The sequence below is a fragment of the Rathayibacter sp. VKM Ac-2879 genome (genome assembly GCF_015351245.1).
Taxonomy (GTDB): Bacteria; Actinomycetota; Actinomycetes; order Actinomycetales; family Microbacteriaceae; genus Rathayibacter.
On sequence record NZ_JADKSO010000001.1, the window covers coordinates 668406 to 724132 of the forward strand.

Here is a 55727-nt window from a genome sequence, read left to right on the forward strand (position 1 = left end):
GCGTGGGCAGCACCCCGCGGAGGAAGCAGAGCTCGGCCCGGTAGACGTTGCCGAGACCCGCCATGATCCGCTGGTCGAGCAGAGCCAGACCGATCGGGCGTTCGGGGTCGGCCGACAGGCGGCGTAACGCCTCGCCGGGATCCCAGTCGGGGCCGAGCAGGTCGGGGCCGAGGTAGCCGACCACCTCCTCTTCGGCCGAGCGCGGCACGATCTCGAGCACGCCGAGTTCGAAGCCGACTGCCTGCCAGTCCGCGGTCTCGAGCACGATGCGCGCCTGGTAGGCGGGCCGACGCCACGTCGGGCGCTGCCCCTCTTTCCGCGCGTAAAGATGCCAGCTGCCCTCCATCTTGAGGTGGGAGTGGATGAGCGCGTCACCCACCCGCATCAGCAGATGCTTGCCGCGCGCGACGACCGCCTCGATCGTCTCGCCGGTCAGGTCGACCGTCGCGTACTTCGGCACACGGACATCGCACCGTGTCAGGACCGTGCCGTCGAGAGCCTCGGCGAGGTTGTGGGCGGAGCGGTAGACGGTGTCACCCTCGGGCACGGCGGCTCCTCTGGGCGCTCATGAGCGCATCCTCAGCCCACGCGGGTTCGCGACGAAGCCGGCGGCGACGAGGGCGTCACCGAAGGGCGTGCCGAGCGCGAACACGCCGTCGATCTTCTCGACGGTCAGCTTTTCGACGCCTCGAGAGCGGACCAGCTGCGAGAGCGCGCCGGCTGCGTCGGCGAGGGCCGCCTCTTCGTCGGTGAATGTGAGAGCGGTTTTGCCGCCGCGTTCGAGGTAGACCGCGAGAGCACCGTCGACGATGGCGACGAGCGCGCCAGCCTTGCGTCCGGGGCGGTGGCCCTCGACCTGCGGCCAGGGCAGGGCCGCGCCGAACGGGTTCGCGGGGTCGGTCGCGGCGAGCGCGAGGACCGGCCGCGGCCGGTCCTGGGCCTCGTCCTGTGGCGCGAACGTGCGGAGGCGATCGACGCTGCCCGCGGTACCGAATTGCGCGGCGCCGAGCTTCTCGATGAAGTAGCCGCGGCGGGCGCGGCCCTGCTGCTCGAAGCCGCTGAGCACCTTGTAGGCGAGTGCGAAGCCGCCCAGGACGCCCTCGGCCTGCACCGAGCCTCGGGTGACGATGCCGTAGCGCTCGAGCAGCGTCTCACCGAGCGCGTGGCCGCGGATCGTCGCGTCCGACTCCGCCAGGGGGACGATCGACCAGCGGCCGCCCGCGGTGGGCGGCCCGACCCGGGTGGCCATCGTGGTGCGCGTCATCGCCCGGCCGCGGGGAGCGCGGGCGCGGGCAGGCGCGCGCGGTTGGCGATGGGCGCCTCCGGTCGACCCGACGAGAGTGCGCAGCGGAGCGAGGGTGTCATTGGTGACCAGGCCCCCCCAGACCAGCTCCCAGAGGGTGTCGACGAGTCCGGTGTCGTCGGTCGACCCGACTGCGTCCGAGAGCTGGCGGAAGAAGTAGCCGCCGCCCGAGCCCAGTACGCCGACGATCTCTTGCTGAAGCTCGCCCAGGGGGACCGCCTCTGCGGCAGGGACGGGAAGGGTCACCCCGGCGGTGTCGGCAAGGTGCAGGCTCACCCAGCCGTCGTTGCCCGGGAGGGTTCCCGCCCCGGCCCAGAGCACCTCGCCCGTGGCGGTCAGCTCGTCGAGCATCGCAGGGGAGTAGTCACGGACGCGCGCGGGGAGGACCAGCGACTCCCACGCCGAGGCCGGGATCGGCGTGCCCGCGAGCTGATCGATGACCGAGGCGACGCCGTCGACGCCGCGCAGGGAGCCTCCGACGTGCTGCCAGGCCGGCAGAAAGCGGCCGTAGGAGGCCGCATCGACCGGCTCGACCTCTTTGCGGAGCGCCGCCAGCGAGCGGCTGCGCAGACGCCGCAGCACCTCGGCGTCGCACCACTCGGTTCCGGTGCCCGTGGGGCGGAACTCGCCCTCGGAGACCCGCCGCTCGCCCGAGAGCCGGCGGAGCGTGTCGGTGACCACCGCGACGCCCAGACCCAGACGGCCGGCGACGGCCGTGGCGGTGAACGGCCCGTGGGTGCGCGCGTAGCGGGCCACGAGATCGCCGAGAGGGTCGCGGACCGGGTCGATGAACGCCACCGGCACACCGATGGGAAGGGGCACGCCGAGCGCGTCGCGCAGTCGGGAGGCGTCCTCCATCGAGGCGTAGCGCTGCTCGCCGGCGAGGCCGACCGGTAGGACGCGCTTGGCCCGCACGAGCGCGGCGACGTGAGTCTCGAGCACGTCGCGGGCGAGAGGGGCCGCCTTCGCCACCTCGGCTGACGGGACGGACTCGTCGACGAGCCTCTCGCCGAGCTCGTCGAGGGTGAGCGGCCCGAGCAGGCGAAGCAGGTCGGCGGCCCCCTCGAGTCCGCGCAGACGCCGCTCCGGTTCGATCCGCTGCAATTCGCGTTCGATCTGCGCGAGCACCGCCGGGTCGAGCAGCTCGCGCAGCTCGGCGCGCCCGAGGAGCTCACCCAGCAGGGCAGCATCGACCGAGAGGGCGGCGGCACGTCGCTCGGCCAGCGGGCTATCGCCCTCGTACATGAACGCGGCGACGTAGCCGAAGAGCATCGAGCGCGCGAAGGGACTGGCGGTCGGTGTCTCGACCTCGAGGATCCGCAGTTCGCGACCGTCCAGGCGCGCGGCGAGGCGGAGCAGCGCGGGCAGGTCGTAGACGTCCTGGAGGCATTCGCGCACGGTCTCGAGGATGATCGGGAAGGTCGGGTAGGTCCGCGCCACGTCGAGCAGCTGGGCAGCGCGCTGACGTTGCTGCCAGAGCGGCGAGCGCTTGCCGGGGTTGTAGCGGGGGAGGAGCAGCGCCCGGGCCGCGCACTCGCGGAACCGAGCGGCGAACAGCGCCGACCCGCCGACTTCGCCCGTGACCAGTTGTTCGAGCTCGTCGCGCTCGAAGAGGAAGAGCTCGGCGCCGGGTGGCTCGGACTCGGTATCGGGGATGCGCACCACGATGCCGTCGTCGCCGGCCATCGCTGCTCCGTCGACCCCGTGACGCTCACGGACTCGCGCGCCGATGGCGAGTGCCCACGGCGAGTGCACCTGCATGCCGTAGGGGGAGTGCAGCACGAGTCGCCAGTCGCCCAGCTCGTCGCGGAAGCGCTCGAGGACGAGCGTCCGGTCGTCGGGGATCTGACCGGTGGCGAGCCGTTGCTCGTCGAGGAACGAGAGCAGATTGTTCGTCGCGTACTCGTCGAGCCCCGCAGCGGTGCAGCGTGCGCGCGCGGTCTCGGGCGCTGCCGAGCCGACCTCACGGGTGAAGGCGCCGATCGCCTCGCCCAACTCGGCCGGACGCCCCTGCGAGTCGCCCTTCCAGAACGGGAGACGTCCCGGCTCGCCGAACGCGGGCGTCACGATCACGCGGTCGTAGGTGATCTCTTGGATCCGCCAGCTCGTGGCACCGAGGGCGAAGACGTCGCCCACTCGCGATTCGTAGACCATCTCTTCGTCGAGCTCGCCGACGCGGTTGCCGGTCGAGCCGGGCTCGCCGACCATGAACACCCCGAACAGGCCGCGGTCGGGGATGGTGCCGCCGCTCGTCACGGCGAGCCGCTGCGCTCCGGGGCGGCCCGTGAGGGTGTTGGCGTCGCGGTCCCAGACGACGCGGGGCCGCAGCTCGGCGAACTGATCGGACGGGTATCGACCCGAGAGGAGGTCGAGCGTGGCCTCATAGGCGGAGCGGGGCAACGAGACGAACGGGGCGCTGCGGCGGACCGTGTCGAACCATTCATCGACGTCGAGCTCGTCGAGCGCGGTCGCGGCGACGGTCTGCTGGGCGAGGATGTCGAGCGGATTCGCGGGCACCGAGATCGCCTCGATCAGCCCCGCGCGCATCCGCTCGGTGGTGACGGCCGAGTGCAGGAGGTCGGCCCGGTGCTTGGGGTAGAACGACCCGCGGGAGACCTCACCAACCTGATGGCCCGCTCGGCCCACCCGCTGGAGGGCGCTCGCGACGGAGGGCGGCGTCTCGACCTGCACCACGAGGTCGACCGCGCCCATGTCGATGCCGAGTTCGAGGCTCGAGGTCGCGACGACACAGCGCAGTCGACCCGACTTGAGATCGTCCTCGATGATCGCGCGCTGCTCCTTGCTCACCGAGCCGTGGTGGGCGCGGGCGAGCAGCGGCTCGTCGTCGGGCGAGGACTGCCCGCTGCCGCTCGTGCCTCCCGCGGCGCCCATCAGCTCGGCGGGCGCGCGGCGGCGTGCCGAGGAGGCGGCAGCCTCGCCAAGGAGCGCCCCGACGGCGACCGGCTCGCCTGCCTCGCGTGTTCGCTCGGCGTCGCGTCTTTCGGCGTAGATCTCGTTGAGCCGTGCGGTCAGTCGCTCGGCCAGCCGCCGAGAGTTGGCGAAGACGATCGAGGAGGTGTGTGCGAGCACGCTGTCGACGATCGACTCCTCGACGTGCGGCCAGATCGATCCGCTCTGGGGGCCGGTAGCCCCCATCGTCGAGCCCTCCTGCGCAGCGGTGGCGCCGAGCTCGGACATGTCTTCGACGGGGACCACGACGCGGAGGTCCCACTGCTTCTCGGAGGCGGGCGCCACGATCGCGACGGGCGAGCGGCCTGCGAGGAAACGGGCCACCTCCTCCCGTGGCCGCACGGTGGCCGAGAGGCCGATGCGCTGAACGGGCTTAGGGAGCAGGGCGTCGAGCCGCTCGAGCGAGACGGCGAGGTGCGCGCCGCGTTTGGTCGAGGCGACCGCGTGCACCTCGTCGACGATCACCGTCTCGACCCCGCGCAGCGACTCCCTCGCGGCCGAGGTGAGCATGAGGTAGAGCGACTCGGGAGTGGTGATGAGGATGTCGGGTGGGGTCTTCTGCAGCAGGCGCCGCTCGGCGGCCGGCGTGTCTCCGGATCGCACGCCGACGGTGATCGTGGCGGGTGCCTCACCGATCCCCTCGGCGCTCAAGCGCAGCGCCGTCTGGGTGACGCCGACCAGCGGCGAGCGGAGATTGCGCTCGACGTCGACTCCGAGCGCCTTCAACGGCGAGACGTAGAGCACTCGCGTGCGGTGTAGCGGATCGCTCGGGGGCGGCCCCTGCACGAGCCGGTCGATCGCCCAGAGGAAGGCCGAGAGGGTCTTGCCGGAGCCGGTCGGCGCGACGACGAGCGCGTGCGCCCCGCTCGAGATCGCCGACCAGGCCCCCTCTTGGGCGGCCGTCGGAGCCGGGAACGCACCCTCGAACCACGCTCGCGTGGCGGGGGAGAAGCGCTCGAGGACATCCGACATGCACTCATCCTCCTCGGCACCACCGACATTCGCCGGTCTCCGTCGAGGAGGCCTCCTCCGACGGTGCCAGGGACGCCGCTTCCTGGCCAACCCTTGACGTGCCCCGAAGTCGAACGCGGGCGCCCCCGTCGGCATCGGTGGCAGAGATCGTGAGCGAGCGCGTCAGGCGAAGCCCAGGCGCACGAAGGTGCCGATGTCGGCGAGCTCCGCCTGGCTCACCCCGTGGGCGACACCCTCGTAGACGCGCGCGTCGAGCGCGGTGTGCTCGGGGAACCAGGCGCCCGCCTCCCGCACGAGGTCTTCGGGGATCACTGCGTCGAGCGTGCCGCGACCCCAGAACAGCGGCGGCCGATCCCGCGCCAGCCGTTCGTCGGCATCGTCGCCCTCGGCCAGGGGCACGACGAACCCGGAGAGCGCGACCGTGAAGACGAAGCGGTCGGGCGCCCGTCGCAGCAGCTGCACTGCGAGGGCCGCGCCCTGCGAGAAGCCGAGCAGGCCGACCGGCCCCGCGTGGTCGAGGGAGTCGAGCCAGTCGAGGACCCCGCGCGTCGCCTCCTCCACCGCGGCAGGATCGGCGCGCGGCTCGCCCGGCTCGAGGGGGAGCCGCAGCGGCCACCACGCATTCGCGCCGCCTCCCAGAGCGAGGGGTGCGCGGAGGGACGCGAGCACCGGCTCCAGCGGGAGGTACGCGCCGAGCGAGAACAGGTCGCCTTCGTGCGAGCCGTAGCCGTGGAGCAGCACCAGCAGCGGGCGCCCCGCGCGATCGCGTTCGGAGGAGGACCACAGCACCGCGTTCGCGTCGATTCCCATCGCACCATCATCCCCCGCGGCGGTCGGGAGGGTCCGACCGGTCGGAAGACCAGCCGGGTCGGGTAAGAATGGCTCCATGAGCGTGCGAACCCCTGACCCCAACTCCGGGTGGCTGTCCGACGACGAGCTCGCCGAGATCCGTCGTCGGCTCCCGCTGCTGTACGTGGAGGCGGTGCCCGTGCGCGTCGACGGGCTCGGCCAGGTCACCGAGGTGGGGGTGCTGCTTCGCGCGACGGCGACGGGGCAGATCACCCGCACGATCGTGTCCGGGCGCGTGATGTACGGAGAGACCCTGCGCGACGCGCTCTTCCGTCACCTCGAGAAAGACCTCGGCCCGATGGCGTTCCCGCTCCTGCCGGCGAGCCCGCACCCCTTCCACGTCGCCGAGTATTTCCCGATGCCCGGCATGGGTCCCTTCACAGATGAGCGTCAGCACGCCGTGTCGCTCGCCTACGTCGTGCCCGTCACCGGAACCTGCGACCCACGACAGGATGCGCTCGAGCTGACGTGGATGACTCCTGACGAGGCGTCCTCCGACGCCGTCTCAGCCGAGATGGAGGGAGGTCGCGGCGCACTCGTCCGCGCCGCCCTCGCCTCGGTGGGCAAGCTGCGCTGACAGCAGAAGGGCCCCTCCGCTGACGTGATGTCACGGAGGGGCCCCTCTTCCTCATCGGCGGCTCCCGCTCTGCTTCTCGCGAGGCGGGATCTGCCGACCGGGGTGCGCCGCCGAGCGGCGCACGATCGGGCTCAGCCTTGCGCGCGGCGCCCGCCGCGGCGCTGGCCGCCGGAGGTCTCGCGGGCGGGAGCGGCCGAGGACGCGCCTCCGGTGGCCGTGCTGTAGAACGAGCGCGAGCCTCCCGAGGTGGCGGGGGCTGCGCCCGAGCGGCCGCGGCCACCTCGAGCGCCGCCGCGGGCCGCTCCCTCGGAGGCGGTGCGGTCGCGGCGGGGACGGTCGGAGCCGCCCGTGGTCGACGACGCACCCGAGCGAGCGCCGCGGGGGGCGGCGGTGCCGTCGGTGCGAGCCGCACGCTTGCGCTGAGCGTTCGCGCCCTGCGAGCGGCCGCCCTGCGACTGGCCGCGGACGGGCTCGACCACGGCGGTGGGCGTCACATAGGGCGCGACCTCGCCGACGAGCTCGGTGACCGCGCGGGAGTCTGCGGTGACCTGCTGCGGGGTGACCGCGATCGCGGCCTTGCGCAGGAGCGTCTTCACGTCGCTGCGCTGCGTGGGCAGCACGACCGTGACGACGTCTCCCTCGCTGCCGGCACGGGCGGTGCGGCCGGAGCGGTGCAGGTATGCCTTGTGCTCCATCGGCGGGTCGACGTGGATCACGAGCTCGACGTCATCGACGTGCACGCCACGGGCGGCGACGTCGGTCGCGACGAGCACCTTCACGGTGCCGGCGCCGAAGGCCGCGAGGTTGCGATCGCGCGCCACCTGCGAGAGGTTGCCGTGCAGGTCGACCGCGGGGATGCCCTGGCTGCTGAGCTGCTTGGCGAGCTTCTTCGCGTGGTGCTTGGTGCGCATGAAGAGGATGCGGCGGCCGGTGCCGGAGGCGAGGGTCTTCACGAGCGCGTTCTTGGCGTCGATGCCGTCGACCTCGAAGACGTGGTGGGTCATCAGTGCGACCGGCGAGTTGGCCTCGTCGACCGAGTGCAGCACCTCGTTCTGGAGGTACTTCTTCACCAGCTTGTCCACGCCGTTGTCGAGCGTCGCCGAGAACAGCAGACGCTGGCCTCCGCGGGGGGTCTTGTCGAGGATGCGCGTGACGACGGGCAGGAAGCCGAGGTCGGCCATGTGGTCGGCCTCGTCGAGCACGGTGATCTCCACAGCGTCGAGGTTCACGAAGCCCTGCTTCATGAGGTCCTCGAGGCGGCCGGGGCACGCCACGACGATGTCGACGCCCTGCTTGAGGGCGGCGACCTGGCGCTGCTGTGAGACGCCTCCGAAGATCGTGGTCGTGACGATGCCGTAGGCGTCGGCGAGCGGCTGCATGGCCGCCGTGATCTGGGTGGCGAGTTCGCGGGTCGGCGCGAGCACGAGACCGAGCGGGCGGCCGGGGCGGCGGCGTCCGCCGGCGAGGGAGCCACCGAGTCGGGCGATCATCGGGATGGCGAAGGCGAGGGTCTTGCCCGAGCCCGTCTTGCCGCGGCCGAGGACGTCGCGGCCGTTCAGGGTGTCGGGCAGCGTGTCGACCTGGATCGGGAACGGCTCGATGATGCCGCTCGCGGTGAGCGCGGCCACGAGGGGGGCCGGGACGCCGAGGGCACTGAAGGAGGAGGGGGTGTTCGACATGGAGTGGTGCCTTTCGAGGGCATCATGCCGATCGGACGTCGCGCGGGCGGTGGCCGGGGCGCGGGTGATCGGCGTTCGGGCGAAGGTGACGGTGGTCACATCCGTTCGCCGTACGATTCGGTGCGCGCGGCCGGGGGCCTCATGCACGTGCGCCAGATGGTCGGGACGGATCCTCGACGGTCAGAGTCCTAGGGGACAAGGGGCGTTCTACGACGCGGGGGAGCGCAGTCTTCGCGCTCGCACCCCTCCACTCTAGCGGATGCCGATCCATCCCCGCATCGCCGCCTGCACGCGGGAGCCGTCGACGTCGCCGATCTTCATGCCCACGAACTCCCTCGCCCAGTCGGAGGTCTGCACCCGGAAGGGCGGCTCCTCCTCGCGCAGGACCGACAGGATCACCGCGGCGACATCGCTCGGCTCCTGGGCGTGCGTCGAGGCAAAGGAGGAGGCGGCGCGGTCGAGGTACGCGCCGAGGGCCGACGCGTAGGGCCCGGCCTGGGCGAGCATCGCGCTCGCGTCGACTCCCGCGTTGTCGACGAAGCTGCTGCGCACGGCGCCCGGTTCGACGAGGGAGACGCGCACGCCGACCGAGCCGGCGACCGGCGCGAGCGCCTCGAAGAATCCCTCGACGGCGAATTTCGCCGCGCAGTAGTCCTCGTTGAAGGGCTGGCCGATGGCGCCTCCGACGCTCGAGACCGTGACGAGGCGTCCGCGAGAGGAGCGGAGCATCGGCAGCGCGGCGCGCGTCAGCGCGACGGTGCCGAAGAAGTTGACCTCCATCACCTCGCGGAGCTCGGACGGCTCCTCGAGCTCCGCCGTGCCGAGGTGGCCGGCGCCGGCGTTGTTGACGAGCGCGTCGAGGGAGCCGTGCTCCTCCTCGATCAGGCGGATGCAGGCGTCGATGGAGTCGCTGTCCGTGAGGTCGAGCGGCCGGACGTCGACCTCGACGCGCGCTTCCTCGATCGCGGAGCGGAGCCCCTCGGCGTGATCGGGATCCCGGACCGTCGCGACGACCCTCCAGCCTGCGCGTGCCGCTTCGATCGCGGTGGCGCGGCCGATGCCGGAGGAGGTGCCTGTGACGAGGAGGACGGGACGGGGCATGCGAGATTCCTGCTTTCCGGCGCACGACGGCGCCGCCGGGAGGCTATCGGCCGCGTCTCCGAGCACACTCAGCCTCGCGGTCGCCCCCGCCGCCCCCGCCCGCTCCGCGTCCCCGTGGGCTCATCCGCGGTAGCGCTCGCCGACCGGTACCTCGACCGCGAGCGTGTTGCCCGCCTGCGCCAGCGGGCACGCCCAGGCCGGGTCGTAGGCGCACGACGGGTTGTAGGCGAAGTTGAAGTCGAGAACGAGCGTCGAGGGGGTCGCCCCGGCCCCCAGATCGGCGCCCTTGATCGTGTCGAGGAGGTAGCGGCCACCGCCGTAGGTGCCGCCCGGGCGGCCTGCGAGCGCGTCTTTCACGGGCAGGAAGATCCCTCCGCCGTACGAGGCGAGTCGCCAGACATCGAGACTCCCGGCGCCGGGCACCTCCACGACGCCGATCAGCTCGAAGGGGACGGTGCCGTCTGTGCCCGTCTCGACGTCCATCCGCCGCGACTCCTCGGCCGGGGAGATCGCGAGCTCGAACCGCCACGATGCGTCGTAGGGCGCGATGGGGAGGGAGCGGAAGTGCGCCCGATCGGCGGGCAGCAGCGGAGTGGAGGGGTGGCGCGCGAAGAGGGCGTTGCGCCCGCGGATCCACGCGGCGTGCGCGGCGAGCAGGTCGACGTTCGAGAGCCGCCGCACCTCGGCGTAGAGGGCGTGCACGTGGCGACGCCAGTCGGCCACTTCGATCGCGGAGGCGAGGCGGCGGCGTGGCGACACCGCCTCCTGCTCGTGGTCCTCCGACTCCTCGCCGGAGGGCCAGCGGAAGTGCAGCAGCTCGTTGCGCGAGAGCTCGATGGCCTCCTCGGCGGTGCCGTCGGCGCTCATGCCGCGGCCTCCCCGCGCGGTCGGGCATCGGCTCCCACGTCGTGACGCCACGAGGGGGCGAGCGCCTGGATGCGGAGACCGCGCCACTGCCAGAACGCCCACATCGACGGCCAGAGCGCGGCCGTGGCGAGTCCGGCTGAGAACTCGAGCTTGTCGCGGAACAGCGTGCGCCCGTCCGGGAGCGGCGCGACGGCCATGCGATGGTCCCACGCCGTGATCAGCCGGAGCGAGCCCGTCAGCGGGCCGCCATTGTCGCGGAGGATGCGCACCGCGGGCATCGAGGGCACGCGCCGGTAAGAGAGGTCGATCTCCTGCGCGCCCATCGGCAGGATCCCCAGCGCATCCATCGCCACCTGGTGCGAGCCGAGGCCCCACGTCGGCCTGAAGCCGCCCGGGTCGAGCGACGCGGCGCTCAGGAGGGGGGACATCACCTCGCGGAACACGGCCGGACTCTGCAGGGCGCGCCAGGCGGAGTCGGCGTCGGTGTCGAGCACGTGCTTGAGCATCACCTTCACGCCGCCCATTTTCCTCCGCCCCGCCCCGGTGCCGAAACCGGGTGCGCGCGGGCTCCGCGGCGTGTATGCACCGCCGACGCTCGCTACCGTTGCAGCGTGAACGCCGCCTTCGATCAGTCGAGCTACCAGATCCGCTTCGAGTGGGGTGCGCGCGGACTGCGCGCCCTCGCCCCCGCTCCCGTTACCGTCGTCGTCGACGCGCTGCCTGGCTCGCTCGAGCTCGACCTCTCGGAGGTGGAGGGCCGGGTCGTCCGCGCCGGCCTCGCCGACCGCACCGCCGTCGCCCGCTGGATCCTCGCCCGGCAGCACGAGAACGGCGGCCGCACGAGCGTCAACATCGTGGCAGTGGGCGATGTCGACGACGCGGGGGAGGCGCGCTTCGCCCTCGAGGACCAGCTCGCGGCCGGCGCGCTCGTCGACGCCCTGATCGGCCTCGGGATCGACCATGTCTCGCCCGACGCTGCCGTCGCCTCCGCGTCGTTCGAGGGGTTGCGGCGTGCGTGCGTGCATGTGCTGTCGGCGTCGGCCTCGGGTCGTCTGCTGAAGCAGCAGGGTCGCGCGGAGGAGGCGCTCGCCGCCGCGCGCCTGGACACCGTCGACGAGGTCACCGTCCTGCGCTGAGCGCCTGGGCCCGTGGCCCGGGCCGCCGTCCACCGCTCGACCGGCGCGGCGCGCGGGCGTAGCGTTCCCCGCGAGCGCAGGAACGCCTCCGCCGCCTCCGACCGAAAGCTGGCCCGCATGAAAGCCGTCCTGAACGATGTCGTCCTCGCCGACGCCCCCGACTCCGACCTCATCTCGATCGAGGGCAACTGGTACTTCCCTCCGTCGAGCGTGCGCACCGAGCTGCTCGAGCCGAGCGACACCCCCTACACCTGCCCGTGGAAGGGCGAGTGCCAGTACTTCTCGGTGACCACTGACGGCGGGCTGCTCAAGGATCGCGCGTGGTCGTACCCGCGTCCCTACCCGACCGCGTTCGACCGCGTCGGCAAGGACTTCTCGGGCTACGTCGCCTTCTGGAAGGAGGTCCGGGTCGTCGACTGACGACCGCCTCAGTCGGCCCGGACCGCCGCCGCCCGCTGCCGGTGCGCCCGCACCTTCGAGCGATTGCCGCAGCGCTGCATCGAGCACCAGCGCCTCGAGCGGGCGCGGGAGGTGTCGAGGTAGAGCAGCCGGCACTGCTCGTCGTCGCAGCGGCGGAGGCGGTCGGCCGCGGACGAGCCGAGGAGCGTCACCGCCTCGCGGGCGATCGCGGAGAGCGCGTGACGGGCCCCCGCGTTCGATCGGCCGGCCTGGCGCGAGCCTCCCCCGAGCACCGGCGGGATGTCGGGAAGGGCGGCGAAGAGGTTGAGCACGTCGACCTGTCGGGGATCGGCTGACGTGCCGCCCTCGGCCGCCTCGACGAGGTGGGCGATCGCCGCACGCAGCATGAGCGCGTCGTCGAGTCGGGCGTCGCGGGTGCTCGGGTCGACGACGTCGAAGCGGTCGGCGAGCCAGGCGGAGAGCGCCTCGTCGGAGTCGAGCGCTTCGCGGCCGCTCGCGAAGGCGCCGGTGTGCGCGAAGTCGAGGGCGAGGCTCCCGGAGTCGAACCACCAGCGGTGCCCGTCGTCCTCGGCCAGCCACTGCCCGGTGCTCGGCGCCCGCCCGCGCAGGCCGTCGTGCCCGGAGGCGCTCACGGGGCGGGCACCGTGCGCCGCTGCCAGCGGATCGCGTGCGCCGCCTCGAACCTCCGGGCGCATCTCCCGCAGGCCAGGGGTCTGACCGGCCGGCGGTGGCGGTAGAAGAGGTGTCCGCTCGGGCACGTGCCCACCCACGGGGCCAGCTCATCGGCGGTCGGGTTGCTGTGCGTGCGCGCGCCGGTATAGCCCAGGCGGGAGGCGATCCTCCGCCACTCGGGACCGTGCGCCGCGCGCGGGCCCGCGAGCGCGTGCGCAATCTCGTGCAGGAGGGTCTGGCGCACCTCCTCGTCGCTCCAGCGGGCGGCGAGGTGGCGCGAGAGCGTGATGCGCCGGTCGCTCCAGTGGCAGGCGCCGCCGCGGGTGCGTGCGCGATCGAAGGCAAAGCTCCAGGAGGCGTCGAGGTGCTCTGCGAGCAGCTCATCCGCCCAGCCGAGGACCTGCTCGAGCTCAGCCACGCGTCTGCGGAGGCGTCGTCAGGCCTGGTCGCCGTCGGCGCGGCGACGACCGCGCACGGCACCATCGGTGCGGGGGGCGCGGGTCGACTCGTCTTGGAGCTCGGAGGCGGCCGCGAAGCCCAGCCGTACCACGTCGAGCTCCTCCTCCGGCATGCCCACGCGGTCGCCGAGCGCGGTCGCGGCGTCGAAGTCGCGCGCCGCCTGCCCGAACTCGCCGAGCTCGAAGAGGACCAGCCCGCGGTGCTTGAGCGCGAAGGCGTGTTCGGGGTGCCACTCGTGTGCGCGGGCCTCCTCGACGCACAGCGCGAGCTCCGAGAGGGCCTCGTCGGTGCGTCCACGGGCCTGCATCAGGCGAGCGCGGCGCACGCGCGCCAGGAGCAGTTCGGCGCGGTCTCCCGAGAAGCGGGTCCGGCGGAACGCCTCGTTCGCGATGTCCCACGCCTCGTCGACCCGACCGAGCAGGCGCAGCAGTTCCGCCTTCTCGGTGAGCGCGGCGAGCGAGCGCAGAGCGCCGATCTCGTCAAGGCGCTCGTGCGCGGCGTCGACGTCGACCTCCTCGCGGAGCGTCGCAGGGTCATGTCGGATGATGATGCTCAGAGCGGTGCTTCCTTGTGGAGTGCGGCTGCGGATCGTCGCGGACGGGGCGCGAACCCCTCCTCAACTGTACGGGCAAGTCGTCGGATGCGCCCGGCGGCGATCAGCCGCGGCGCACCTGGAAGATGCTCCTGGCCGGAAGCGGCGAGGGCGTGGCCGTCGCGTCGGTCACGACGAGAGCGCCTGCGACGAAATTGTCGAGCTCGCGCCCCTGCACGAGCTTCGAGGGGGCCGGGTCGGAGGCGAGCCGCCGCGGCAGGCCATCCACTCGCAGCGCGTCGGCGGAGGCGAGCATCACGACGTTCCCGAAGCGCCGCGCCTTGAGCATCTGCGTGTCGGTGACGATCGCTGTGTGCGCGAACACGGAGGCGAGCGTCGCCGCCTGCGCACGGGCGAACGCGAGCGCGCCTCCATCGGCCACGTTGACCGCGACCATGCCACCGGGCGCGAGCAGGGGCGCGATCGCCGCGTAGAACTCGGCGCTCGTGACATGGGCGGGCGTCCGTGCCCCCGAGAAGATGTCGACGACGACGACATCGACTGTCCCGAGGAGTCCGGGCGGGAGCTTGCCGAGGACGTCTCGCGCATCGCCCTGTCGGATGCGGATCTGGGCGCCGCGCGGCAGCGGGAGCGCCTCCCGCACCAGCTCGACGAGCGCGCCTTCGATCTCGACCACCTGCTGGCGTGAACCGGGACGGGTGGCGGCGACGTAGCGGGGGAGGGTCAGAGCGCCGGCGCCGAGGTGCAGGGCCGTGATGCTCTCGCCCTCGGGGGCGAGCAGGTCGATCGCGTGGCCGATGCGCCGCACGTACTCGAACGAGAGGTGGGTGGGGTCGGCGAGATCGACGTGCGACTGCGGCGTGCCGTCGACCACGAGCGTGGCGGAGTCGGGGGAATGGCGGTCGGGCTCGATCTGGGCCGTGTAGCCGCTCGCGAGCACGGCGCGGGGGTGCTCCGAGTCGTCTCCGCGGCGGCGTCCGGTGCGTTCCTGCATCCGAACAGTGTGCCTCGCGGGCGTCGTCGTCCGGGCGATCGGTGGCGACGGCACGTGCCGAACGGAGGCGATGCGCGTCCTCATACCGGACTCCGAGACGCGACGCAAGGATCTCCACTTGCGCGGCGTGGCGTTGCGGGTCTATATTCGTACTTTGCGCTCCCGAGTACCCATGCCCTCATATTGCGGTCGGCAGGTTCCGGAACCCGGCATCAGATGGTGGATGCCGATGCCACACTCTAGCCCCCGCCCCGAAGACCGCGTCACAGCGGTCTGGACGGCGTTGCGCCGAGTGTCGGCCCGCCCGGCGGGAGCCCACTCCACACATCCCACAGATTGAGGCCCGCAAGGGTCTACGGAGGTTCCTTCCTTGGCTGCTGCGTCCACCGCAACCACCACCTCACCCAAGAACGGACGCGGCGCATCGCGTCTCTCGTTCGCCAAGATCAGCGACACCCTGACCGTTCCGGATCTGCTCGCGCTGCAGACCGAGAGCTTCGACTGGCTCGTCGGCTCGGAGGCGTGGAAGACCCGCGTCGCGGAGGCGAAGGCCGCCGGCCGAGAGGACCTCCCCGCCAACTCGGGCCTCGACGAGATCTTCGAGGAGATCTCCCCGATCGAGGACCTCAGCGAGACGATGCAGCTGAGCTTCACGAACCCGTACCTCGAGCCCGAGAAGTACACGATCGAGGAGTGCAAGGAGCGCGGCAAGACCTACGCCGCCCCGCTGTACGTCGAGGCCGAGTTCATGAACCACCTCACGGGCGAGATCAAGACCCAGACGGTCTTCATGGGCGACTTCCCGCTGATGACCGAGAAGGGCACGTTCATCATCAACGGCACCGAGCGTGTCGTCGTGTCGCAGCTCGTCCGTAGCCCCGGCGTCTACTTCGAGCGCCAGCAAGAGAAGACGTCCGACAAGGACATCTACTCGGCCCGCGTCATCCCGAGCCGCGGTGCGTGGCTCGAGTTCGAGATCGACAAGCGCGACCAGGTCGGCGTGCGCATCGACCGCAAGCGCAAGCAGTCCGTCACCGTGTTCCTCAAGGCCCTCGGCCTGACGAGCGAGGAGATCCTCGAGCAGTTCGCCGGCTACGAGTCGATCGAGCTGACCCTCGAGAAGGACAACATCCTCACCAAGGAGGACGCGCTCCGCGACATCTACCGCAAGCTCCGTCCCGGTGAGCAGGTCGCCGCCGAGGCCGCGCGCGCGCTCCTGGACAACTTCTACTTCAACTCCAAGCGCTACGACCTCGCGAAGGTCGGTCGCTACAAGATCAACCGCAAGCTGGGCATCGACAAGGCGCTCTCGGATTCGGTGCTCACGGTCGAGGACATCATCGCGACCATCAAGTACCTGGTCGCCCTGCACGACGGCCGCACCACCCTCCCCGGCGTGCGCGACGGCGAGCCCGTCGAGCTCCGCCTCGACGTCGACGACATCGACCACTTCGGCAACCGCCGCATCCGCGCGGTCGGCGAGCTGATCCAGAATCAGGTCCGCACCGGACTGTCCCGCATGGAGCGCGTCGTCCGCGAGCGCATGACGACGCAGGACATCGAGGCGATCACCCCGCAGACCCTGATCAACGTGCGCCCCGTCGTGGCCGCGATCAAGGAGTTCTTCGGAACCAGCCAGCTCTCGCAGTTCATGGATCAGAACAACCCGCTCGCGGGCCTGACCCACAAGCGCCGCCTGTCGGCGCTCGGCCCCGGCGGTCTCTCGCGTGAGCGCGCCGGCGTCGAGGTTCGCGACGTCCACCCCTCGCACTACGGCCGTATGTGCCCGATCGAGACGCCGGAAGGCCCGAACATCGGCCTGATCGGATCGCTCGCGTCCTTCGCGCGCATCAACTCCTTCGGCTTCATCGAGACCCCGTACCGCAAGGTCGTCGACGGCACCGTCACGTCGCAGATCGACTACCTCACCGCGTCCGAGGAGGACGAGTACCTGGTCGCCCAGGCGAACGCTCCCCTCACGTCGGACTTCCGCTTCGCCGAGGGCAAGGTCCTGGTCCGCCCCAAGGGCGGAGAGGTCGAGCTCGTCGACGCCGAGCGCGTCCACTACATGGACGTCTCCCCGCGCCAGATGGTCTCGGTCGCGACCTCGCTGATCCCGTTCCTCGAGCACGACGACGCGAACCGCGCGCTCATGGGCGCGAACATGCAGCGTCAGGCCGTCCCGCTCCTGCGCAGCGAGTCGCCCGTGGTCGGCACCGGCATGGAGGGCTTCGCGGCCATCGACGCCGGCGACGTCATCACCGCCGACAAGGCCGGTGTCGTCCAGGAGGTCTCCGCCGACTCCGTCACGGTCCAGCTGGACGAGGGCGGAACCCAGACCTACTTCCTGCGCAAGTTCGACCGCTCCAACCAGGGCACCTCCTACAACAACCGCGTGGTCGTCTCGGCCGGCGAGCGCATCGAGGTCGGAGAGGTCGTCGCCGACGGCCCCGCGACCGAGAACGGCGAGCTCGCGCTCGGCAAGAACCTGCTCGTCGCGTTCATGCCGTGGGAGGGCCACAACTTCGAGGACGCGATCATCCTCAGCCAGAACCTGGTGAAGGATGACGTCCTCTCCTCGATCCACATCGAGGAGTACGAGGTCGATGCCCGCGACACCAAGCTCGGCAAGGAGGAGATCACCCGCGACCTGCCCAACGTCAGCCCGGAGCTCCTGGCCGACCTGGACGAGCGCGGCATCATCCGCATCGGCGCCGAGGTCCGCCCCGGCGACATCCTCGTCGGCAAGGTCACGCCCAAGGGCGAGACCGAGCTCTCGGCGGAAGAGCGCCTGCTCCGCGCGATCTTCAACGAGAAGAGCCGCGAGGTCCGCGACACCTCCCTCAAGGTGCCGCACGGCGAGCAGGGCACGATCATCGGCGTGAAGGTGTTCGACGCGCAGGACGGCGACGACGAGCTCGGCTCGGGCGTCAACCAGCGCGTGGTCGTCTACATCGCGCAGAAGCGCAAGATCACCGAGGGCGACAAGCTCGCCGGACGCCACGGTAACAAGGGCGTCATCTCGAAGATCCTGCCGGTCGAGGACATGCCGTTCCTCGCCGACGGAACGCCCGTCGACATCGTCCTCAACCCGCTCGGCGTCCCCGGCCGCATGAACTTCGGCCAGGTCCTCGAGATCCACCTCGGCTGGATCGCGAAGCAGGGCTGGAAGGTCGAGGGCCAGCCGGAGTGGGCCGCGCGCCTCCCCGAGCACGCCCGCGAGGCGGCGCCCGGCACCAAGGTCGCCACGCCCGTCTTCGACGGTGCGGCGGAGGAGGAGCTCGCCGGGCTCCTCGACTCCACCACCCCGACCCGCGACGGAGAGCGCCTGATCGGCTCGTCCGGCAAGACGCAGCTGTTCGACGGCCGCTCCGGGGAGCCTTTCCCGGACCCGGTCTCGGTCGGCTACATGTACATCCTGAAGCTGCACCACCTCGTCGACGACAAGATCCACGCGCGCTCGACGGGCCCGTACTCGATGATCACCCAGCAGCCGCTCGGTGGTAAGGCGCAGTTCGGTGGCCAGCGCTTCGGCGAGATGGAGGTCTGGGCGCTCGAGGCGTACGGCGCCGCGTACGCCCTCCAGGAGCTCCTCACCATCAAGTCGGACGACATCCTCGGCCGCGTGAAGGTGTACGAGGCGATCGTCAAGGGAGAGAACATCCAGGAGCCGGGCATCCCCGAGTCCTTCAAGGTCCTCATCAAGGAGATGCAGTCGCTCTGCCTGAACGTCGAGGTGCTCTCGGCTGACGGCACGGCGGTCAGCCTGCGCGACACGGATGACGAGGTCTACCGCGCCGCGGAAGAGCTCGGCATCAACATCTCCTCCCGGTTCGAGTCGTCCTCGGTCGACGACATCTGATCCGCGCCAGCATCTGACGACCTCCCGTCTCTGACGAGACACCCTGTTTTCCGACAAGGAGAAAACATTGCTCGACGTAACCACTTTCGATGAGCTGCGCATCGGCCTCGCGACGGCCGATGACATCCGTCGCTGGTCGCACGGTGAAGTGAAGAAGCCCGAGACCATCAACTACCGCACCCTGAAGCCCGAGAAGGACGGTCTGTTCGGCGAGCAGATCTTCGGACCCTCTCGCGACTGGGAGTGCTCCTGCGGCAAGTACAAGCGAGTCCGCTTCAAAGGCATCGTCTGCGAGCGTTGCGGCGTCGAGGTCACCAAGTCCTCGGTCCGCCGCGAGCGGATGGGCCACATCGAGCTCGCCGCCCCCGTCACCCACATCTGGTACTTCAAGGGCGTCCCCTCGCGCCTCGGATACCTCCTCGACATGGCGCCGAAGGACCTTGAGAAGGTCATCTACTTCGCGGCGTACATGATCATCGATGTCGACGACGACGGCCGTCACGCTGACATGCCCGGTCTCGAGAACGAGCTCCGCCTCGAGATCAAGACCCTCTCCGATCAGCGCGACTCCCGCATCGCGGACCGTCTGGCGCGCCTCGAGACCGACCTCGCCGCCCTGGAGGCGGAGGGCGCGAAGAGCGACCAGAAGCGCCGCACCAAGGACGGCGCCGAGAAGGAGATGGGCCAGATCCGCAAGTCCTTCGACGAGGACATCGCGCGGCTCGAGAGCGTGTGGGAGCAGTTCCGCACCCTCAAGGTCGGCGACCTCAAGCCCGAGGACGCGGTCTTCAACGAGCTCGTCGACCGCTACGGCGTCTACTTCGAGGCCTACATGGGCGCCGAGGCGATCAAGAAGCGCCTCGAGCAGTTCGACCTCCAGGCCGAGGCCGAGACGCTGCACCTGCAGATCGCCGAGGGCAAGGGTCAGAAGAAGATCCGCGCCATCAAGCGCCTGCGCGTCGTCAACTCGTTCCTCGCCACCGGCAACTCGCCGGCGGCCATGGTCCTCGACGTCGTCCCGGTCATCCCGCCGGAGCTGCGCCCGATGGTGCAGCTCGACGGAGGCCGCTTCGCCACGAGCGACCTGAACGACCTCTACCGTCGCGTGATCAACCGCAACAACCGACTCCGCCGCCTGCTCGACCTCGGTGCGCCCGAGATCATCGTGAACAACGAGAAGCGCATGCTGCAGGAGGCCGTCGACGCCCTCTTCGACAACGGCCGCCGCGGCCGTCCCGTCACCGGCACCGGCAACCGCGCCCTCAAGTCCCTGAGCGACATGCTCAAGGGAAAGCAGGGACGCTTCCGCCAGAACCTGCTGGGCAAGCGCGTCGACTACTCGGGCCGTTCGGTCATCATCGTGGGCCCGCAGCTCAAGCTGCACCAGTGTGGTCTGCCCAAGCAGATGGCGCTGGAGCTGTTCAAGCCCTTCGTCATCAAGCGCCTGATCGACCTGTCGCACGCGCAGAACATCAAGGCCGCCAAGCGCATGGTCGAGCGTTCGCGCCCGCAGGTGTGGGACGTGCTCGAGGAGATCATCCGCGAGCGTCCCGTCCTGCTGAACCGCGCGCCCACCCTGCACCGTCTCGGCATCCAGGCTTTCGAGCCCCAGCTGGTCGAGGGCAAGGCGATCCAGCTGCACCCGCTCGTCTGCGCCGCGTTCAACGCGGACTTCGACGGCGACCAGATGGCCGTCCACCTGCCGCTGTCCGTCGAGGCCCAGGCCGAGGCGCGCATCCTGATGCTCGCGTCGAACAACATCCTCAAGCCCTCCGACGGCCGACCGGTCACGCTGCCCACGCAGGACATGATCATCGGCCTGCACCACCTGACGACCATCCGCGAGGGTGCCGTGGGTGAGGGACGCGCGTTCTCCTCCGTCTCGGAGGCGATCCTCGCGAAGGACCAGGGCTCGCTCCACCTGAACTCCCAGGTGAAGATCCGGATGTCGGACGTGTACTTCGCCCAGGGCCAGGCACCCGAGGGTGTCGAGCTCGACGAGAACGGCAAGGTCACCGCGCCGGTCCTGCTCGAGACGAGCCTCGGTCGCGCCCTCTTCAACGAGGCGCTGCCGGTCGACTACCCCTACTTCGAGCAGGTCGCCGACAAGACGACCATCTCCGGGATCGTCAACGACCTCGCGGAGCGCTACCCGAAGGTGGAGGTCGCCGCCTCGCTCGACCGCATCAAGGACGCCGGCTTCTACTGGGCCACCCGGTCCGGAGTCACCGTCGCGCTCTCGGACATCCTCACGCCGCCCTCGAAGCCGGTCATCATCGCGGGCTATGAGAAGAAGGCCGCGAAGGTCGAGTCCGAGTACGAGAAGGGCCTGACCACGCAGGCGGAGCGCCGCCAGGAGCTCGTGAAGATCTGGACCGAGGCGACCGATGAGGTCGCCAAGGCGATGCGCGCGAACTTCCCGGTCGACAACACCATCAACCGCATGGTCACCTCCGGTGCCCGTGGTAACTGGCTGCAGGTGCGCAACATCGCCGGCATGCGAGGCCTGGTGAACAACCCGAAGGGCGAGATCATCGCCCGACCGATCATCTCCTCCTACCGCGAGGGTCTGTCGGTCGCCGAGTACTTCATCGCCACGCACGGTGCCCGCAAGGGTCTCGCCGACACCGCACTCCGCACCGCGGACTCGGGCTACCTGACTCGTCGACTCGTCGACGTCTCGCAGGACGTCATCATCCGTGAGGACGACTGCGGCACCTCGAAGGGCCTCGACCTGCCGATCATGCTCGAGGACGCCACCGGCGCCTGGATCAAGGACTCGAACGTCGAGAACTCGGTCTACGCCCGTTCGCTCGCCACCCCGGCGACCAACGAGGCCGGCGAGCTCGTCGCCGAGGCCGGCGAGGACGTGGGCGACGTGCTCATCGAGAAGCTCGTCGGAGCAGGAGTGCGCCACATCAAGGTGCGCTCGGTCCTGACCTGCGAGTCCGCCGTCGGCGTCTGCGCGGCCTGCTACGGCCGCTCCCTCGCCACCGGCAAGCTCGTCGACATCGGAGAGGCCGTCGGCATCATCGCGGCCCAGTCGATCGGCGAGCCCGGCACGCAGCTCACGATGCGCACCTTCCACACCGGTGGATCGGCCTCGGCCGACGACATCACGCAGGGTCTTCCCCGCGTGCAGGAGCTCTTCGAGGCCCGCACCCCCAAGGGTGCGTCGCCGATCGCGGAGGCCGCCGGTCGCATCACGATCGAGGACACCGATCGTGCTCGCCGCGTCATCCTTCAGCCGGACAACGGCGACGAGGCAGTCATCTACCCGGTGCTCAAGCGCTCGCAGCTCCTCGTCGAGGACGGCCAGTCGGTCACTCTCGGTCAGCAGTTGCACGTCGGAACGGTGGACCCCAAGGAGGTCCTGCGTGTACTGGGCGTCCGCGAGGTGCAGAAGCACCTGGTCGGAGGCGTCCAGGGCGTCTATCGCTCCCAGGGTGTGCCGATCCACGACAAGCACATCGAGGTCATCGTCCGTCAGATGCTCCGCAAGGTCACCGTCGTCGACCACGGCGACACCGACCTGCTCCCCGGCGAGCTCGTCGACCGCTCGCGGTACAGCGACGTGAACCGCGCCGCTCTGACCGAGGGCAAGCGCACGGCGTCGGCGCGCCAGGAGGTCATGGGCATCACCAAGGCCTCGCTCGCGACCGAGTCGTGGCTGTCGGCGGCGTCCTTCCAGGAGACCACCCGCGTCTTGACGCAGGCGGCCATGGAGGGCAAGCGCGACCCGCTGCTGGGCCTCAAGGAGAACGTGATCATCGGAAAGCTGATCCCGGCCGGAACGGGTCTGCCGAAGTACCGGAACGTGTCGGTCGAGGCGACGGAGGAGGCGAAGGCCGAGCGGTACCCCAACCGCATCTTCGCCGACGACGCCGCGTTCAGCGATGCCGACCTCTCGTTCGTCGACTTCGACTCGTTCTCGAGCGACGGCTACGAGCCCGGCAACTACAGCTGAGCTGAGCGATCGGGGCCCCGTCGAGTGATCGGCGGGGCCCTTGCCGTTGCCGGGCGCGAGCCTCGGCTGCCACTCGCACGGGGGGAGGGGTGTGGTGCTCCGGTGACGGCGTCGAGTCGCCGATGGTGGTTGACTCTGAGCACGTTCGTCGGGTCGTAGCCCCCTCCGCTCGGGCCGGCGTGCAGCGGTGAGGAGACACGAGGATGAGACTCGTGGTCGTCATGCTGGCCATCCTGCTTGCGGTGGCCGGCGCGGTCGTCGTGCCCGCTGGCAAGGCGGAGGCGGCAGTCGCCTCCCCTCCCGCCTCCTGCGGGGCAGCGCAGCTCGCCCCTCTCCTCCCGGGCGACGACGTGCCTGCCCACCGGCCCTCTGCGCTCGTCCCGATCATCGCGCTGCACGGCTGGCTCGGCACCGCGACGCACGACTCGAGCCGGACGGGAGCCTTCTCTCACCGGGTGGATCTCGTCGCCTCCGACGACGCTGACGGCCCCGCGCCGACGGTCTCGGAACCCTCGTTGATCGGGATGCTCCAGCGCCTCAGGGGAGCGGTGGTCTACACCTTCGACTACCGTGATCTCGCGGCGCGGTGGGTGACCGATCCCGGGATCGCCGATGCGCTCGCCTCCTCGATCTCGTGCGTCACAGCGGCGACCGGCACGCGCGCGATCGTCCTCGTACACTCGATGGGAGGGCTTGCGGCGCGGCAGGCGCTGAGCCAGAGCGTCGGCGGTGTGCCGGTGTCGTCGATGGTGTCGGAGGTGCTCTCCTTCGGCACGCCGAACACCGGCTCGGATGTGGCGAAGCGGCTGGGCGAGGTCATCGACTCGTCAGGGGAGGCGAGCCCCGCCGTCATCGCCGGGCTCGATCCGCAGAGCAGTCTGGGTCTCTCGGCGCTCATGGCCTCGTGCGGTGACGCCGCGACCGAGGATGCTGCCAACGCCGGGACCTGCACGGGAGTCCCCATGATCGACGCGCTCTCGTCGCAGGCGGGACTGGGGCTCCGGACGGGGTCGCCCCAATTGGGCGAGCTCCCACCCTGGCCGGTCGGAGTGCACGTGCTGGCGATGGTCGGCGACATCCAGGTGGTGCCTGTGGACATGCTCGGGATGCGTGCCGCGCCCGTCGACCTCGGTGACATCATGGTCGCGACCCGCTCGGCCGAGGCCGGGGTCGACGAGTACGTGGTGTCGACCTGTCGGTACACCTTTCTCACCCTGCCGACGCTCGGGTCCGTCACGGCCGAGCTGAACCCTTTCGCGCGCTGGGGCGACGCGGCCCGGTTCGCCTCCCTGGTGGTCGACGTCGACGCGAGCCCGTGCCATCACGCCCACCTCACCCGCAACATCGCCCTCACGACCCGCGCGTCCGCCCAGGCCGCGCGCGTCATCGCGGGCGAGCTGGCGATGCCGAGCGTCAGGGGAGACGCCCCTCCGCTGCTTCGCCTCCCCGCGGGGGAGGAGCCTCGGCGGCGGCCCTTCCGTTAAGGGGGAGCACGGTGACGATTCGCGTATGCGACATGATGTCTCATACTTTGACCCGCGCCCACCCGAAGTCGTACGGTCGATGTGGCCGAAGGGGCGGCCACTGGGGGGCAGGCAGCGCGGCCCGCCCGACTCCGGACTCGGAGGCGGGTCGTGCCCGCCCGCCGACCGCGCCTACTACGCTCTCAGGAGGACGGCCCGAAAGATCTCTCCGGACCGCCGTAGGGAAGGCGGTCATGAACGACGAGCGCTTCGTGCCCGACGAGTCGGCGCCGAGCGAGAGGCCCTCGCGCCTCCCTCGCGAGGAGGTTCGCTCCAGGCTGCTCGACGCGGCGCTCTCGGTGGTCCGCGCCGAGGGCCTGCGGGTCGGAGTCGGTCACCTCGCGCTCGAGGACGTCATCCGCTCGGCAGGAGTGTCGCGCAGCACCGTCTACCGCATCTGGCCCACGCGACAAGACTTCTACGACGAGCTGATCGCGGCGATCCCGGAACGGGTGCTCACCTCGAGGCTCGACCAGTCCTCCCTGACCGAAGGCGACTCCTACCTCCACCGCCACATCGCTCCGACAGCGAGCCCCGAGCAGCGCCGCCAGATCGTCGCGGCGAGCGTGAGCATGGCCATCGAGGCGAATTTCGAGAATGTCTTCTCCTCGCAGACGTGGCGCAATTTCCTCGCGCTCAGCGGCGCCGTCGACTCCCACGAGGAGCCCGCGCGCTCGGCGATCCATGAGGCCCTGCGTGCCCGTCAGACCCACTTCATCGAGAACATGGCCAAGTACTACCGGCACACCTTCGCCGAGGCGGGTCTGCGCTTGCGGCCCGGCTACGACTACGCCGCCTTCGCCTCGGCGGTCGCGGCCTTCGTCGAGGGGCTCTGCATCGCCCGAGTCGCGGCGCCCGAGCTGGTCACCGGCCCGGTGGACGCGTCGCGACCCGAGTCGCCTTCGCTGGTCGTCGCCGGCGTCCTGATGCTCCTCGACGGGTTCAGCGAGCCCGTGCCCACCGGAGACGACGCGGCGCATCGAGCGAGCGACTAGTCCTCCGCCACCGGTTCGAGCATCCCGTCGATGATCGAGCGGATCGTCCATGCCGCGAGGGTCCACTCGACGGGTGCACCGTCCACGCCCGGCGCGAGCACGACCGCGTCGAGCTCGTCGTCGAGGAGCCGGCCTCGGTGCGCCAGGCCGTCGATGACGATCGCGGTGAGGTGCGCGAGCTGCAGAGTGGTGAACCCCGGGCGTAGCTGGGCGCCGAAGACGTCGAGCGCCTCCTGGTAGAAGCCCTGCATGCGATGGGTGAGCATCGTCTCGATGCGCTTCGCTGTCGCGCGCACGGCGTCGCGGGCCGGTCCCTCCTCCATCGAGAACGTGCAGGCCAGCAGGGCGTTGTACGAGGACCAGTCGACGGAGCGGCGCAGCGAGTCGACGTTGGAGTTCGCGCCGATGCGGATGATCTCCCAGGCGACCGCGCGACGGCCCGCGGCGGTCGTGCGCTGGTCGGCCGAGCGCTCGTACACCTCATGCATCAGCTGCCGCGCCTCGGGTTCGGCCCCCTCGGCGTAGCGGTCGGCGACGAACACCTCACCGATCAGCTCGGCGACGAACTCCTCGCGGGTGCTCCAGATGCGGTACACCGAGCTGCGCGGCACCTCTGCGAGGCGGATGTACTCCTCCATCGGCAGGTGGGTGAAGCCGACGGTGAGGCCGTTGACCGAGATGGCCGCGCGCGCGGCGGCGATCATCCGCGCTCGTACCTGCTCGGCGGAGATCCTCCGCGTGCGCGCGGATCCGATGTCGTCCATGGTGTCGCACCCTAGTGCCGACGGAGCCGTCCGGGCCGGACTCTGGCCGCCTGAGGGCGGGTTCCCGTCACCGCGTCATGCATCGCCACTCCACGAGGCGGAGGGATGCGGTCCTGCTCGCAGCAGGTGGGCGCCCATCCTGTCGGCTGCGTCCGTGACGGACGCAAGCACGATCGCGTTGCCGCTCTCGCGTCCTGCGAGGAACGCCGCGGAGCCGATCGTGCGCACGCACGGCAGCAGGCTCTCCAGTGCCGCTCGGAGGTGCTGCAGCCGCCGGTGGTCGGCGTCGTCGGCGACGTTGACCGCGAGCACCCCCTCGGGCGCGAGTCGTGTGAGGATGTGCGCGAGCACCTCCCTCCGGAAGAACGCCTCCGGGATCTCCGTGCCGTCGTAGACATCCAGGATCACCAGCTCGGCCTCGATGCCCGGAAGCGGACCGGCGGCGTCGCCCGTCACAGTCCGCACCCGGGAGCCCGAGGGAAGCGGTGCATGGTCGAGGACGAACTCGAGCAGACCCTCCTCCCGCTCGACGACGAGCTGGTCGGAGCCGGGCCGCGAGCAGGCGATGTAGCGGGCGAGCGAGAGGCCGCCTCCGCCCAGGTGCAGAGCCCGGAGCGGCTCGCCCGCCGGGCCGGCGGCGTCGACGGCGGCACCGAGCCGTGCCGTGTACTCCAGGTCGAGGGTGGCGGGGGAGTGCGGGTCGATCAGCGACTGCTCCGCTCCATCGATGGTGAGCACGAGCGATCCCGGACGCACGGTGTCGGGCTCGAGAGCGGCGACCCGCCCTCCGGGAAGTCGAACGGAGGGAGGCATCCCGTCACGCTAGCGCGCGTCTCGCGCACCGCCGCGCCCACCGCTACGGTGGCAGCCATGGCCGCCCTGATCCTCCTCGACGTCGACGGCGTCCTCAACCCGACCGTCACGAGCGACCGCTCGCTCGGCGGCCACCGCCTCCGACTCGATCCCGACCGCGCGGAGCTGGTGCGGCGCCTGGCGGCCCTCGGCACGATCGTGTGGGCGACCACGTGGCCCCCCAAGCTCACCTCCGTCCTCGCGGACGACCTCGGCCTGCCGTCCGGCACGGAGGCGATCGTGTTCGGAGGCGGCCTGCCGCACGACCCGCGCTTCCCCGGCCAGACGGGCAAACTCCAGCCGGTCGCGCTGTGGCTCGAGGAGGCGGCCGAGCGTTTCTCGATCGACGCCGTCGTCTGGATCGACGACAATCTGCGCGAGGACGCAGACGCGTGGGCCCGCGAGCGGACTATTCCCTTCCACCTCATCCGGCCCGAGGCGATCGAGGGCCTGACCGCGGAGGAGGTAGCGGGGGCGGAGGCGTTCCTCCTCGCGCTCGCGCCGACGTCACCCGACGACGCACGGGAATAGTCCCGCCCCCCGTTCTGGTTATGGTCTCTCCGTGTGGCCGCTGCGCCGCCGACCCACGACCGTGACGCACCGAAGGACCAACATCGTGACGCTCCTCCCCGCCCGCTCCGCCCTGCGCCTCCTCCTCGGGACGACCGTCGCCGCTGCGGCCCTCGTCCTCGCGGGCTGCGCGCCGGCATCGACCGACGGAGTGGTCTCGGGCTCCTCCGACGCGGGGAGCGCCGCGCCGAACTCGGGTCTGACCCTCGCCGAGGTGGTCGAGTCCGGCACCCTCACCGTGGGCACCGAGGGCACCTACCCGCCGTTCTCGTTCCACGCCGATGGCGGGACGGGCGCGCTCACGGGCTACGACATCGACGTGGTGACCGCGGTCGCGAAGAAGCTCGGAGTCGAGCCCCAGTTCGAGGAGACCCAGTGGGACGCGATGTTCGCTGGCCTCGACGGAGGGCGGTTCGACGTCATCGCCAATCAGGTCTCGATCAACGACCAGCGCAAGGCGAAGTACGACCTCTCTGAGCCCTACTCGGTGAGCCCCGGAGTCGTGATCGTGCCGAGCTCCGACACCTCGATCGCTGCGCTCTCCGACCTCAAAGGCAAGAGCACCGCGCAGTCGCTGTCGAGCAACTGGTACACCGTGGCCCAGCAGAACGGCGCGACCGTGCAGGGAGTCGAGGGCTGGGCCGAGGCCATCGCCCTCGTCGAGCAGGGACGCGTCGACGCGACCGTCAACGATCGCCTCACATGGCTCGACTGGTCGAAGACGTTCCCCGACAAGGCTGCGGCCGTCAAGGTCGCCGTCACCACCGACGACACCTCGAAGAGCGCCCTGGCCCTGCCGAAGGGGTCGGACGACCTCACCGCGGCCATCGACTCCGCCCTCGACTCGCTGCGCGCCGACGGCACCCTCGCGCAGATCTCGAACCGTTACTTCGGAGCGGACGTCTCGCAGTAGTCGTCCTTCCCGGGGCGAATCCCCGCCGACTCGCCCCGCGACCGTCGGACTCCTCGCGCCCATAGCCGAGCACGTCGGTGGCAGGCATGTCAGCATGTCCCGGACGACGAACGTGACCCGCTCCGGCGGGCGCGACCATCTTGACAAGCCGACCGCGGCCCTCCGCGGCTTCGGCGGGAGACGACAATGGACCTCTTGCTGCGGTCGTTCTGGCCGCTCCTCTCGGGAGCGCTCGTCGGAACGATCCCGCTCGCCGCGGCGAGCTTCTCGCTCGGTCTCCTGCTGGCGCTCGGCGTCGCCCTGATGCGTCTCTCGCGCGTGCGCATCGTGTCGTGGATCGCCCGGGCGTACATCTCGGTCATCCGAGGCACGCCCCTCCTGGTGCAGCTGCTCGTGATCTTCTACGGCCTGCCGAGCCTGGGCGTCTTCATCGATCCCTGGCCGAGCGCCACCATCGCCCTCGCCCTCAACGTCGGCGGGTACGCCGCCGAGATCATCCGGGCGGCGATCCTGAGCGTGCCCAAGGGGCAGTGGGAGGCGGCTCACACGATCGGCATGGATCGTGGCCTCGCGCTGCGGCGCATCATCCTCCCGCAGGCCGCGCGGGTCTCGGTGCCGCCGCTCTCGAACACCTTCATCTCGCTCGTCAAGGACACCTCGCTCGCTTCCCTCGTGCTCGTGACCGAGCTGTTCCAGCAGGCGAAGAACATCGCCACCGCCTCCAGCGAGTTCATCGCCCTCTATCTCGAGGCCGCGGCGATCTACTGGCTCATCTGCCTGGTGCTCTCGAGCGTCCAGGGCCTGCTCGAGAAGCGATTGGACCGCTATGTCGCCCGGTGATGCCTCCTCCCGCCCGGTGCTCGCCGCCCGCGGGCTGCGCAAGTCGTTCGACGGGGTGGAGGTGCTGCGCGGCATCGATCTCGAGATCGGTCGCGGCGAGGTCGTCGCGCTGATCGGACCCTCCGGCTCGGGCAAGACGACGGTGTTGCGCGCGCTCAACAGTCTCGAGGTGCCCGACGGCGGAGTCGTCGAGCTCGCCGACGGGCGCGTGCTCGACTTCGACAGCGGCGTCGGCAAGCGCGCCGCCACGGCCCTGCGTGATCGTTCGGCGATGGTGTTCCAGCACTTCAATCTGTTCCCGCACCTCACCGTTCTGCAGAACGTCACAGAGGGCCCGCTGCGCGTCCAGCGTCGCCCGGCGGGCGAGGTCGTCCCGGAGGCGGAAGAGCTGCTCGCGCGCGTGGGTCTCGCCGGCCGCGGGGGCGCCTATCCTTTCGAGCTCTCCGGCGGCCAGCAGCAGCGGGTCGGCATCGTTCGCGCCCTCGCCCTGCGTCCCGATCTCCTCCTCTTCGACGAGCCCACCTCGGCGCTCGACCCGGAGCTCGTCGGCGACGTCCTCTCGCTCATGCGCGAGCTCGCCGGCGAGGGCTGGACGATGCTCGTCGTCACCCACGAGATCGAGTTCGCCCGCCAGGTCGCCTCCGAGGTCGTCTTCATGGCCGACGGCGTGGTGGTCGAGCGGGGGGCGCCTGCGCAGCTGCTGCGCGATCCGCGGGAGGCGCGCACGCGCCAGTTCCTCCACCGCCTGCTCCACCCGCTCGAATGATCCTTGGCCCCCATCGACGGGGAGCCGCGCGGCGTGCCGGGAGTGGAGCCGCCTCGTGCCTATGCTGACCGGATGACCTCGAGTAGCGACGCCGAGACCACGCGGATCCCCTCCGCCACCGAGACGTCCGGAGGAACCGGACCCCAGCCCGCGCGTGAATATGTCTGGCCCGAGCCCGTGACCGGTCGTCAGCCGACGGTCGGAGCCCCTCCCGCCTCCTCGGCCACGCCGCTGCCTCCGGCCCCCCTGAGGGAGGGCGATCCCGCGGCGTTCGGTCCCGTCGAGCCCGAGTCGGAACGGATCCGCCGTCAGGGCAACCGCCTGGCAGGCCTCGCCATCGCCCTGCTGACGACCGCCGTCTTCGCCGCGCTCGACCTCGTGGCGCTGACGGCGATCCGCCTTCTGGTTGGACGCATCGACGCCGATCCGGTTGCCGTCGCGCTCGCTGCGGCCACGTCGCCGCTGTTCCTCGGTCCGGTCGTCGTGTTCGTCGTCGTCCTGGCCCTCATCGTCCTCCTCGTCAATCGGGCAGGCTGGTGGGCCTATGTGCTCGGCGGATTCCCCGTGGCCGTCCTCGTCGCCGCCGCGGCCTTGGCGGGCGGCTGGATGGCGCTCGGCGGCCTCGCGGTGCCGAGCGACCGCGACCAGGTGCTTGCCTACCTCCGCGACCCTGCTGTCCTCGCCTCCGTCGCGGCGGCCGGCATTCTTGCCCGTGAGGTCACCGTCTGGGGAGGCGCGCTCATCGCGGGCCGTGCACGGAGCGTCAAGCGGCGCAACGCCGAACGCGAAGCCGCCGCTGCGTCGTGAGCGAGCAGGGGCGCCAGGAGGGGCTCGGCTACGGACTGGCGCTCGCCGGGTTCGCCGCCTTCCTCTATCTGGCGCTCGTCGTGTGCGCGTTCGGCGTCCTGAGTCTCCTGCTCGACCAGGACGTCGTGCCCGAGCGCGATGCCGGTCCGCTGCTCGGACCGGTCTCGGTGGGGATCTGCGTCGTCGCCGTGCTGCTCGCCATGATCACCCGCGCGGCGCGCCCGGCAGTGACCCGCGTGCTGGCTCCGTCCCTGGCGACGGGACTCGTCGTCTTCCTCCTCTTCCTCTTCTCGGGTGCGGCGGTCTACGCGCTCGGCCGGGGTGAGCCTGCGGCGATCCTCGGCTGGGTCCTCGCGCACGCTCCGACCCCGTTCGCGATCGCGGTCGGGATCCTCGCGGCCGTGGTGCAGGCCGTGTTCCTTCTCCTGCTCGCGCGTCGCGACGCGGGTGGGCGGAGTCCGCACTGGGGCTGGGAGGGCGATGAACGCGAGTGAGAGCCTCCACCGCACTCGGCGTTCGCGCCCGGCCCAGCGTTCTCCCGAGGCGGAGCGGCCGCGGTTGACCGGTCCGGTCACGCCCCGTAATATTCTTCGGGTGTGCGCTTTGTCGTGCGCTTGAGTCGTGCCTTGTGGCCGGTCCGGGCGCGGCACGTCGCTTCACCGGGTCCGCGAGGATCCGCGGGTTCGTCCGCTCGGGCGGCCCCCACGGCATACCCTTCACCCTCCTCGGTCCCGCTTGCGGGTCGCGGGGTGCGTCGGGTCCAGATGAACTCGGCCGGTCCGGAGACGGGCGGCCGAATGTCGACCATCGATCCGCTGTCACCGTGCAGCATTCAAGGAGCAGAAACCAGTGCCAACTATTCAGCAGTTGGTCCGCAAGGGACGTACGCCGAAGGTCACCAAGACCAAGGCGCCCGCCCTCAAGGCCAACCCCCAGCAGCGCGGCGTGTGCACGCGCGTCTACACGACCACGCCCAAGAAGCCGAACTCGGCCCTCCGCAAGGTGGCCCGCGTGAAGCTCTCGAACGGCACCGAGGTCACGGCCTACATCCCCGGTGAGGGCCACAACCTCCAGGAGCACTCGATGGTGCTCGTGCGCGGCGGTCGTGTGAAGGACCTCCCCGGTGTCCGCTACAAGATCGTTCGCGGCGCCCTGGACACCCAGGCCGTCAAGAACCGCAAGCAGGCTCGCAGCCGGTACGGCGCGAAGATGGAGAAGAAGTAATGCCTCGTAAGGGCCCCGCTCCCAAGCGCCCCGTCGTCGCAGACCCCGTCTACGGCGCCCCGGTCGTCAGCCAGCTCGTGAACAAGATCCTCCTGGACGGCAAGAAGGGCCTCGCCGAGCGCATCGTCTACGGTGCCCTCGAAGGCGTCTCCGCCAAGAACGGCCAGGATGCGGTCGTCACCCTCAAGAAGGCGCTCGACAACGTCCGCCCGACCCTCGAGGTCCGCAGCCGCCGCGTCGGCGGCTCGACCTACCAGGTCCCGGTCGAGGTCAAGCCGCACCGCGCGAACACCCTCGCCCTCCGCTGGCTCACCAGCTACGCGAAGGCTCGCCGCGAGAAGACGATGACCGAGCGTCTCATGAACGAGATCCTCGACGCGTCGAACGGTCTGGGCGCCGCTGTGAAGCGTCGCGAGGACACCCACAAGATGGCCGAGTCGAACAAGGCCTTCGCGCACTACCGCTGGTAGCGCGCATCGCGGCCGCCTTCGGGCGGCCGCGACCCTCGGGTCCGCGGCGTTCGCGCTGCGGGCCCGGCCCCGGCGGCGGATCCCCGATCCCTGCGACCGGGAGACCGCCACCCCCAGAACCCCAGCCGATCGGCCATGAGCCCGTTGCGCTGGCTCCATCACCTATCGGAGGAACTCCGTGGCACAAGATGTGCTCACCGACCTGAACAAGGTCCGCAACATCGGCATCATGGCCCACATCGATGCCGGCAAGACCACCACCACCGAGCGCATCCTGTTCTACACGGGTATCACGCACAAGATCGGCGAGGTCCACGACGGTGCCGCGACGATGGACTGGATGGCGCAGGAGCAGGAGCGCGGCATCACGATCACGTCGGCCGCGACGACCTGTTTCTGGAACAAGAACCAGATCAACATCATCGACACCCCCGGCCACGTCGACTTCACGGTCGAGGTCGAGCGCTCGCTCCGCGTCCTCGACGGCGCCGTCGCCGTGTTCGACGGCAAGGAGGGCGTCGAGCCTCAGTCCGAGACCGTCTGGCGTCAGGCCGACAAGTACGACGTCCCGCGCATCTGCTTCGTCAACAAGATGGACAAGCTCGGCGCCGACTTCTACTTCACCGTCGACACGATCGTGAACCGTCTGGGCGCGAAGCCGCTGGTCATCCAGCTTCCGATCGGTGCCGAGTCGAGCTTCGAGGGCGTCGTCGACCTGGTCGAGATGCGCGCGCTCACCTGGCGCGGAGACTCCAAGGGCGATGTCGCGCTCGGTGCGAAGTACGAGATCGAGGAGATCCCGGCAGACCTCGCCGAGAAGGCGGCCGAATACCGCCAGAAGCTCCTCGAGACCGTCGCAGAGACCTCGGACGAGCTGCTCGAGAAGTACTTCGGCGGCGAAGAGCTGACCGTGGCCGAGATCAAGGCCGCGATCCGCAAGCTGACCGTCAATTCCGAGATCTACCCCGTGCTGTGCGGCTCCGCGTTCAAGAACCGCGGCGTCCAGCCCATGCTCGACGCGGTCGTCGACTACCTTCCCTCCCCGCTCGACGTCCCCGCCATCGAGGCGCACGACGTCCGTGACGAGGAGAAGGTCATCATGCGTCACGCCGACTCGAGCGAGCCCTTCTCGGCGCTCGCGTTCAAGGTCGCCGTGCACCCGTTCTTCGGTCGCCTCACCTACGTCCGCGTGTACTCCGGCAAGCTCGATTCCGGCGCCCAGGTCATCAACTCGACCAAGGGCAAGAAGGAGCGCATCGGCAAGATCTTCCAGATGCACTCCAACAAAGAGAATCCGGTCGACTCGGTGACCGCCGGCCACATCTACGCCGTCATCGGCCTCAAGGACACCACCACCGGTGACACCCTGAGCGACCCCCAGGCCCAGGTGGTGCTCGAGTCCATGACCTTCCCCGAGCCCGTCATCGAGGTGGCCATCGAGCCCAAGACGAAGGCCGACCAGGAGAAGCTCGGCACCGCGATCCAGAAGCTCGCGGAGGAGGACCCCACCTTCCGCACCGAGCAGAACCAGGAGACCGGCCAGACGGTCATCAAGGGAATGGGCGAGCTCCACCTCGACATCCTGGTCGACCGCATGAAGCGCGAGTTCAACGTCGAGGCCAACGTGGGCAAGCCGCAGGTGGCCTACCGCGAGACGATCCGCCGCACGGTCGAGAAGTACGACTACACCCACAAGAAGCAGACGGGTGGCTCGGGTCAGTTCGCGAAGGTCCAGATCTCCATCGAGCCGATGGAGGTCGAGGCCGACAAGACCTACGAGTTCGTGAATGCCGTCACCGGCGGTCGCGTTCCGCGCGAGTACATCCCGTCCGTCGACGCGGGCATCCGCGACGCCATGCAGGTCGGCGTACTCGCCGGCTACCCGATGGTGGGCGTCAGGGCGACCCTCGTCGACGGCGCGGCGCACGACGTCGACTCCTCCGAGATGGCGTTCAAGATCGCCGGCTCGATCGCGTTCAAGGAGGCGTCCCGCAAGGCGCAGCCCGTCCTCCTCGAGCCGCTCATGGCCGTCGAGGTCCGCACTCCCGAGGAGTACATGGGCGATGTCATCGGCGACCTCAACTCGCGTCGCGGGATGATCCAGTCGATGGAGGACGCATCCGGCGTCAAGGTCATCCGGGCCAACGTCCCGCTGTCCGAGATGTTCGGCTACATCGGCGACCTGCGCTCGAAGACCTCGGGCCGCGCCGTGTACTCGATGAGCTTCGAAACCTACGCCGAGGTCCCCAAGGCCGTGGCCGAGGAGATCGTGCAGAAGAACAAGGGCGAGTAGCCCCTCCAGGCTGCCGCCGTTCCGCGGAACGGCGGCAGCCTGGTAGTGTCGTGCGGGTTTGCTGCCGAGTGCAGCGCCGGCCCCCTGTCCCAGCGGGACGGCCGCACGACCACTGCCGGTAACATAACTACACAAAACCCCCGCAAGTCCTCCTTGTCCTCGTGCCGCCGTGTGCGGCGTCGGATGCGGATGCTTGCACCTAAGTCCTGAGGAGGACCCACAGTGGCTAAGGCCAAGTTCGAGCGGACCAAGCCGCACGTCAACATCGGAACCATCGGTCACGTCGACCACGGAAAGACCACGCTCACCGCGGCGATCTCCAAGGTTCTCGCCGACAAGTTCCCGTCGGCGACCAACGTCCAGCGTGACTTCGCGTCGATCGACTCCGCTCCCGAGGAGCGCCAGCGCGGCATCACGATCAACATCTCGCACGTCGAGTACGAGACGCCGAAGCGCCACTACGCGCACGTCGACGCCCCGGGCCACGCTGACTACATCAAGAACATGATCACCGGCGCGGCTCAGATGGACGGCGCGATCCTCGTGGTCGCCGCCACCGACGGCCCGATGGCTCAGACCCGTGAGCACGTCCTCCTCGCCAAGCAGGTCGGCGTCCCCTACCTGCTCGTCGCCCTAAACAAGGCCGACATGGTCGATGACGAGGAGATCCTGGAGCTCGTCGAGCTCGAGGTCCGCGAGCTCCTCGCTTCGCAGGGCTTCGACGGCGACAACGCTCCCGTCGTCCGCGTCTCCGGCCTCAAGGCCCTCGAGGGCGACGAGGCGTGGACCCAGTCCATCCTCGACCTCATGGACGCCGTCGACGAGTCCATCCCGGACCCGATCCGCGACAAGGACAAGCCGTTCCTCATGCCGATCGAGGACGTCTTCACGATCACCGGTCGTGGCACCGTCGTCACCGGCCGTGCAGAGCGTGGAACCCTCGCCCTGAACTCCGAGGTCGAGATCGTCGGCATCCGTCCGACGCAGAAGACCACGGTCACCGGCATCGAGATGTTCCACAAGCAGCTCGACGAGGCCTGGGCCGGCGAGAACTGCGGTCTGCTCCTCCGCGGCACCAAGCGCGAGGACGTCGAGCGCGGCCAGGTCGTCGTCAAGCCGGGTTCGGTCACGCCGCACACCGACTTCGAGGGCACCGCGTACATCCTGTCGAAGGATGAGGGTGGGCGTCACAACCCGTTCTACGCGAACTACCGTCCGCAGTTCTACTTCCGCACCACCGACGTCACCGGCGTCATCACGCTGCCCGAGGGCACCGAGATGGTCATGCCCGGCGACACCACCGACATGACGGTCGCGCTGATCCAGCCGATCGCCATGGAGGAGGGCCTCGGCTTCGCCATCCGTGAGGGTGGACGCACCGTGGGCGCCGGCACGGTGACCAAGATCATCAAGTAGGTCTTCCTACCGATCTCTCGAAAGGGGTCGTCCGCTTCGCGCGGACGGCCCCTTTCGTCATGATGCTCCCCTCCACGTGCCGCCCGCTCCCCGCAGGGCCGTCCCTGACGCTGAGGAGCGGAGGCGGACGGGCTAGCGTGGTCGGCATGCCGTTCGTCAAGTCCGATCCCTCTGCGCGGTCGGGGTTCTTCGAGTGGGAGGCGGCGGGCCTCGAGTGGCTGCGCGGTGCCGCGGAGAACGGGGGAGCGCGCTGCGTCGAGGTGATCGCCGTCGGGCGAGGACGGATCGAGCTCGAAGAGGTGCTGCCGGTACGACCGACGGCCGATGCTGCTCGCGCGTTCGGCCGCTCCCTCGCGCGCACCCATGGCGCCGGTGCGGAGGCTTTCGGCTCGCCTCCTCCCGGGTGGACGGGCACGGCCTACATCGGCCGTCGTGCCATGCCCTGCGAGCCCGATGACGCCTGGGGCCGCTTCTTCGCGGAGCAGCGAGTGCGGCCGTTCCTCGCTCCCGCCGTGGACGCCGGCGCTCTCGACGCCTCGGACACGCGTGCCGTGGAACGAGCGCTCGAGCTCGTGGCCGGGGGCGTCTTCGACGACGGAGCGCCGCCGGCTCGCCTTCACGGCGACCTGTGGACGGGCAACGTCCTGTGGTCGGCCGGAGGCGCCGTGCTGATCGACCCGGCCGCGCACGGCGGTCATCGGGAGACCGATCTGGCGATGCTCGCGCTCTTCGGCGCGCCCCAGCTCGCCGCGATCCTCCAGGGCTACGAGGAGGAGCATCCGCTCGCTGCGGGCTGGCGGGATCGCGTGCCGCTACACCAGCTTCATCCGCTCGCCGTCCATGCCGCCGGCCACGGACCCTCCTACGGGTCGGCGCTCGTCGACGCGGCCCGACGGGTCGTCGCGCTGGCGGGCTGACCGGCGCGCACCGTTCGCCCAGCCGCCCCCGTCACACTGGCGTGCGCACTGGTGCTGTGTGCGCCGACAAGGAGGCATCATCGTGGATCTCGGGAAGCTCGGTCGCCAGGCCGAAGAACTGCTCGCCAGCCAGAAGGCGCAGGACGCGCTGCACAGCGAGAAGGCCGAGCAGGTCTCGGACGAAGCCCTCGAGAAGGCAGGCCACATCGCCAGTCGCCTGACCGGCGGCACGTACGACGACCGCATCGAGGACCTCAAGCGCCAGGCCGACAAGCGCATCGGCGACGAGTAGCATCGGCCGCCCGGTCGGATCGGCTGCTCCCCGCGGGCGTCAAGCGGGTGTGGCCGCCTGACCCGCCGCCCTATCGTCGGGGTGATGTCTGACACTCGCGCACCACGACTCCGCCGAACCGACTCGAGCGGGCGCGGATATACGCGGGTACGGGCAGGCTCGGGGTTCAGCTATCGCGATCCCCGTGGTGTGACCGTCACGGACCACGAGCTGCGAGGCCGGTTCGATGCCCTCGGCATCCCGCCAGCCTGGCGCGAGGTGTGGATCGCACCCTATGCGAACGGTCACATCCAGGCGACGGGAGTGGACGCCGCCGGTCGGCGACAGTACATCTACCACCCGACCTGGCGTGAGCAGAAGGACCGGATCAAGTTCGATCGCGCGCTGCGACTTGCCGAAGCGCTTCCTCGTGCCCGTCGCGCCGTGACACTCGCCCTTCGGAATGAAGGATCGACGCGCGAGCGCGCTCTGGCGACCGCGTTCCGGATGCTCGACACCGGCTCCCTCCGCGTGGGCAGCGAGCGCTACGCGAAGGAGCACGGGAGCATCGGCCTCTCCACCCTCCTGTGCTCGCACGCGACGACGCACGGCGATCGGGTCGCTCTCGCCTTCCCGGGGAAGAGCCATCAGGCGTGGACCAGCGAGATCCTCGACCACGACCTCGCGAGCGTCGTCCGGGCCCTGAAGCGCCGCGGTCCCCACGCCCGGCTGCTGGCGTGGAAGGACGGACGGCAGTGGCGACCGATCTCGGCGCCTGAGATCAACGACTACGTCCGTGAGCGCGCGGGCGACGACTTCACGGCGAAGGACTTCCGGACCCTACACGGCACCGTGGCGGCCGCACTGAGTCTCGCGAAGGCTGGACCCCAGCGGACGCAGCGCGCGCGGAACGCGGCGATCGCACAGGCGATGCGCGACGCCTCCGCGGTGCTGGGCAACACTCCCACCGTCGCCCGGGCGAGCTACGTCGACCCCCGCCTGCTCGACCGCTTTCGGGCCGGCGAGACCATCGACCCCTCCCGTCCCGCCTCGGCCGAGACCGCCGTCCGCGCGCTTCTTTTCACCTGACCCGTCCGCTCCCCGCCGCCTGGGCGTACGGGGGCGGCACGACGGCCGATGGCGCGACACGCCCGGGTTGCAGGGGTGGGCCATCTGTGGGAGACTCTCCTAGTTCAAAATTTCCGCTCACGCAGCCTGCTGCGCGACGCGGGACACTGCCAGGCAGTGCCGAGACGGCATCGCGGAGGCTCGACCCGAGAGGGCGGCCCAGCGGATGCGACATCGAGGCGGCGGGTAGCAGAACGACAACAACCGACAACTCAACGGGCTCTCCGTGCGTCGTGCGTTCTGCACGCCGATCGGAGCGCCTCGAGCGCGGTGCTTTTGACAGAAGAACACTGGTGCACTTATCCGGGTGACCGGAGTTCCTTCGCGAGCGCGTCCAATGCGAGACGAGTCCGGCTTCGGCCGGGGGAGTCGCGTACGACGCAATAACAAGAGAGTGAGAGATCACACATGGCGGGACAGAAGATCCGCATCCGACTGAAGTCGTACGACCACGAGGTCATCGACACGTCGGCGCGCAAGATCGTCGACACGGTGACCCGTGCCGGTGCAACGGTCGTCGGCCCCGTGCCGCTGCCGACGGAGAAGAACGTGGTCTGCGTGATCCGTTCTCCCCACAAGTACAAGGACAGCCGCGAGCACTTCGAGATGCGCACCCACAAGCGCCTCATCGACATCATCGACCCGACGCCCAAGGCCGTCGACTCGCTCATGCGTCTCGACCTGCCGGCCGACGTCAACATCGAGATCAAGCTCTAAGGAGGAGTGCCACCATGTCTGTCACTGTTTCCCCCACGCTGAAGACCAGCAAGGGCCTCCTCGGCACCAAGCTCGGAATGACCCAGGTCTGGGACGAGAACAACAAGCTCGTGCCGGTCACCGTCATCGAGATCAGCCCCAATGTCGTGACCCAGGTCCGCACGGAGGAGAAGGACGGCTACACCGCCGTCCAGCTCGCCGCCGGTGCGATCGACCCCCGCAAGGTGAGCAAGCCTGCCGCCGGTCACTTCGAGGCAGCGGGCGTCACCCCCCGCCGCCACCTCACCGAGGTCCGCACCGCCGACGCCGCCGACTACTCGGCCGGCCAGGAGCTGACCGTCGACGCCGTCTTCGAGGCCGGCACCAAGGTCGACGTCGTCGGCACGAGCAAGGGCAAGGGCTTCGCCGGCGTCATGAAGCGTCACAACTTCAAGGGCGTCTCGGCATCGCACGGTTCGCACCGCAACCACCGCAAGCCCGGCTCCATCGGTGCCTCCTCGACCCCCAGCCGCGTGTTCAAGGGCATGCGCATGGCCGGTCGCATGGGTGGCGAGCGCGTCACCGTGCTCAACCTGAAGGTGCACTCCGTCGACGCCGAGAAGGGTCTGCTGCTCGTCAAGGGCGCCGTCCCCGGTGCGCGCGGTCGCCTCGTGTTCGTTCGCAACGCCGTGAAGGGAGCGTAGTTCCATGGCTACCTCTGTCGACATCATCGACGTCAAGGGCCAGAAGGCGGGCTCGTTCGAGCTCCCCGCCGAGCTCTTCGACGTTCAGACCAACATCCCCCTCATCCACCAGGTCGTCGTGGCCCAGCTCGCCGCGGCGCGCCAGGGAACCCACAAGACGAAGAACCGCGGTGAGGTCTCCGGAGCCGGGCGCAAGCCGTTCAAGCAGAAGGGAACCGGTCGCGCTCGTCAGGGCTCGATCCGCGCCCCGCACATGACCGGTGGTGGCGTCGTCCACGGACCGACACCCCGCAACTACTCGCAGCGCACCCCCAAGAAGATGATCGCCGCGGCTCTGCTCGGCGCCCTCTCCGACCGCGCCCGTGGCGCCCGCATCCACGTGGTCGAGTCCCTCGCCCTCGGCGACACCCCGAAGACCAAGGACGTCCTCGTCCTGCTCGAGGCCCTCGCGGTCTCGCGCAACGTCCTCGTGGTGCTCGAGCGCGACGACTACATCGCCGAGCTCTCGCTGCGCAACGTGCCGTTCGTGCACATCCTGCCGGCCGACCAGCTCAACGCGTACGACGTGCTCGTCTCCGACGACATCGTGTTCTCGAAGGCCGCGCTCGACGCGTTCATCGCGGCCAAGTCGGGCGCCGAGTCCAAGAAGGAAGAGGTGAACGCATGAGCCAGTCCGCCGCGTTCAACAAGGACCCCCGCGACGTCATCATCTCCCCGGTGGTGTCCGAGAAGTCCTACGGCCTGATCGACGAGGGCAAGTACACCTTCGTCGTCGACCCGCGCTCGAACAAGACCGAGATCAAGCTCGCCATCGAGAAGATCTTCGGCGTCGAGGTCGCGTCGATCAACACCCTGAACCGTCAGGGCAAGACCCGCCGCACCAAGTTCGGCACCGGCAAGCGCAAGGACACCAAGCGCGCGATCGTCACGCTGAAGTCCGGCTCCATCGACATCTTCACGAGCGTCGGCTGAGCCGAAGAAGCGTAGAGGAAACAGACAATGGCTATTCGTAAGTACAAGCCCACGACCCCCGGTCGCCGTGGCTCCAGCGTTGCCGACTTCGCCGAGATCACCCGCTCGACGCCCGAGAAGTCGCTCCTTCGCCCGCTGTCCAAGACGGGCGGCCGCAACAACTCCGGCCGCATCACGACGCGTCACATCGGTGGTGGCCACAAGCGCCAGTACCGGCTGATCGACTTCCGTCGCAACGACAAGGACGGCGTCAACGCCAAGGTCGCTCACATCGAGTACGACCCCAACCGCACGGCACGTATCGCGCTGCTCCACTTCGTGGACGGCACCAAGCGCTACATCCTGGCCCCGAACAAGCTCTCGCAGGGCGACATCGTGGAGTCGGGCGCCAGCGCCGACATCAAGCCCGGCAACAACCTGCCGCTGCGCAACATCCCGACCGGTACGGTCATCCACGCCATCGAGATCAAGCCCGGAGGCGGCGCGAAGCTCGCCCGCTCGGCCGGTGTTTCGGTGCGTCTCGTCGCCAAGGACGGCCCCTACGCGCAGCTCCGCCTGCCGTCGGGCGAGATCCGCAACGTCGACGCGCGCTGCCGCGCCACGATCGGCGAGGTCGGCAACGCCGAGCAGTCGAACATCAACTGGGGCAAGGCCGGCCGCATGCGCTGGAAGGGCGTCCGCCCGACCGTCCGCGGTGTCGCGATGAACCCGGTCGACCACCCGCACGGTGGTGGAGAGGGCAAGACCTCCGGTGGACGCCACCCGGTCAGCCCCTGGGGTCAGTCCGAGGGACGCACCCGTCGCCCCAACAAGGAGAGCGACAAGCTCATCGTTCGCCGCCGCACCGCCGGTAAGAAGCGCAAGTAGGAGTTGTAGAAGATGCCTCGCAGTCTCAAGAAGGGCCCCTTCGTTGACGACCACCTGCTCCGCAAGGTGTTCACCGCCAACGAAGCCGGCAACAAGAACGTCATCAAGACCTGGTCGCGCCGTTCGATGATCATCCCGGCGATGCTGGGTCACACCATCGCGGTCCACGACGGTCGCAAGCACATCCCCGTGTTCGTGACCGAGACCATGGTCGGCCACAAGCTCGGCGAGTTCGCCCCCACTCGGACCTTCCGCGGTCACGAGAAGGACGACAAGAAGGGCCGTCGCCGCTAAGCGGCGACGAGAAGGAGGAGAGAAATGGTGGAGTCGATCGCACGCGTGCGACACATCCGCGTCACCCCCCAGAAGGCTCGCCGTGTCGTGAACCTGATCCGCGGGAAGCAGGCTCAGGAGGCACTGGCCATCCTGAAGTTCGCGCCGCAGGGCGCGTCCGAGCCCGTCTACAAGCTCGTCGCCTCGGCGATGGCGAACGCTCGCGTCAAGGCCGATGCCTCGAACGAGTACCTCGACGACCAGGACCTGTTCGTGTCCCGCGCCTTCGTCGATGAGGGAACCACCCTCAAGCGATTCCAGCCCCGTGCTCAGGGTCGTGCCTTCCGCATCAACAAGCGCACCAGCCACATCACTGTCGTGCTGGCCACTCCTGAGGAGGGGACCAAGTAATGGGTCAGAAAGTCAACCCCTACGGTTTCCGTCTGGGAATCACGACCGACCACGTGTCGCGCTGGTTCTCCGACAGCACCAAGAAGGGCCAGCGCTACAGCGACTACCTGGCCGAGGACGTCAAGATCCGCCGTCTCCTCGCTGCGCAGCTCGACCGCGCAGGCGTCGCCCGCATCGAGATCGAGCGCACCCGTGACCGCGTCCGCGTCGACATCCACACCGCCCGCCCGGGCATCGTGATCGGTCGCCGCGGCGCCGAGGCCGAGCGCATCCGCGCCGACCTCGAGAAGCTCACGGCCAAGCAGATCCAGCTCAACATCCTCGAGGTCAAGAACCCCGAGGCCGAGGCTCAGCTGGTCGCTCAGGGCATCGCCGAGCAGCTCTCCGCCCGCGTGGCCTTCCGCCGCGCGATGCGCAAGGGTCTGCAGGGTGCACAGCGTGCCGGCGCCAAGGGCGTCCGCATCCAGGTCTCCGGCCGCCTCGGCGGCGCCGAGATGAGCCGTTCGGAGTTCTACCGCGAGGGACGCGTGCCGCTGCACACTCTCCGCGCGAACATCGACTACGGCTTCTACGAGGCGAGGACCACCTTCGGCCGCATCGGCGTGAAGGTCTGGATCTACAAGGGCGACATCACCAACAAGGAGCTCGCCCGCGAGCAGGCGAACAGCAAGTCGTCGCGCCCCGAGCGCAGCGACCGTCCGCGCCGCGCCCCCCGCCAGCAGAGCGAGGCGCCCGTCGCAGCAGGAGTTGAGGCATAACCATGTTGATTCCGCGTCGAGTCAAGCACCGTAAGCAGCACCACCCGAGTCGTTCGGGCCAGGCCACCGGTGGCACCAAGGTGTCGTTCGGTGACTTCGGTATCCAGGCCCTCACGCCCGCCTATGTGACCAACCGTCAGATCGAGTCCGCTCGTATCGCCATGACGCGCCACATCAAGCGTGGCGGAAAGGTGTGGATCAACATCTACCCCGACCGCCCGCTCACCAAGAAGCCCGCCGAGACCCGCATGGGTTCCGGTAAGGGCTCGCCGGAGTGGTGGGTCGCGAACGTTAAGCCGGGTCGCGTCCTCTTCGAGGTCGCCGGAGTCGACGAGCAGCTCGCTCGCGAAGCCATGACCCGTGCCATTCACAAGCTGCCCCTCAAGGCACGCATCATCAAGCGCGAGGAGGGAGACGCGTAATGGCGATCGGATCCAAGGAGCTCGCCCCCGCCGAGCTCGACACCTTCGAGGACGAGCGTCTCGTCACGGAGCTGAAGAAGGCCAAGGAGGAGCTGTTCAACCTCCGCTTCCAGTCGGCCACCGGCCAGCTGGACACCAACGGCCGCCTGCGTGCCGTCAAGCGTGATATCGCCCGCATCTACACGGTCATCCGTGAGCGTGAGCTAGGCATTCGCGCCACCCCCGCACCCGTCGAGGCCCCGGCCAAGGCGGAGAAGAAGCCCAAGACCAAGAAGGCCGACAAGGCCGAGGTCGAGGCGACCGAGTCGAACGAGGAGGCCAAGTAATGGCAACCGTCAATGACACCGCCGGCCACGAGTCGGCCGCCCATGACATCAAGGAGGCGGGTTCTCGCGGCTACCGCAAGACCCGCCGCGGATACGTCACCAGCGACAAGATGGACAAGACCATCACCGTCGAGGTCGAGGATCGCGTCAAGCACCCGCTCTACGGCAAGGTCATCCGCCGCACCTCGAAGGTCAAGGCTCACGACGAGCTGAACACCGCGGGCATCGGCGACCTGGTCCTCATCAGCGAGACCCGTCCCCTCAGCGCCTCCAAGCGCTGGCGCCTGGTCGAGATCCTCGAGAAGGCCAAGTAGGCCTCGGCTTACTTGAGTTAGCAGGAGAGACACATGCTTCAGCAAGAATCCCGAGTGAAGGTCGCCGACAACACCGGCGCCAAGGAACTCCTCACGATCCGCGTCCTCGGAGGCTCCGGCCGCCGTTACGCGGGTCTCGGTGACATCATCGTCGCCACCGTCAAGGACGCGATCCCCGGTGGCAACGTGAAGAAGGGCGACGTGGTCAAGGCCGTCATCGTCCGCACCGTCAAGCAGACCCGTCGTCCCGACGGCTCGTACATCAAGTTCGACGAGAACGCCGCCGTCATCCTGAAGAACGACGGGGACCCGCGCGGCACCCGCATCTTCGGACCGGTCGGTCGCGAACTCCGTGACAAGAAGTTCATGAAGATCGTCTCGCTGGCACCGGAGGTTATCTAGTCATGGCCAAGATCAAGAAGGGTGACCTCGTCCAGGTCATCTCGGGCGCGACCCAGGCCCGCGGCGGAGACCGTGGCAAGCAGGGCAAGGTTCTCGAGGTCCTGGTCGAGCGCAACCGTGTCGTCGTCGAGGGTGTGAACTTCGTCAAGAGGCACACCCGCGTCGGCCAGTCACAGCGCGGCTCGAAGGAGGGCGGCATCGAGACCGTCGAGGCTTCGATCCACCTCTCCAACGTCGCGCTCGTCGACCCGAAGACCAAGAAGCCGACCCGGGTCGGCCACCGCAACGTGGCCGTCACCAAGGACGGCGTGACCAAGACCGTTCGCGTGCGCTACGCGAAGGCGTCGGGTGAGGAACTGTAATGACTGACACCACCGCAGTGGCTGCGAAGGTTCAGCCGCGGCTCAAGGCCAAGTACCAGGCCGACATCATCCCCGCTCTCAAGGAGCAGTTCGGTTTCGCGAACGTCCACCAGGTCCCCGGCCTGGTCAAGGTCGTCGTGAACACCGGTGTCGGCGAGGCGGCCCGCGACGGCAAGATCATCGACGGTGCGATCAAGGACCTCACCGCCATCACCGGTCAGAAGCCGCAGGTCACCAAGGCCCGCAAGTCGATCGCGCAGTTCAAGCTCCGCGAGGGGCAGGCCATCGGCGCGCACGTCACCCTTCGTGGCGACCGCGCGTGGGAGTTCTTGGACCGTCTGCTCTCGGTCGCGCTGCCGCGCATCCGCGACTTCCGCGGTCTCTCCGACCGCCAGTTCGACGGCAACGGCAACTACACCTTCGGCATCACGGAGCAGTCGATCTTCCACGAGATCGACCAGGACCGCATCGACCGCGTCCGCGGCTTCGACGTGACCGTCGTGACCACCGCGAAGACCGACGACGAGGGTCGCGCGCTGCTCAAGCAGCTCGGGTTCCCGTTCAAGACGGCGGACAACGCGTAGAGCACTCCCCGAGGCCGGAGGACGGTGAGAACCGCCCTCCGGCCTCGTCGTGTGCGCGGCGCCCGGCACGGCGCACACGGAAGCACCATCGAATTCACGATCACCGAATTCTTGCTCGATCGGCTCTCGACCGCAGCCCCTCGGCCATGTACCATAGGCCGTTGGTCTGCGTTCGCGCGGCCGCTTGGGCGTCGACGTCGTCGGCGCCGTCCCACACCACAGGTCGTCACTCTTGTAAAGGGTGCCGAAACCAGGCGAGAAAGGCACCATCAGCCATGACCATGACTGATCCGGTCGCAGATCTGCTGACCAGAATCCGTAACGCGAACTCCGCGCACCACGACTCCATCTCCCTCCCCGGCTCGAAGCTCAAGGCACACATCGCTGAGATCCTCAAGCTCGAGGGCTACATCGCCGACTGGAAGGTCGAGGAGGCGCGCGTCGGCACGACGCTCTCCATCTCCCTCAAGTACGGCCCGAACCGCGAGCGCTCGATCGCCGGCATCAAGCGGGTCTCGAAGCCCGGCCTGCGCGTCTACGCGAAGTCGACCGAGATCCCCACCGTCCTCGGTGGCCTCGGCGTCGCCATCCTGTCCACCTCGAGCGGTCTGCTGACCGACCGCCAGGCCGAGAAGAAGGGCGTGGGTGGGGAAGTCCTCGCCTACGTGTGGTAACCCCTCATGTCGCGTATTGGAAGACTCCCCATCGAGATCCCGGCGGGCGTCGACGTCTCCGTCGCCGGATCCACGGTGATCGTCAAGGGCCCCAAGGGTGAGCTGACCGTCCCGGTCGCCAACCCGATCCAGGTCTCGGTCGAGAACGGCCAGGTCCTCGTGGCCCGTCCCGACGACGAGCGCGCCTCGCGCTCGCTCCACGGTCTCACTCGCACCCTCATCGCGAACGACATCGTCGGTGTCACGCAGGGCTACTCCAAGGGCCTCGAGGTCGTCGGAACCGGTTACCGCGTGCTCGCGAAGGGCTCGGACATCGAGTTCGCGCTCGGGTTCTCGCACCCGGTCGTCGTCACTCCCCCTGCGGGCATCTCGTTCACGGTCGAGGGCACCAACAAGCTCACCGTGCACGGCATCTCGAAGCAGGCCGTCGGTGAGGTGGCCGCCAACATTCGTAAGATCCGCAAGCCAGAGCCCTACAAGGGCAAGGGCGTGCGCTACGCCGGCGAGATCGTTCGCCGCAAGGCCGGAAAGAGCGGTAAGTGATCATGGGTCTCGGAACCAGAGGAAAGAGCAAGTCCGCTGCTCGCGGTCGTCGTCACGACCGCCTGCGCAAGAAGGTCGTCGGGTCCGCCGAGCGTCCCCGCCTCGTCGTCAACCGCTCGGCTCGTCACGTCTTCGTGCAGATCGTCGACGACGCGCAGGGTCGTACCCTCGTGTCGGCGTCGACCCTCGAGGCCGACCTCCGCGTGTTCGACGGTGACAAGACCGCCAAGGCCCGCAAGGTCGGCGAGCTCGTCGCCGAGCGTGCCAAGAACGCCGGTGTCGAGGCGGTCGTCTTCGACCGCGGAGGCAACAAGTACGCCGGTCGCGTCGCCGCGATCGCCGATGGAGCACGAGAGGCAGGGCTCAACCTGTGAGCGCCGCAGAGAACAAGGAACCCGAGGTCGCCGCCGTGTCGGAGGCCCCCGTCGAGACCGCTGCGTCCACGCAGCCGCAGCAGGAGGCTCGCGAGCCTCGCCGCGGCGGCCGTGACCGCAACCAGGGTGGCCGCGACCGCGGTGGCCGTGACGCCGAGAAGAGCCAGTTCCTCGAGCGCGTCGTGACCATCAACCGCGTGTCGAAGGTCGTCAAGGGTGGCCGTCGCTTCAGCTTCACCGCTCTCGTGGTCGTCGGAGACGGCAACGGGCTCGTCGGCGTCGGCTACGGCAAGGCCCGTGAGGTCCCCACCGCCATCTCCAAGGGCGTCGAGGAGGCGAAGAAGAACTTCTTCCGCGTCCCCCGCGTCGCCTCCACCATCCCCCACCCCGTGCAGGGTGAGGCCGCCGCCGGTGTGGTGCTCCTGCGCCCCGCCGCCGCGGGTACCGGTGTCATCGCCGGTGGTCCGGTCCGCGCCGTGCTCGAGTGCGCCGGCATCCACGACGTCCTGAGCAAGTCGCTCGGCTCGTCGAACACCATCAACATCGTCCACGCGACCGTCAAGGCTCTCCAGCAGCTCGAGGAGCCGCGCGCCGTCGCCGCTCGTCGCGGTCTCGACTTCGACCGGGTTGCTCCGGCTCGTCTCGTCCGTGCCGAGGCCGACGCGCTCGCCGCGGCGTCCACCGCGAAGGCAGGTGCCTGATGGCCCAGCTCAAAGTGACCCAGGTCAAGTCGAAGGTCAGCGAGAAGCAGTACCAGCGCGACACGCTGCGCTCGCTCGGCCTCAAGAAGATCGGTCAGAGCGTCGTCCGCGAGGACAACGCCCAGAACCGCGGATACGTGAAGACCGTCGCCCACCTGGTGAAGGTCGAGGAGATTGACTAATGGCTGAGACGAAGAAGGCCGCCGCGACGGAGTCCGCTCCGGTGCAGGCGACCACCACCACGAGCGCGGCGGCGCCGGCGACCAGGGAGCACGTGCTCAAGGTCCACCACCTCCGCCCCGCTGCAGGAGCCAAGAAGGCCAAGACCCGCGTGGGTCGCGGTGAGGGCTCGAAGGGCAAGACCGCCGGTCGCGGCACCAAGGGCACCAAGGCCCGCTACCAGGTGCGCGTCGGTTTCGAGGGTGGGCAGATGCCGCTGCACATGCGCACCCCGAAGCTCCGCGGCTTCAAGAACCCGTTCCGTGTCGAGTACCAGGTCGTGAACCTGTCTGCTCTCGCGGAGCTCTACCCCCAGGGTGGGGACGTCACCATCGGTGACCTCGTCGCTAAGGGTGCTGTGCGCAAGAACGAGAAGGTCAAGGTTCTCGGCGATGGCGACATTGCGGTTAAGCTGAACGTCGCGGTCGACAAGGTCTCCGGCTCTGCTGAGCAGAAGATCGTCGCTGCGGGCGGATCCATCAGGTAGCACGAGCAGCTTGTCGGTCGAGCTTGTCACGCCGACTCCTCCGGGAGTGCGTGGCAAGCTCGACCTGTATCCCGCACCAAAGATTTGAGCAGGAGACCCTAGGTAGTGTTTGGCGCCGTTGCGCGGATCTTCCGCACCCCCGACCTCCGCCGCAAGATCGGCTTCACCCTTGCGATCGTGGCGATCTTCCGGCTGGGATCCTTCATCCCCGCCCCCTTCGTCGACTTCAGTGCCGTCCAGGCCTGTCTCGCCGGAAACCAGGGCACCTCCGGTCTCTACGAGCTCGTGAACCTCTTCAGCGGCGGAGCCCTGCTCCAGCTGTCGATCTTCGCGCTCGGCATCATGCCGTACATCACGGCCTCGATCATCGTGCAGCTGCTGCGCGTGGTCATCCCTCACTTCGAGACCCTCTACAAGGAGGGCCAGTCGGGTCAGGGCAAGCTGACGCAGTACACCCGCTATCTCACGATCGCGCTCGGTGTGCTCCAGTCGACCACCCTGATCACGGTCGCCCGCTCGGGCGCGCTGTTCGGCAACTCCGGTGTGCCCGAGTGCTCGGCGCTCATCATCACCGACGAGTGGTACTCGATCCTCCTCATGGTCGTCACCATGACGGCGGGCACCGGCATCATCATGTGGATGGGCGAGCTCATCACCGAGCGCGGCATCGGCAACGGGATGTCGCTGTTGATCTTCACCTCGATCGCCGCCCAGTTCCCGACCTCGCTCTGGTCGATCGCGCAGTCGCGCGGCTTCGAGACGTTCCTCCTCGTGCTCGGAGTGGGCCTCGTGCTCGTCGTCGCCGTGGTGTTCGTCGAACAGTCGCAGAGACGCATCCCCGTGCAATACGCGAAACGGATGGTCGGTCGGCGCACCTACGGGGGCAACAACACCTACATTCCGATCAAGGTGAACATGGCAGGCGTCGTGCCCGTCATCTTCGCCTCCTCGCTCCTGTACCTGCCCGCCCTCATCGCGCAGTTCAACCAGCCGGGCGCAGGACAGGCGGCTCCGGCGTGGGTCACGTGGATCACGACCTACCTCACCAAGGGCGATCACCCGCTCTATATGGCGCTGTACTTCCTCCTGATCGTCGGGTTCACCTACTTCTACGTCGCGATCACCTTCAACCCCGACGAGGTCGCCGACAACATGAAGCGCTACGGAGGCTTCATCCCCGGCATCCGTGCGGGTCGGCCCACGGCGGAGTACCTCAATTACGTCCTGACCCGGGTGACGTTGCCCGGCTCGGTCTACCTGGGTCTGATCGCCCTTGTCCCGCTGGTCGCCCTGGCGCTAGTGGGAGCGAACCAGAACTTCCCCTTCGGCGGCACGTCGATCCTCATCATCGTCGGAGTCGGGCTGGAGACGGTGAAGCAGATCGACTCGCAGCTGCAGCAGCGTCACTACGAAGGGCTCCTCCGATGACCTCGAACCCGGTCGGCTTCCGTCTCTTGCTGATCGGCCCTCCCGGCGCAGGCAAAGGGACGCAGGCCGCCAGGCTGTGCGAGATCCTCGACGTCCCGGCGATCTCGACCGGGGACATCTTCCGCGCGAACGTCGCCAACGAGACGGAACTCGGTCTGCAGGCCAAGGCGTTCCTCGACGCCGGACGCTATGTGCCGGACGAACTCACCAACGCGATCGTGCACGACCGCCTGCAGGAGGCCGACGCCTCCACGGGCTTTCTGCTCGACGGCTACCCGCGCACGACCGAGCAGGTCGACGAGCTCGACCGGATCCTCGCGGCCGACGACAACCGTCTCGACGCGGTCGTGCAGCTCACGGCCGACCCCGACGAGGTCGTGGCTCGACTGCTCAAGCGCTCGGCCGAGCAGGGGCGTAGCGACGACACCGAGGACGTCATCCGTCGCCGTCTCGCGCTCTACGAGGAGCAGACCGCTCCACTCATCGACGTCTACGCTGCCCGCGGCCTCGTGGTCGTCGTCGATGGGCTCGGCCCTGTCGACGAGGTCACCGAGAGGATCGTGACGGCGCTCGAGGGGCATCGCGTGAGCCGTCTCGACTCGCCGGCCGCCTGAACCGTGGCGCTGCGCTCCTCCCTCTACAAGACCCCGGCCCAGCTGCGGGCGATGCTCGCACCCGGCCTCGCGACGGCCGCCTCGCTCGACGCGGTCCGCGCAGCGCTCCGCCCGGGCGTCACGACCCTCGAGCTCGACACGATCGCGGAGGCCGCGATCATCGAGCGCGGGGGGCACTCCAACTTCGCGCTCGTCCCCGGCTATCGGCACACGATCTGCGCGTCCGTGAACGACGAGGTCGTGCACGGCATCCCCGGCGGACGTGTACTCGAACCCGGCGACATCGTCTCGATCGACAGTGGCGCCGAGGTGGACGGCTGGAACGGCGACTCCGCCCTGACCCTGGTGCTGCCTGACCCGACGCGCCCCGACGAGGTCGCCGCCCGCGCCGAGCTCTCGCGCGTGACGGAGGGCTCGCTGTGGCGCGGGATCGCGGCCCTCGCCACGGCGCGGCACCTCAACGAGGTCGGTGCGGCGATCGAGGAGTACATCGAGGACGAGGCGGAACGGACCGGCCGGGTCTACGGCATCCTCACCGACTACGTCGGCCACGGCATTGGCCGATCGATGCACGAGGCGCCGCCGGTGTTCAACTATCGGGTCCGTCAGCGCGGGCCGGAGGTGAAACCCGGCCTGGTCGTCGCGATCGAGCCGATGGTCACCGCCGGCAGCGCCGAGACCGTGGTGCGCGAGGACGAGTGGACCGTGGCGACGGAGGACGGCAGTATGGCGGCGCACTGGGAGCACTCGGTTGCCGTGCATCGCGACGGAATCTGGGTGACCACACTGGCGGACGGCGGCGCGGCGGGCCTGGCGCAGTACGGCATCGTGCCGACGCCGATCGCCTAGGCGACGCGACGGAGGCGACGCCTCAGCTGTCGAAGACCCGCACGAGCTCTTCGATGAAGGCGCCGAAGTCGACCGAGCGTCGGATGAGGCGCTGCACCTCCGCGCGCTCCGAGAAGACCTCGACGAACTGGTCGAAGACGGTCTGGAAGGTGCTGCGTCCCTCCGAGGCGAAGGCGATCATCGCGATGACGTTGACGCGCTGCTCGCCCCACTGCATCGGAGTGTCGTTCACGACGATCGCTATCGACGTGCGGCGCGCGCTCATCACCATCGCATGCGGCACCGCGAGGGTGTCGGTGAAGGCCGTGGAGCTCATCCGTTCGCGGTCGATCGCCCCCTCGACGTAGTCGGCGTCGATGATGCCCCGCGCGATCATCCGCTCGCCGAGGAGGCGGATCATCGCCGCCTCGTCGCCGGCATGCAGGTTGCGGAAGAACAGCGACTCGTCGAAAAACTGCAGCAGCTCGTCCTTGATCTGGGTGCGGCGACGGTGACGTCGTACACGTGCGATGGCGCGGCGCACCGCCTCCACATCGTGATCGGTCAGGAACGGCTGCACCAGGACGACCTCGTCGGAGGCGGGCCGCTCGTCGATCGTGGTGATCACGAGGTCGGCGGTCAGCCGGCTCCAGTCGACGTCGCTCCGGGTGATCAGCGAACGCACCTCGACCTCCGTGCCGAGCGAGCGCTCGACCCGCAGCCGGAGCATGTGCGCCAGGTCGTAGTAGTTCGGGCAGACGATCACGCAGGAGAGGCGCTCCTCGCGCCGTGACACCCGCTCGAGGAACGACCCGACATGCAAGGCGATGTAGGCGATCTCGTCCTCGTTGACCGAGATGTCCCGGCGCCGCTGCAGCCCGCTGGCGAGGAACACGGCGATCTCGTAGGTCATCGGGTAGCTGGTCTTGATCGAGCGCGTCAGCGGATTGCGGGAGTAGCCGCCCTCCCCGGCGCGGGCCACGAGATTGCGCACATGCAGCGCCAGGCGCGCGATGAAGCCTTCGTCGTCGAGGTCCACGAGATAGGCGGCGTTGACCTCCGCGACGAGCTCGCGGACGACGGAGAGGTCCTCCGGGTCGACGTAGTTCTCGACGACGGCGCTGATCGGCTCGTTCTGACCGGGAGTCGCCACGCGGGTGGTCATCAGGATTCCGAGCTGAGCGAGCTCGGCGTCCGTCAGCGGCGTCGCGAAGTGCCGTTCGACGAGCTCGGCCAGAAGCGTGGCGAGCTCACCGTGCGTAGCCGACGAAGGGCGTTCGGGAGAGGGGTCGCGGATCCCCCTCGAGACGCGGTCGACGGCGATCGCGATGTGCAGGAGCACGCTGTTCACGCCGTAGTCATTGATGTAGTAGCCGCGCGACTCCAGCGCGGCGAGCAGCTCGGTCTTGAACGCGCCGAGGCCGGGCGAGGCGAACTCGCGCTGCACGTCGTCGAGGGTGAAGACGCCCTGCGCGCTCTCGTCACGGAACATCCGGGAGATCAAGCGGCGCCGTGCCTCCTCGCTGCCCTCGAGCCGTACCAGGGGACCGCGCCTGAGCAGGCCGAGCCCCGCCTCCTCGGCCAGCACCCTGACCCGGCGCAGATCGGCCTCGACCGTCGACTCGCTCACCGTGAGTGCATCGGCGAGGACATACACGTCGACGCCGGAGTCGGACTCGACGAGCCGGCGGACGATGCTGTAGAGCCGGTCGCGGGGGGTGTCCGGTTCGACGTCGCGGCTGCGCTGCGCCTCGACGAAGGCCGCATACGCGTCACGGTCGAGGCGGTAGCCGTTCGCGGAGGACTCGATCGGTTCGAGCGGAGCGGCCTGCCCCTTCACCGCGGTCACATAGCTGCGCACGCTCCGGGTCGTCACGCCGAGCCGATCGGCGAGCTCGTGCGCCGTCACCCAGCCGTCGGCGCGCAGGAGGTACTCCAGCAGGCGTTCGCGATTGTCAGGCATCAGGCTCCAGGCATGCGGTCGGTGCTCAGCACCGTGACCCGTGAGGACCCGAGCGGCACGGGCGGCGAGTCGTCCGTGCTGGCAGTCAACCACCTCCACCCCGGGTGCGGGAAACCCCGGCACCCCCGGAAGGGCGGCGTTTCCGCCCCGGCGGAAGATTGTCTGTTGGAGCGCAACGCCCTCCTCCGGCGAAGCTAGGGGAGTTACGACCCGGACGCGAGGAGGCGAACGCGGTGCGCACCATCTTGATCGTCTGCGGCGCAGGCGCATCGAGCACCTTCTTGGCCCACCGGCTGAGAGCGGTTGCGAAGGAGCGCGGCATGGCTGCCGTGTTCCGCTCCGAGACCCTCGCGGGGCTCGACACGACCCTCGCAGAGGCCGACGTCCTCCTGGTGGGGCCGCACCTCGGGCCGCAGTTCGACGGACTCCGCCAGCGCGCGGAGAGCGTCGGCGCCGCGGCAGCCCTCCTCCCGCCCGATGTCTTCGGAGCGCACGGTGCCGATGCCGTGCTCGAGACCCTTCCGGTCCTGTTCGCCGCCCACGCGGCCGGCCACGATCGGGCAGGAGCCTCCTCCACCCGCCCCGTCGTGTCGGGAGAGCCCGACGCCGGGCACCACTGACGCAGTTCCGACTGCGAGATCAAGGAGAAACGTTCATGGTCGAGCGCACCGTGCAGGTTGCATCGTCGAAGGGCCTCCACGCCCGTCCCGCCTCGCTCTTCAGCCAGGCCGCGGCGAAGTCAGGCCAGAAGGTCCTCGTCGCGAAAGGCGACGCCACCCCGGTCAACGCCGCGTCCATCCTCGGGATCATCTCGCTCGGAATCGAGCACGGCGACGAACTCACCGTGAGCGTCGAGGGCGACAACGAGGAGGCGGTGCTCGAGGAGCTCAGCACCTTCCTCACCACCGACCACGACGCCTGAGCCCCACCCGCCTCTCACCGCCGAGATCGCACGACAGGAACCGACCACTCATGACGCTGTCCACGCCGCACACCGCCTACGCCTCCGCCAAGCTCCAGGGCACCGGGGTCGGTCGGGGCCTCGCCCTCGGTCCCCTCCTGCGCATGCCCGATCCGCTGCCCGAGCCCGAGGACGTCGCGAGCACCCGCTCGGTCGCCCATGAGGAGGAGCGCGCTGTCGCGTCGCTCTCGGCCACGGCCGCGACCATCCGTCACCGCGGTGAGCGGGCCGGCGGCTCCGCGAAGGACGTGCTCGACGCGCAGGCGCTGATGGCCGAGGACCCGTCGCTCGCCGATGACGTGAAGACGCGGATCGCCGCCGGCAAGACCGCCGAGCGCGCCGTGCACGAGGCCTTCGCCGGCTTCCGCGAGCTGCTGGTCGCGATGGGCGGCTATATGGCCGAGCGGGCGACCGACCTCGACGACGTCTCGCAGCGGGTCGTCGCCCACCTGCGCGGTGTGGCCGCACCGGGCGTGCCGGAGTCGGACGAGCCGTTCGTTCTCGTGGCCCGCGATCTCGCTCCGGCCGACACCGCGCTGCTCGACCTCGACAAGGTGCTCGGGCTCATCACGAGCGACGGCGGACCGACCTCGCACACCGCGATCCTCGCCCGCGAAAAGTCGATCACCGCGATCGTCGGCACGGCCGGCGCGCTCGACCTGCGCGACGGCCAGCTCGTCATCCTCGACGCGAGCTCGGGAGTCGTGACGGTGAACCCCTCCGACGCCGAGATCGGCGACGCGAAGGCGGCGATCGCTGAGCGCGCCGAGCTGCTCGCGGCGCCCGTCCTGCCCGGGGCTCTCGCCGACGGCCATGCCGTGCCGCTGCTCGCGAACCTCGGCTCCGCGGACGGTGCCGCGAACGCGGTCGAGCTCGGCGCCGAAGGTGTGGGCCTTTTCCGCACCGAGTTCCTCTTCCTCGACGCGAAGGAGGCGCCGTCGGTCGCCGAGCAGGCCGAGCAGTACACGCGCCTCCTCGCCGCGTTCCCCGGTCGCAAGGTCGTGGTCCGTGCGCTCGACGCGGGTGCCGACAAGCCGTTGAGCTTCCTCAACGACGATCACGAGGAGAATCCCGCGCTCGGTCTGCGCGGACTGCGCGCCCTTCGCGCGAGCGAGCAGATCCTCCGCGATCAGCTGACAGCCCTCGCCCAGGCCGACGCTGCGACCGACGCCGACCTCTGGGTCATGGCGCCGATGGTCGCGACCGTCGACGAGGCCCGCTACTTCACCTCCATGGCGCGCGAGCTCGGCATCCGCACCGCCGGTGTCATGGTGGAGGTGCCCTCCTCCGCCCTGCTCGCCGACCGCATCCTCGGAGTGGCCGACTTCGCCTCCGTCGGCACCAACGACCTCACGCAGTACACCCTCGCCGCCGACCGGATGCTCGGCACTGTCTCGGCGTACCAGGACCCGTGGCACCCTGCGGTCCTCCGCCTCGTCGGCGAGGTCGGTCGCGCGGGGGCCGCGCTGGGGAAGCCTGTCGGAATCTGCGGCGAGGCCGCCGCGGACCCGTTGCTCGCCGTCGTCCTCGTCGGCCTCGGCGCGACGAGCCTCTCGATGTCGCCGTCGGCTCTCGCCGACGTGCGCGCCGAGCTGGCCGAGCACACCCTCGACGACGCCCAGCGGTTCGCCGAGCTCGCGCTCGCCGCGGACAGCGCCGCCGACGCACGTGCTGCGGTGACCGAGGCCATCGCCGCCTCCTGAAGCCGTCCCCC

Annotated in this window: 60 protein-coding genes (1 of these 60 only partly in view); 46 read left to right on the forward strand and 14 right to left on the reverse strand. The window is 69.5% G+C overall.

All coding sequences use genetic code 11. The features are described from left to right. The 3 genes from ITJ45_RS03250 to ITJ45_RS03260 all read right to left on the reverse strand — a co-directional run. Positions 1–547, reverse strand: the 5' portion of a protein-coding gene (locus ITJ45_RS03250; RefSeq protein WP_194607381.1) for an Fpg/Nei family DNA glycosylase. 245 nt of this gene lie to the left of the window's left edge; only the first 547 of its 792 coding nucleotides appear in the window; its start codon is at positions 545–547; the stop codon falls past the left edge of the window. A gap of 18 nt (positions 548–565) precedes the next feature. Beyond that, entirely contained in the window at positions 566–5245 is a 4680-nt protein-coding gene (locus ITJ45_RS03255; RefSeq protein WP_194607382.1) for an ATP-dependent helicase, read from the reverse strand. Between the two features lie 162 nt (positions 5246–5407). Then, entirely contained in the window at positions 5408–6055 is a 648-nt protein-coding gene (locus ITJ45_RS03260; protein WP_194607383.1) for an alpha/beta hydrolase, read from the reverse strand. 76 nt (positions 6056–6131) lie between these two features. On the opposite strand from ITJ45_RS03260, the gene ITJ45_RS03265 reads away from it, so the two are divergent. Then, positions 6132–6671 (forward strand): NUDIX hydrolase family protein, encoded by a 540-nt coding sequence (locus tag ITJ45_RS03265; RefSeq protein ID WP_194607384.1) that lies wholly within the window; start codon positions 6132–6134, stop codon positions 6669–6671. Between the two features lie 131 nt (positions 6672–6802). Here the strand turns inward: ITJ45_RS03265 and ITJ45_RS03270 are convergent, their stop codons facing one another. The 4 genes from ITJ45_RS03270 to ITJ45_RS03285 all read right to left on the reverse strand — a co-directional run bounded on the left by ITJ45_RS03270 (position 6803) and on the right by ITJ45_RS03285 (position 10842). Beyond that, entirely contained in the window at positions 6803–8350 is a 1548-nt protein-coding gene (locus ITJ45_RS03270) for a DEAD/DEAH box helicase (RefSeq protein WP_194607385.1), read from the reverse strand. Between the two features lie 252 nt (positions 8351–8602). After that, positions 8603–9451 carry an SDR family oxidoreductase gene (locus ITJ45_RS03275; protein ID WP_194607386.1) on the reverse strand — a complete coding sequence of 283 codons (849 nt, stop codon included), beginning with the start codon at positions 9449–9451 and terminating at the stop codon, positions 8603–8605. Positions 9452–9571: 120 nt separating this feature from the next. Then, complete coding sequence (locus ITJ45_RS03280) at positions 9572–10318, reverse strand: DUF1684 domain-containing protein (protein WP_194607387.1); 747 nt, start codon at positions 10316–10318, stop codon at positions 9572–9574. After that, on the reverse strand, positions 10315–10842 hold the full coding sequence (locus ITJ45_RS03285) for a hypothetical protein (RefSeq protein WP_228493417.1): 528 nt from the start codon (positions 10840–10842) through the stop codon (positions 10315–10317). The genes ITJ45_RS03280 and ITJ45_RS03285 overlap by 4 nt, the downstream gene beginning before the upstream one ends. A gap of 87 nt (positions 10843–10929) precedes the next feature. Here ITJ45_RS03285 and ITJ45_RS03290 point away from each other — a divergent pair, with 87 nt between their 5' ends. After that, positions 10930–11454 carry a 2-phosphosulfolactate phosphatase gene (locus ITJ45_RS03290; protein WP_194607388.1) on the forward strand — a complete coding sequence of 175 codons (525 nt, stop codon included), beginning with the start codon at positions 10930–10932 and terminating at the stop codon, positions 11452–11454. 117 nt (positions 11455–11571) lie between these two features. Beyond that, on the forward strand, positions 11572–11874 hold the full coding sequence (locus tag ITJ45_RS03295; protein WP_194607389.1) for a DUF427 domain-containing protein: 303 nt from the start codon (positions 11572–11574) through the stop codon (positions 11872–11874). Between the two features lie 8 nt (positions 11875–11882). On the opposite strand, the gene ITJ45_RS03300 is transcribed toward ITJ45_RS03295, so the two are convergent. The 4 genes from ITJ45_RS03300 to ITJ45_RS03315 form a co-directional block, all read right to left on the reverse strand. Further along, positions 11883–12506: a CGNR zinc finger domain-containing protein gene (locus ITJ45_RS03300; protein WP_323742836.1), complete on the reverse strand. Its 624-nt coding sequence runs from the start codon at positions 12504–12506 to the stop codon at positions 11883–11885. Beyond that, on the reverse strand, positions 12503–12964 hold the full coding sequence (locus ITJ45_RS03305; RefSeq protein ID WP_194607390.1) for a SprT-like domain-containing protein: 462 nt from the start codon (positions 12962–12964) through the stop codon (positions 12503–12505). Before ITJ45_RS03305 ends, ITJ45_RS03300 begins: the two co-directional genes overlap by 4 nt. Positions 12965–12982: 18 nt before the next feature. Further along, positions 12983–13330 carry a hypothetical protein gene (locus tag ITJ45_RS03310; RefSeq protein WP_194607391.1) on the reverse strand — a complete coding sequence of 116 codons (348 nt, stop codon included), beginning with the start codon at positions 13328–13330 and terminating at the stop codon, positions 12983–12985. Positions 13331–13661: 331 nt separating this feature from the next. After that, positions 13662–14552, reverse strand: coding sequence for a spermidine synthase (locus ITJ45_RS03315; RefSeq protein WP_194607392.1), 891 nt, complete (start codon positions 14550–14552; stop codon positions 13662–13664). Positions 14553–14922: 370 nt separating this feature from the next. Between ITJ45_RS03315 and rpoB the strand changes: the two genes are divergently transcribed. The 4 genes from rpoB to ITJ45_RS03335 all read left to right on the forward strand — a co-directional run bounded on the left by rpoB (position 14923) and on the right by ITJ45_RS03335 (position 24899). Then, entirely contained in the window at positions 14923–18414 is a 3492-nt protein-coding gene (gene rpoB, locus ITJ45_RS03320) for a DNA-directed RNA polymerase subunit beta (protein WP_194607393.1), read from the forward strand. Positions 18415–18481: 67 nt separating this feature from the next. Then, positions 18482–22381 (forward strand): DNA-directed RNA polymerase subunit beta', encoded by a 3900-nt coding sequence (locus ITJ45_RS03325; protein ID WP_194607394.1) that lies wholly within the window; start codon positions 18482–18484, stop codon positions 22379–22381. Positions 22382–22584: 203 nt separating this feature from the next. Further along, on the forward strand, positions 22585–23865 hold the full coding sequence (locus tag ITJ45_RS03330; protein WP_194607395.1) for an esterase/lipase family protein: 1281 nt from the start codon (positions 22585–22587) through the stop codon (positions 23863–23865). A 233-nt stretch (positions 23866–24098) separates the two neighbouring features. Next, the gene (locus tag ITJ45_RS03335; protein WP_194607396.1) at positions 24099–24899 is read left to right on the forward strand and encodes a TetR/AcrR family transcriptional regulator; all 801 of its coding nucleotides are present in this window, start codon (positions 24099–24101) and stop codon (positions 24897–24899) included. Here the strand turns inward: ITJ45_RS03335 and ITJ45_RS03340 are convergent. Together ITJ45_RS03340 and ITJ45_RS03345 are read right to left on the reverse strand one after the other, a co-directional pair. Further along, positions 24896–25663 (reverse strand): hypothetical protein, encoded by a 768-nt coding sequence (locus ITJ45_RS03340; RefSeq protein ID WP_194607397.1) that lies wholly within the window; start codon positions 25661–25663, stop codon positions 24896–24898. The two genes, ITJ45_RS03335 and ITJ45_RS03340, sit on opposite strands and share 4 nt — an antisense overlap. Before the next feature lie 75 nt (positions 25664–25738). Next, complete coding sequence (locus ITJ45_RS03345; protein WP_194607398.1) at positions 25739–26476, reverse strand: spermidine synthase; 738 nt, start codon at positions 26474–26476, stop codon at positions 25739–25741. A 57-nt stretch (positions 26477–26533) separates the two neighbouring features. Between ITJ45_RS03345 and ITJ45_RS03350 the strand changes: the two genes are divergently transcribed. The 36 genes from ITJ45_RS03350 (at position 26534) to map (ending at position 51110) form a co-directional block, all read left to right on the forward strand. After that, positions 26534–27046, forward strand: a complete 513-nt coding sequence (locus tag ITJ45_RS03350; RefSeq protein ID WP_194607399.1) for an HAD domain-containing protein — start codon at positions 26534–26536, stop codon at positions 27044–27046. Between the two features lie 85 nt (positions 27047–27131). Continuing rightward, positions 27132–27998, forward strand: a complete 867-nt coding sequence (locus ITJ45_RS03355; RefSeq protein ID WP_323742837.1) for an amino acid ABC transporter substrate-binding protein — start codon at positions 27132–27134, stop codon at positions 27996–27998. Positions 27999–28184: 186 nt separating this feature from the next. Next, a complete protein-coding gene (locus ITJ45_RS03360; RefSeq protein WP_194607400.1) occupies positions 28185–28838 on the forward strand; it encodes an amino acid ABC transporter permease in 654 nt (217 codons plus the stop codon). Next, a complete protein-coding gene (locus ITJ45_RS03365) occupies positions 28825–29604 on the forward strand; it encodes an amino acid ABC transporter ATP-binding protein (protein ID WP_194607401.1) in 780 nt (259 codons plus the stop codon). Before ITJ45_RS03360 ends, ITJ45_RS03365 begins: the two co-directional genes overlap by 14 nt. A 72-nt stretch (positions 29605–29676) precedes the next feature. After that, positions 29677–30411: a hypothetical protein gene (locus tag ITJ45_RS03370; protein WP_194607402.1), complete on the forward strand. Its 735-nt coding sequence runs from the start codon at positions 29677–29679 to the stop codon at positions 30409–30411. Further along, on the forward strand, positions 30408–30905 hold the full coding sequence (locus ITJ45_RS03375; protein ID WP_194607403.1) for a DUF6121 family protein: 498 nt from the start codon (positions 30408–30410) through the stop codon (positions 30903–30905). Before ITJ45_RS03370 ends, ITJ45_RS03375 begins: the two co-directional genes overlap by 4 nt. A gap of 355 nt (positions 30906–31260) precedes the next feature. Further along, positions 31261–31635 (forward strand): 30S ribosomal protein S12, encoded by a 375-nt coding sequence (rpsL, locus tag ITJ45_RS03380; protein ID WP_011186743.1) that lies wholly within the window; start codon positions 31261–31263, stop codon positions 31633–31635. After that, positions 31635–32105 (forward strand): 30S ribosomal protein S7, encoded by a 471-nt coding sequence (gene rpsG / locus ITJ45_RS03385; protein WP_055787043.1) that lies wholly within the window; start codon positions 31635–31637, stop codon positions 32103–32105. The genes rpsL and rpsG overlap by 1 nt, the downstream gene beginning before the upstream one ends. Before the next feature lie 178 nt (positions 32106–32283). After that, positions 32284–34398, forward strand: a complete 2115-nt coding sequence (gene fusA, locus ITJ45_RS03390) for an elongation factor G (RefSeq protein ID WP_194607404.1) — start codon at positions 32284–32286, stop codon at positions 34396–34398. A 222-nt stretch (positions 34399–34620) separates the two neighbouring features. Continuing rightward, positions 34621–35814 (forward strand): elongation factor Tu, encoded by a 1194-nt coding sequence (gene tuf / locus ITJ45_RS03395; RefSeq protein ID WP_194607405.1) that lies wholly within the window; start codon positions 34621–34623, stop codon positions 35812–35814. A 146-nt stretch (positions 35815–35960) separates the two neighbouring features. Beyond that, positions 35961–36731 carry a fructosamine kinase family protein gene (locus ITJ45_RS03400; protein WP_194607406.1) on the forward strand — a complete coding sequence of 257 codons (771 nt, stop codon included), beginning with the start codon at positions 35961–35963 and terminating at the stop codon, positions 36729–36731. An 82-nt stretch (positions 36732–36813) separates the two neighbouring features. Then, positions 36814–37023, forward strand: coding sequence for an Rv0909 family putative TA system antitoxin (locus ITJ45_RS13965; RefSeq protein ID WP_323742838.1), 210 nt, complete (start codon positions 36814–36816; stop codon positions 37021–37023). 84 nt (positions 37024–37107) lie between these two features. After that, positions 37108–38091: a DNA topoisomerase IB gene (locus ITJ45_RS03410; protein WP_194607408.1), complete on the forward strand. Its 984-nt coding sequence runs from the start codon at positions 37108–37110 to the stop codon at positions 38089–38091. Positions 38092–38538: 447 nt separating this feature from the next. Continuing rightward, positions 38539–38847 carry a 30S ribosomal protein S10 gene (gene rpsJ / locus ITJ45_RS03415; protein WP_005050520.1) on the forward strand — a complete coding sequence of 103 codons (309 nt, stop codon included), beginning with the start codon at positions 38539–38541 and terminating at the stop codon, positions 38845–38847. A 14-nt stretch (positions 38848–38861) separates the two neighbouring features. Beyond that, on the forward strand, positions 38862–39530 hold the full coding sequence (gene rplC / locus ITJ45_RS03420; protein ID WP_194607409.1) for a 50S ribosomal protein L3: 669 nt from the start codon (positions 38862–38864) through the stop codon (positions 39528–39530). Positions 39531–39534: 4 nt separating this feature from the next. Then, the gene (gene rplD / locus ITJ45_RS03425; RefSeq protein ID WP_194607410.1) at positions 39535–40197 is read left to right on the forward strand and encodes a 50S ribosomal protein L4; all 663 of its coding nucleotides are present in this window, start codon (positions 39535–39537) and stop codon (positions 40195–40197) included. Then, the gene (gene rplW, locus ITJ45_RS03430; RefSeq protein ID WP_068209445.1) at positions 40194–40502 is read left to right on the forward strand and encodes a 50S ribosomal protein L23; all 309 of its coding nucleotides are present in this window, start codon (positions 40194–40196) and stop codon (positions 40500–40502) included. Before rplD ends, rplW begins: the two co-directional genes overlap by 4 nt. Before the next feature lie 27 nt (positions 40503–40529). Next, the gene (gene rplB, locus ITJ45_RS03435) at positions 40530–41369 is read left to right on the forward strand and encodes a 50S ribosomal protein L2 (RefSeq protein WP_194607411.1); all 840 of its coding nucleotides are present in this window, start codon (positions 40530–40532) and stop codon (positions 41367–41369) included. A gap of 12 nt (positions 41370–41381) precedes the next feature. Continuing rightward, positions 41382–41663: a 30S ribosomal protein S19 gene (gene rpsS / locus ITJ45_RS03440; protein WP_055787078.1), complete on the forward strand. Its 282-nt coding sequence runs from the start codon at positions 41382–41384 to the stop codon at positions 41661–41663. Positions 41664–41687: 24 nt separating this feature from the next. Further along, the gene (gene rplV, locus ITJ45_RS03445) at positions 41688–42053 is read left to right on the forward strand and encodes a 50S ribosomal protein L22 (RefSeq protein ID WP_082480979.1); all 366 of its coding nucleotides are present in this window, start codon (positions 41688–41690) and stop codon (positions 42051–42053) included. Beyond that, the gene (gene rpsC, locus ITJ45_RS03450; RefSeq protein WP_194607412.1) at positions 42053–42811 is read left to right on the forward strand and encodes a 30S ribosomal protein S3; all 759 of its coding nucleotides are present in this window, start codon (positions 42053–42055) and stop codon (positions 42809–42811) included. The genes rplV and rpsC overlap by 1 nt, the downstream gene beginning before the upstream one ends. Before the next feature lie 2 nt (positions 42812–42813). Then, positions 42814–43233 (forward strand): 50S ribosomal protein L16, encoded by a 420-nt coding sequence (rplP, locus tag ITJ45_RS03455; RefSeq protein WP_194607413.1) that lies wholly within the window; start codon positions 42814–42816, stop codon positions 43231–43233. Beyond that, the gene (gene rpmC, locus ITJ45_RS03460) at positions 43233–43559 is read left to right on the forward strand and encodes a 50S ribosomal protein L29 (protein WP_194607414.1); all 327 of its coding nucleotides are present in this window, start codon (positions 43233–43235) and stop codon (positions 43557–43559) included. Before rplP ends, rpmC begins: the two co-directional genes overlap by 1 nt. Next, positions 43559–43873, forward strand: a complete 315-nt coding sequence (gene rpsQ / locus ITJ45_RS03465) for a 30S ribosomal protein S17 (RefSeq protein ID WP_194607415.1) — start codon at positions 43559–43561, stop codon at positions 43871–43873. The genes rpmC and rpsQ overlap by 1 nt, the downstream gene beginning before the upstream one ends. 33 nt (positions 43874–43906) lie before the next feature. Next, positions 43907–44275, forward strand: a complete 369-nt coding sequence (gene rplN / locus ITJ45_RS03470; protein WP_055787095.1) for a 50S ribosomal protein L14 — start codon at positions 43907–43909, stop codon at positions 44273–44275. Between the two features lie 2 nt (positions 44276–44277). Next, positions 44278–44637, forward strand: coding sequence for a 50S ribosomal protein L24 (rplX, locus tag ITJ45_RS03475; protein ID WP_194607416.1), 360 nt, complete (start codon positions 44278–44280; stop codon positions 44635–44637). Then, the gene (gene rplE, locus ITJ45_RS03480; protein ID WP_194607417.1) at positions 44637–45221 is read left to right on the forward strand and encodes a 50S ribosomal protein L5; all 585 of its coding nucleotides are present in this window, start codon (positions 44637–44639) and stop codon (positions 45219–45221) included. The genes rplX and rplE overlap by 1 nt, the downstream gene beginning before the upstream one ends. A gap of 275 nt (positions 45222–45496) precedes the next feature. Continuing rightward, a complete protein-coding gene (gene rpsH / locus ITJ45_RS03485; RefSeq protein ID WP_194607418.1) occupies positions 45497–45895 on the forward strand; it encodes a 30S ribosomal protein S8 in 399 nt (132 codons plus the stop codon). Positions 45896–45901: 6 nt separating this feature from the next. After that, the gene (gene rplF / locus ITJ45_RS03490; RefSeq protein ID WP_194607419.1) at positions 45902–46438 is read left to right on the forward strand and encodes a 50S ribosomal protein L6; all 537 of its coding nucleotides are present in this window, start codon (positions 45902–45904) and stop codon (positions 46436–46438) included. 2 nt (positions 46439–46440) lie between these two features. Then, positions 46441–46812, forward strand: a complete 372-nt coding sequence (gene rplR, locus ITJ45_RS03495; RefSeq protein ID WP_068256930.1) for a 50S ribosomal protein L18 — start codon at positions 46441–46443, stop codon at positions 46810–46812. Next, the gene (gene rpsE / locus ITJ45_RS03500) at positions 46809–47513 is read left to right on the forward strand and encodes a 30S ribosomal protein S5 (protein WP_416365262.1); all 705 of its coding nucleotides are present in this window, start codon (positions 46809–46811) and stop codon (positions 47511–47513) included. Before rplR ends, rpsE begins: the two co-directional genes overlap by 4 nt. Then, complete coding sequence (rpmD, locus tag ITJ45_RS03505) at positions 47513–47695, forward strand: 50S ribosomal protein L30 (RefSeq protein ID WP_194607420.1); 183 nt, start codon at positions 47513–47515, stop codon at positions 47693–47695. Before rpsE ends, rpmD begins: the two co-directional genes overlap by 1 nt. Then, complete coding sequence (rplO, locus tag ITJ45_RS03510; RefSeq protein WP_228493418.1) at positions 47695–48219, forward strand: 50S ribosomal protein L15; 525 nt, start codon at positions 47695–47697, stop codon at positions 48217–48219. The genes rpmD and rplO overlap by 1 nt, the downstream gene beginning before the upstream one ends. Positions 48220–48324: 105 nt before the next feature. Continuing rightward, positions 48325–49647, forward strand: coding sequence for a preprotein translocase subunit SecY (gene secY / locus ITJ45_RS03515; protein ID WP_194607421.1), 1323 nt, complete (start codon positions 48325–48327; stop codon positions 49645–49647). Further along, positions 49644–50261 (forward strand): adenylate kinase, encoded by a 618-nt coding sequence (locus tag ITJ45_RS03520; protein ID WP_194607422.1) that lies wholly within the window; start codon positions 49644–49646, stop codon positions 50259–50261. The genes secY and ITJ45_RS03520 overlap by 4 nt, the downstream gene beginning before the upstream one ends. A gap of 3 nt (positions 50262–50264) precedes the next feature. Further along, a complete protein-coding gene (map, locus tag ITJ45_RS03525) occupies positions 50265–51110 on the forward strand; it encodes a type I methionyl aminopeptidase (protein ID WP_194607423.1) in 846 nt (281 codons plus the stop codon). Between the two features lie 22 nt (positions 51111–51132). Here the strand turns inward: map and ITJ45_RS03530 are convergent, their stop codons facing one another. Then, positions 51133–53052 (reverse strand): BglG family transcription antiterminator, encoded by a 1920-nt coding sequence (locus tag ITJ45_RS03530; protein ID WP_194607424.1) that lies wholly within the window; start codon positions 53050–53052, stop codon positions 51133–51135. A gap of 233 nt (positions 53053–53285) precedes the next feature. On the opposite strand from ITJ45_RS03530, the gene ITJ45_RS03535 reads away from it, so the two are divergent. The 3 genes from ITJ45_RS03535 to ptsP are packed head-to-tail and all read left to right on the forward strand — an operon-like array spanning position 53286 to position 55716. Beyond that, a complete protein-coding gene (locus ITJ45_RS03535; protein WP_194607425.1) occupies positions 53286–53672 on the forward strand; it encodes a PTS sugar transporter subunit IIB in 387 nt (128 codons plus the stop codon). Positions 53673–53707: 35 nt separating this feature from the next. Next, positions 53708–53974 carry an HPr family phosphocarrier protein gene (locus ITJ45_RS03540; RefSeq protein ID WP_194607426.1) on the forward strand — a complete coding sequence of 89 codons (267 nt, stop codon included), beginning with the start codon at positions 53708–53710 and terminating at the stop codon, positions 53972–53974. 50 nt (positions 53975–54024) lie between these two features. Beyond that, positions 54025–55716: a phosphoenolpyruvate--protein phosphotransferase gene (ptsP, locus tag ITJ45_RS03545; RefSeq protein WP_194607427.1), complete on the forward strand. Its 1692-nt coding sequence runs from the start codon at positions 54025–54027 to the stop codon at positions 55714–55716. Positions 55717–55727: the final 11 nt, after the last annotated feature.

Coding starts and splice junctions, on each gene's coding strand:
- ITJ45_RS03255 (WP_194607382.1), bottom strand. CDS start 5,245: ATGTCGGATGTCCTCGAGCGCTTCTCCCCCGCCACGCGAGCGTGGTTC.
- ITJ45_RS03260 (WP_194607383.1), bottom strand. CDS start 6,055: ATGGGAATCGACGCGAACGCGGTGCTGTGGTCCTCCTCCGAACGCGAT.
- ITJ45_RS03265 (WP_194607384.1), top strand. CDS start 6,132: ATGAGCGTGCGAACCCCTGACCCCAACTCCGGGTGGCTGTCCGACGAC.
- ITJ45_RS03270 (WP_194607385.1), bottom strand. CDS start 8,350: ATGTCGAACACCCCCTCCTCCTTCAGTGCCCTCGGCGTCCCGGCCCCC.
- ITJ45_RS03275 (WP_194607386.1), bottom strand. CDS start 9,451: ATGCCCCGTCCCGTCCTCCTCGTCACAGGCACCTCCTCCGGCATCGGC.
- ITJ45_RS03280 (WP_194607387.1), bottom strand. CDS start 10,318: ATGAGCGCCGACGGCACCGCCGAGGAGGCCATCGAGCTCTCGCGCAAC.
- ITJ45_RS03285 (WP_228493417.1), bottom strand. CDS start 10,842: ATGGGCGGCGTGAAGGTGATGCTCAAGCACGTGCTCGACACCGACGCC.
- ITJ45_RS03295 (WP_194607389.1), top strand. CDS start 11,572: ATGAAAGCCGTCCTGAACGATGTCGTCCTCGCCGACGCCCCCGACTCC.
- ITJ45_RS03315 (WP_194607392.1), bottom strand. CDS start 14,552: ATGCAGGAACGCACCGGACGCCGCCGCGGAGACGACTCGGAGCACCCC.
- ITJ45_RS03330 (WP_194607395.1), top strand. CDS start 22,585: ATGAGACTCGTGGTCGTCATGCTGGCCATCCTGCTTGCGGTGGCCGGC.
- ITJ45_RS03335 (WP_194607396.1), top strand. CDS start 24,099: ATGAACGACGAGCGCTTCGTGCCCGACGAGTCGGCGCCGAGCGAGAGG.
- ITJ45_RS03340 (WP_194607397.1), bottom strand. CDS start 25,663: ATGGACGACATCGGATCCGCGCGCACGCGGAGGATCTCCGCCGAGCAG.
- ITJ45_RS03345 (WP_194607398.1), bottom strand. CDS start 26,476: ATGCCTCCCTCCGTTCGACTTCCCGGAGGGCGGGTCGCCGCTCTCGAG.
- ITJ45_RS03350 (WP_194607399.1), top strand. CDS start 26,534: ATGGCCGCCCTGATCCTCCTCGACGTCGACGGCGTCCTCAACCCGACC.
- ITJ45_RS03360 (WP_194607400.1), top strand. CDS start 28,185: ATGGACCTCTTGCTGCGGTCGTTCTGGCCGCTCCTCTCGGGAGCGCTC.
- ITJ45_RS03365 (WP_194607401.1), top strand. CDS start 28,825: ATGTCGCCCGGTGATGCCTCCTCCCGCCCGGTGCTCGCCGCCCGCGGG.
- ITJ45_RS03370 (WP_194607402.1), top strand. CDS start 29,677: ATGACCTCGAGTAGCGACGCCGAGACCACGCGGATCCCCTCCGCCACC.
- rpsG (WP_055787043.1), top strand. CDS start 31,635: ATGCCTCGTAAGGGCCCCGCTCCCAAGCGCCCCGTCGTCGCAGACCCC.
- ITJ45_RS03400 (WP_194607406.1), top strand. CDS start 35,961: ATGCCGTTCGTCAAGTCCGATCCCTCTGCGCGGTCGGGGTTCTTCGAG.
- ITJ45_RS03410 (WP_194607408.1), top strand. CDS start 37,108: ATGTCTGACACTCGCGCACCACGACTCCGCCGAACCGACTCGAGCGGG.
- rpsJ (WP_005050520.1), top strand. CDS start 38,539: ATGGCGGGACAGAAGATCCGCATCCGACTGAAGTCGTACGACCACGAG.
- rplC (WP_194607409.1), top strand. CDS start 38,862: ATGTCTGTCACTGTTTCCCCCACGCTGAAGACCAGCAAGGGCCTCCTC.
- rplD (WP_194607410.1), top strand. CDS start 39,535: ATGGCTACCTCTGTCGACATCATCGACGTCAAGGGCCAGAAGGCGGGC.
- rplW (WP_068209445.1), top strand. CDS start 40,194: ATGAGCCAGTCCGCCGCGTTCAACAAGGACCCCCGCGACGTCATCATC.
- rplB (WP_194607411.1), top strand. CDS start 40,530: ATGGCTATTCGTAAGTACAAGCCCACGACCCCCGGTCGCCGTGGCTCC.
- rpsS (WP_055787078.1), top strand. CDS start 41,382: ATGCCTCGCAGTCTCAAGAAGGGCCCCTTCGTTGACGACCACCTGCTC.
- rplV (WP_082480979.1), top strand. CDS start 41,688: ATGGTGGAGTCGATCGCACGCGTGCGACACATCCGCGTCACCCCCCAG.
- rpsC (WP_194607412.1), top strand. CDS start 42,053: ATGGGTCAGAAAGTCAACCCCTACGGTTTCCGTCTGGGAATCACGACC.
- rplP (WP_194607413.1), top strand. CDS start 42,814: ATGTTGATTCCGCGTCGAGTCAAGCACCGTAAGCAGCACCACCCGAGT.
- rpmC (WP_194607414.1), top strand. CDS start 43,233: ATGGCGATCGGATCCAAGGAGCTCGCCCCCGCCGAGCTCGACACCTTC.
- rpsQ (WP_194607415.1), top strand. CDS start 43,559: ATGGCAACCGTCAATGACACCGCCGGCCACGAGTCGGCCGCCCATGAC.
- rplN (WP_055787095.1), top strand. CDS start 43,907: ATGCTTCAGCAAGAATCCCGAGTGAAGGTCGCCGACAACACCGGCGCC.
- rplX (WP_194607416.1), top strand. CDS start 44,278: ATGGCCAAGATCAAGAAGGGTGACCTCGTCCAGGTCATCTCGGGCGCG.
- rplE (WP_194607417.1), top strand. CDS start 44,637: ATGACTGACACCACCGCAGTGGCTGCGAAGGTTCAGCCGCGGCTCAAG.
- rpsH (WP_194607418.1), top strand. CDS start 45,497: ATGACCATGACTGATCCGGTCGCAGATCTGCTGACCAGAATCCGTAAC.
- rplF (WP_194607419.1), top strand. CDS start 45,902: ATGTCGCGTATTGGAAGACTCCCCATCGAGATCCCGGCGGGCGTCGAC.
- rplR (WP_068256930.1), top strand. CDS start 46,441: ATGGGTCTCGGAACCAGAGGAAAGAGCAAGTCCGCTGCTCGCGGTCGT.
- rpmD (WP_194607420.1), top strand. CDS start 47,513: ATGGCCCAGCTCAAAGTGACCCAGGTCAAGTCGAAGGTCAGCGAGAAG.
- rplO (WP_228493418.1), top strand. CDS start 47,695: ATGGCTGAGACGAAGAAGGCCGCCGCGACGGAGTCCGCTCCGGTGCAG.
- ITJ45_RS03520 (WP_194607422.1), top strand. CDS start 49,644: ATGACCTCGAACCCGGTCGGCTTCCGTCTCTTGCTGATCGGCCCTCCC.
- ITJ45_RS03530 (WP_194607424.1), bottom strand. CDS start 53,052: ATGCCTGACAATCGCGAACGCCTGCTGGAGTACCTCCTGCGCGCCGAC.
- ITJ45_RS03540 (WP_194607426.1), top strand. CDS start 53,708: ATGGTCGAGCGCACCGTGCAGGTTGCATCGTCGAAGGGCCTCCACGCC.
- ptsP (WP_194607427.1), top strand. CDS start 54,025: ATGACGCTGTCCACGCCGCACACCGCCTACGCCTCCGCCAAGCTCCAG.